The sequence below is a fragment of the Vibrio sp. LaRot3 genome (assembly GCF_027587025.1).
Taxonomy (GTDB): Bacteria; Pseudomonadota; Gammaproteobacteria; order Enterobacterales; family Vibrionaceae; genus Vibrio.
In genome coordinates this window covers 1-57,671 of sequence record NZ_JAPPTI010000003.1, presented here as the reverse complement: position 1 = coordinate 57,671, position 57,671 = coordinate 1, and the positions used below count along the sequence as shown (strand labels likewise).

Here is a 57,671-nt window from a genome sequence, read left to right as displayed (position 1 = left end):
CTTGGCATTCACTTGATTTGGAAAACGTTGTTGTAGCCACTGTTTACCGCTTTCATCAGGCTCATGTTCAACTTTACAATCAGGGCAGACTTTTCTGACCAAGCGCTGCGCGACCACAGCACGCACTGCACTTGCCACCAGATAACCTGGTGCGCCCATGTCCATCATCCGCAATGCACTATCGACTGCATCATTGGTGTGCAAAGTACTTAGCACCAAGTGACCAGTTAGTGCAGCTCGAAGGCCAATTTCAACCGTTTCTTGGTCACGCATCTCACCGACAAGGATAATATCCGGGTCTTGACGCAAGAAAGTTCTCAGCACCGTAGAGAAATCTAAGTCGATTTTCGGGTTAACTTGAACTTGGTTTACGCGTGGTAAGCGATATTCCACAGGATCTTCTGCCGTGATGATTTTTTTACCCGGCTCGTTTAATTCAGAAAGTGCGCCATAAAGCGTTGTCGTTTTACCTGAACCAGTCGGGCCGGTAACCAAGATCATGCCATGAGGTCGGCGCAATTGATGGCGAAGCCTTTCTAGTAAGTCGGTTGGTAAGCCTGACTCTTCTAGCTTACGAACCCCTGCAGACTGGTTAAGCAAACGCATTACTACTGACTCACCGTGTTGCACGGGCATAGTCGACATACGAATATCGACCGCTTGGCCTTTAGCTTTGATCTGGAATCGACCATCTTGCGGCAAACGCTTTTCAGAGATATCTAAATTCGCCATCAGCTTTAAGCGCAATACCAACGCCGGCGCGATATTCACTTCATTCAGCAAGGTTTCATGCAAAATGCCATCAATACGTTGACGTAAACGCAACACGTTAGAATCTGGTTCGATATGGATATCCGATGCGCCCACTTGAATCGCATCTTCAAACAATGAGTTAATCAGCTTAACAACGGTTACTTCATCGCTGTCAGCATCTTCAATGCTAAAATCAAACGCTTCGGTGACCTGATGTTCTGCTTGGAGCTGCTCCGCAAAGTTAGCGATATCTTTAGTACGGCGATAGTAACGGTCAAAGCCTTCAACTAATTGCTTCTCAGGTGCAATAACAAATTCGATACCATATTGAGGTAGCTGAGAAAGTAGTGACTCTTGAGCAAACAAATCCGCAGGATCGCTCATTGCTACACGCAACGTATCGAGATTGCGACCGATAACCAATGCACGCAAACGACGAGCGTGAACTTCTGGCAGTAGCTGAACCGCTTCAACATCAACATTGGCACGGCTTAAGTCAATCAAAGGTAAATCAAGCTGCTGAGATAAGAAGGTCAGCATCTGAGTTTCAGACAAGAAACCTAAATCAATCAGAGTGGCACCAAGTTTACGGCCTGTGGACTTTTGTGCTGCTAGAGCTTGTTCAACTTGCTGCTCGGTAATAATGCCTTCTTCGACTAACAAGTCACCAAGACGTTTACGTAATTTAATTTGCACTTGGCTGTTCCTCTAAACGCTGAATTAACGCAAGGCGATCGCGAATAAACTGTTGGGATTGATTGGATAGACCAACCTTGGTAAGGGCCTGCTGATAGGCTTGAATAGCCTTAGGGATATCAAGATTGCGCTCAAGCTGAATCGCTAATCCCATCCACCACCGGCCACTATCAGGTTCTAACTGAACGAGCTGCTGGTAACTGTCGAACGCGAGTTGATCTTGATTATTCTTTTGAGCTAACGCGGCGCGTAGCGATAGATAATCAACATTTGGATTAGCCGGTAAATAAACTAATGGACTCAATGCCGCAGCTTGCTGCTTTTCTTTGAGCAATAGTTTCGCTAAAGCAATACGCAAACCCTGATCTTCTTTTGCCAGAGAGATGCCCTTTTGCAGTAACTCCGCTGCTTTTCTTGCTTCGCCTTTACCGTAATAAAGCGCTGCTAGCTTTTGACGTACAGCGCTATCTCGAGGAGTGTATCGCAACGCATCACTGTACTGAGCAGTTGCTTCAGCAAGATTGTTACTGTCTAACGCTTTCTTAGCACGCTCCTGCGCTTTGTCCGCTAACTGAGCCGGCGTAAGCTCAACTTGTTCAATGACAACTTGAGGAACATTTTTATCTGCTAGTTCAGGTACCGCTTCAGCCATTTCTACTGTCTGTGGTGCTACCGTAGGTTTCTTCGCTGGAATCGGAGCTTGTTGGATGGTTGTTTCCTTCACGTCCTGCAAAGGCTGTTCAACCACCTTGGTTTGCGTTTTAGCAACATCGACTTGCGCAATTGCAATTGGTTTTGCTTCGTTCACTTCCAATGCAATTTCACTTTTGGGCGCTTGGTAGATAGCATCAACCGCATTGGTCTTTTTCGCGGTTGGCGAAACAAAGGCTTCATCGCTTTGCTGTACGCGAGGGCTTGAATCAACTACGACTTGTTGCGTTGGTTGCTGCAAAGAAATAGCCCAACCACCAACAGCTAGGCTGAGCGTAAAGCCGCCAATTACCCACGGTAAAACCGATCGCTGTTTAACGGTCTTAACATCCGCCTTCTCAATACTATTTTTGGCACTGTTAGATTTCGATAATTCCGATAGCGCGTTATTAATCGCACTCATGTTCTAACTCCAACCCCACATAACAGGGAATCTAAATTTGGGTTTATTGGCATCAAACGTATCTTGAATTGCCGAAAATATTTGTTGGCTTGTCACCAAGTTACAGCCTTGGCTGCAGCTCAATACTAAACTTTTATGGCATATCTGATTGATTAAACGGGGTATACCACCACTTGCTCGCCACACCGCTTTTTTCAAAGCGAAAGGAATCACTTCACTATAACCGCCCGCCTTCTCTAATCGCGTCGTAATATAGGCGACCGTTTCATCAATAGAGAGAGGTCGAAGCTTAGCGCTAAAGGTGATTCGCTGCCTGAACTGACGTAAATGATACAGCTCTAATCGTTCATCCAATTCCGGTTGACCAAACAACACGATTTGCAGCAATTTTCGTTGTTCTGTTTCTAAGTTGCCGAATAAACGCAACACTTCTAGTGCATCGTCGGTTAACGCCTGAGCCTCATCAACCAATACCACCACTTGCTTATTTTTCTTCGCCAGCGCAATCAGCTTGGCTTGAATATCATCAACAATCGAGCGCGAGTTTTTTATCTTAACGCCCAACTCGCTAGCGACCGCTTGTCGCAGCTCTTCACCACTTAAGGCGGAATTGGGAAGATAGACCAGCTGAACATGAGGTTCGAAATGGTTCACCAACATACGACACACCATGGTTTTTCCGGTACCCACTTCACCCGTCACCTTAATCACTCCCTCGCCCATATCCAACGCAGCATTCACCGTTTGAATGGCCTCATAATGAGGTTCTAACCCCAAAAACAACTCTGTGTTTGGGGTTAGATGAAAGGGAAGTTGACTAAAACCAAAGTGCTCTAAGTACATGGCTTATTGCTGCTGTTCTGGGAACCACTCTTGCAGTATGTCTCGCGAGCGCTCTAGCTCTTTCTGCCAAGTATTAACACCTACAACTGTTGGTTTCAGCAAGATAACTAGTTCGGTTTTTTCAGTCAGCTTAGTGGTATTGCGGAATAAGTGGCCCAGAGCTGGAACGTCACCCAAAAATGGCACTTTTGACACTTGGTCAATGGTGTTTGACTTCATCAAACCACCAATCACAACCACATCACCATCTTGTGCACGAATCACAGAGTCTGATTCACGAATAGAACTGCGGGCTAAAGGTAGAGTGATACTTGAACCACCAAAACCAATCTCTTTAACTTGCTCATCAACATCAATCACAGCAGGGTGGACATGCAGCAACACATTACCTTGGTCATCAATTTGAGGCGTTACGTCTAAAGAAATACCAGAGAAGAATGGCGTCAGCTCCACTTCTGGTGAAGGCTCTGAGTTATCGCTCGTACCAACCACGCTAGATAAATCGGTCACGTAGTACTCATCCGTACCAACTTTGATCACGGCTTTTTGGTTATTTGATGCAGTGACGCGAGGACTTGAAAGTACATTCAAATCACCTTGCGTGGCCATAAAGCTCAATACCGCATCAAAACTGCCACTTGAGATGACGATATTACTCTGACCACCAAGTAGGCTACCGATAGTATCTAAGCCCGGAAGAACGCTTGGAAGAATATTGCCGTTAGTATCTTTAACGATGGAACCTGAACCAAATGAGTAATCAGTGCCGTTAGAAGTGAAACCTTTCGACCAATTAATACCTTGTTGGTAACCATCACTCAACGTCACTTCCAGGATTTTAGCTTCCAAAATAACTTGGCGATGCATACGTTGCTGAGAAACTCCTAAGAACTCGCGCACTTGACGAATTTCATCAGGGTAAGCACGTACGGTTAACACACTCGCTTGAGGAGTGACGACAACACTTTGCCCTTTGCCTGAACCAATCAACTGGCTTACCGCCACTTCAAGTTGTGGCCAGAAATCACTTTCACTTGTAGTTTCAATTTCAGTGCCGCCTTTGGCAGTGCTAGTCGAACTACTAGAAGATGAAGAGTCTGAATCTGACGTAGAAGATGAGCCACTATCGGTATTGGTGATAGTACCGGTCGTGATTGACGTTAATGAACGACCTGAACGTTTGAACTGCAAGTAATCCACTGGAATCGTTACGGTTCGTAAACCCGCAGGGTACACCTGAATCACTTTGCCAGACTTTTGCACGTCATAGCCATACATATCGCTGACAACAGAAAGCACTTCATCCAATGTCACGTCGGATAGGTTAACCGTGATTTGGCCACTCACGTCAGGATGGATCGCCGCACTAAATTCAGTGCCTTTCACCAAGCTAGCAAAGAACGCTCGAGCATCCACATTGTTTGCTTGAACACGGAAACGCTTCATGGTTTCAACCGCGACAGGATTTGTACCATCAAGGTCGGGCATAAGATCCGCTTCAACAGAAGCAGGTAGCTCTTGCAATGCACGGCTATTCGATTCATTGATCGCTTCATTCAATGTGCTTTTCGCTTCAACCGGGTCTCTATGCCCCATGGTACTTGAACAGCCTATTAACGAAGCGATTGTGATTGCTACAACGAGTTTACGCATACGATTCCAATAACCTTATTGTTTTACTTCTAAAGGAAACATTTCCAGTTTCCATTGCTTACCGCCACGAGCCACTGTGACGTAGCCTGATTGAATACTATTTAGCTGATAGCCATTAATCTTTTCGCCAGCCGAGAGGGCTTTGCCATTCAAAATGGCGTAACACTCAGACTGCTCACCACATACGATGCTTTGCAAAGTAGGGACTTTATGGCGTACCACTCTTTTCACTGGTTTACTTTCCGGCGCTTTTTGCCAGCCTAGTGGCGCAGTCGGATCTTGCTGGGCAAACGCTGCGCAAGAAAAACCTAATAATGAGATCAATAACTTATTAGCCACCGATGAACTCCTGTCTGGTTCCAAGGGTATACACTTCAAGGATCAAGGTTGCCGTTGGGTATTTGTCTACTTGATAGCTGAAGCTACGCCAGTAGTAGTTCATCGGCAGTGACTCTAACGTTTCTAAGTATTTTAGAATCGCAAAATACTTACCTTCCAACTCAATACGCACAGGATGGACGTAATAACCCGCATATTGCTGATCCGCATTTTGATTGCCAACAATCGGCTCTGCCTTCAAAGACTCTAGTGAGACTAACTGCAACCCAGAAGTCCCCGCCAGGACTTGCTCTAACAACTCAGCCATTTGACTTGGAGAAATCAAGTTTTCAATAATTTTGGCTAACTGTTCTGACAATACTTGGCTATCTTTCAATAACCTTTTGTACTCTATATTGATGGCTTGATCTGGGTCTTTTTTCAGTTTTGCGGTAATGGCTAAAATTTCGCCTTCCAAACGTTGGTTCGCAAGCTTCGTTGCCACCACTTGTTTCTTTAGCGCTTGATTCGATTTAAATGCCGGCTCGACCACCAGCAAATAGAGACCAAGCGAGATAATCACCACGCAACACAAGCTAATCAGCACTTTCTCGCGCTGACTCAACTTGGCAAACTTCTCGTTCAAATTACTCCAAAATGTACCCATTACTTCTTATCCTCTTTGGTGTGCAACTCAAAGGTGAGTACATCTTGTTCATTTCGCCCTATCTTTAACTTTTCAAATGAGCGCCCAACAAGGTTGAGCTCATTCTTAAATTGATTCACCCAATTAGGGATTGACTGAGGTTCACGGGCTAAACCTTTTAAATCCAACACATCAGAACTCATCTTGATGTAGTTTAAAGAGATATCATTGCGCCCTAACTTAGCTAGACCTTTCATTACACCGGAATAACCGACGTTTTGCTCATCATCAAAGCGAGATACCGCCAGCAATGAATCCTGTTTAGCGCGAATCTCTTCTTTCAATCGTTCAACTGCTGCCACTTTTTGTGCTGACGGCTTATGTTTAGCCAGCTTTTGGTTGAGCTGCTGTACCTGTTGTTTTAACTGATTTTCTTGGTTTATTTGGCTAGATAGTTCCGCATTAAGGCCAATTTGTTGCCAAGTAAAATAGCCATAGCTGCCAAGTAAAACCACTGTGATTAAGGCACAAATTGCAGCAACTGCATTGAGCGTAAATCGCTCTACTTTCGGCTTTAAGTGAGCAGGATATAAATTGATGCCCGAATCACAAATATCGGCCACATATTGGGTAAGAAGCTCACCAGACTCCAACGGTAGATCCGTTAGACGAGAAACTTTTACACTTAGGCGATCATCTAGCTCTCGCGCCAAATCATCGTTACTTTCTTCATCACAGCACACCTTCATATGATGCAAAGTTGCGCCACGAAGTTGTGAGGAGAGGTAATCGACCGAGCGTTGCAGTTCGAGCGCGATACCGTCTAGCTGCAAACCGCTACTAGCGACACCGACAAGCGGAGCCGTTACGCCACGAATGGTACGTTGGAACACACAACGATTATCAATGAAAGCACTGACTTTATACTGGCTATTTTTACTGCGCTGCAGTAACACAAAACGCTCGGCGTCTGTAGCCGCTAACCCCCAAACGTCATCTTCAACCAGTACATGGCCTAAACTTAACTTGGCTTTTTCTAATCGTTGAACCAAGCCTAATACCAAGGATTTTGGTACTACGTAGACTTGCAATTTATTGCTATTTGGAAGTGCCGTTGCATCAGCAATGATGTCGGTGATTTTCTCAGAGATAAGGTCTTTGAGAAGAAAAGGCAGCGTCTGGCCGAGTTCTTCTTCCGGCACATTCGGCTTATCAATTTGATACGTTTGATAAAGGTTAGAGTTAAGAACCACATCAACCGTAAGATCATTCGCGTTGGCTTTGGTGAGTGTCTCCACCAGAATATTCTGCCAATCACCGCTCTCAATCGACACACGCTTTGGTAACTCTACGCCATCCAATGGCGAAAAATATAAGGCGTACGGCTGAACAACCACTCTTAGGCAGTTAGTTGAACGCGTACCAGAACCAAACTTTCCTATTAAAGATTTAATATTCATCTACTACTTAACTTTTTCGCCAACGATTACGTCGCCCAACCTTAACTTTTGATTGAGTCTGTACATCCTGAGTCGCCTGTTGAACAGGGAGCAACTGCTGCTCTTGCTGGAAATACCTGCCTTGAACGCCATTTACGCCAAGATCCAGCATGGTTTTGTACTCTTGCTTTTGGTCCACACCAACCGCGATAACTTTGGTTTTCAACCCTTTACACGCACCAAGAAGACTGCGCACAAACAATTGATTTTCATGTCTTTTATCGATTTGCTTAACCAAACTTCGGTGCAGCTTGAGATAATCAATCGGCAAATCTTTCAAGTAATGAGTACTGACAATCGAACGGCCAGCTTGACCCACCACTACTTTACACCCTAAACCGGTAATCATCTTGATCACTGGTCGCATATAATCGAGGTGCTTCACTAATCTAGCTTCAGCAAATTCAAACATTAACTGCTGACGTTGATCCATTGGCAGCTGTAATAACTCGTCTCTAAACCACCGAAAGTACTTTCTATCTGCAAATGGAGTCACATGAAGGTTTACAGAATAACATAAACTATTTTTTGACGCTTTCAAAAATTTGGCGACAGCACAAAAAACTGAGCGATCTAAAAGACTTTCATAACCCACTGACTCAATTGCAGGGTTAAAACGTGATGCCTTAATTAAACCTTTCTCGGGATCATTTATTCGTACAAACAACTCATGATGGTGAAGCCTTTCCTCTTGATGCGAGCCAAGTAAAAAGCACGGCTGCTCAAATATATACAGCTTTTCTGGCTTGAGAACTTTGTCAAACAGGGTACGCCAACGCACGCTGCCCCTTTCTTGCTCTTGTGTTGCCAGTTTTTGAAAGCGATTCCAAGTATTGACCTGTTGAAGCTGCGCGCTTTTCAATGCCGTTTCAGCCTCATCCATAATTTTGCCTTGCCGTTCACCTTCATGGAACATACTAATGCCAATATGGCACCAATTATCTCTATCTAACGGCTGAGGGGGCGATACTTTTGCCAACTGTTTAAGGCAATTAATCGCAATACTTGATGTTTCTTTACTGCTTAAGTGAGGGGCAAATATCGCGAAGTCAGAATTGTAGTAACGCGACAAAATAACGTCGGGGTAACGCTGAATTACATTACTAATACTTTCACCCACTTCGACCACAAAATCATTCGCAACTTGCTTACCTGATTCTTCTTTGATGTGTTGCCAATCGTCAATTCTCAGTAACAGCACACCACCATGTGAACCACTCTCGGACAATGCGGCTTCCAACTTGCTATCAAACAGCACGCGATTTGCCGCTCCAGTCAATTGGTCAAGGAAAGTTTGCGTGCGAATAAAGGTGTCAAAACGGCTGCGCTCTTGACGGGCATCTTGCAACTCTTCTATCAAGCGATCCAAGGCTTCACTTGCGGTATAGGGCCACTCTCGCTCATCACCTTTGGCAAACTCTTCGACACGACCAGCCAGTATCATCCGGCCTCGCTCTTCTAACAGTTCCGAACCATGCAATTGCCCTTTAAGCCATTTAACGCCACGCACCAAACAAAACACAATGAGTAGTACCGCTAACGTGATAGACCACAATGCCTGCATTGAGTAGCCGTAACCAAGGTAAGGAGGAATGGCTTTAAAGCGAATGGAGTAACCGCTATTTCGTTCAAGTGAATATTCAGCTTGGTGTAAAAAAGCAGGATCGACTCGAGAAGAGGTATCCTTAAAGCGATAAATCACCCCAACCTCTGAAGAGAGCTGCATCTCAACGATATTAGATGCTTGCAACATTTTCGGCATCCAGCGCTGAAGAGAATAAGCTGCATCAGGATCTTCCATCTCTTTATCGACGACTTCAACAATGCCTTTTAAGGAATGTTGCAAGTACTCTTGGCCTAAACTTTTAAACGATAAGGTACCACCAAGAAATAGAATAAACATGGCGCTGGTAACAATGACCGTAACAAAAGCAACAAGGCGAGTACTAAGCTTTAAGGTAGGCGTATACCTCATAGATGGTGAATTCCCTTCTCAGTGAGATGTTGTAAGTTTACTGGATGAAACAACTTTAACCGTTGGGAGTTAAGCCACTGAGAACTGTCGTCTCCCTGACAGATTCTAACAGTGAACTATCCCTCATTTCATCACTCAACGTCACTTGTAACGAATTATAAGAATCCACTATATAAAAAAGCCGCGATATTCGCGGCTTTTTTTCAATTTGGAGAGATTAAAACGGGATGTCGTCGTCAAAATCCATTGGTGGCTCATTGTATTGAGGCTGCTGTTGCTGCGGCTGTTGTACAGGTTGAGCTGGTTTTTGCTGCATTGCAGGCTGTTGAGGCTGACCCCAACCTTGCTGTTGCGGCTGACCGCCCATACCTTGTGCAGGAGCCCCGCCTTGGGCACGACCACCTAGCATTTGCATCGTGCCGTTGAAACCTTGTACCACAACTTCTGTTGTGTAACGGTCTTGGCCACTTTGGTCTTGCCATTTACGCGTTTGAAGTTGACCTTCAATGTATACTTGAGAGCCTTTACGTAGGTACTCGCCTGCAACTTCAGCAAGTTTGCCGAACAGAGCAACACGGTGCCATTCCGTTTTTTCACGCTGCTCGCCAGTTGCTTTATCGCGCCATGATTCAGATGTCGCTACGGTGATATTGGCAACTGCGCCGCCACTAGGCATGTAACGTACCTCTGGGTCGCCCCCAAGGTTGCCTACTAAGATTACTTTGTTTACTCCACGGCTAGCCATGTTTCGCTCCGTCTCGGTTAATTTGGTGTTCAATTTTAATCGCGCATAAGGATAACATTAAATGCAAATGGCACAACTATCGATAGTCGCTTAACAGCAAAGAATTGCCGAACCCAGTTCCAGAATTCAATACCGCTCTAATAATTGTCGTCTAGCCTTCTCAACAATGCCATCTTCTCATTCTGTTTCATCCTTTTTGAAGCAATGTCATCTCTTTTGACATGAGGTTCTGTAACTTTCTCCGCATTCTATGTGAGAGAAAATAAACGCATTATTAAATATGAAACAAGATGCAAAATTGACAATATCACAATCGTAATATGACAAAAGATCATCGAGGATAATGCAAAAAATAAACACTCAATAATGAGTTGACTAACAACGAGATGACTATGGCTAAAAATATTTACGCACGTACCCTTTACTTCCTATGTGAAGACAAAAATGCAACATATCCCAGTGTTGAAAGAATAGAGAAAGCCCTCGGCTTACCCATTCCGAAAATGGAGCCGCAAGAGTTCATGCTAGCGATGCAGCAACATAAGCATAAGATCTTGCTCATTGATCACAATAACTATCAAAAGCTAAACAGTGCCATTCGTAACTTACCACTATCCAATAAGATCTTCGAAACCGTGATTTTTAACGTAGAGAAACGTCTTACCACTGATGAGCTTCTTAGCTTTGGTAATTTGAAAGCCCTGTTCTACCGCAACGATGGTATTGAAGATATCGCTTATGGCTGTGGCGAAGTAATCAATAGCCAAAACTGGCTGCCACGAAAAGTAGCTGCGCAGCTACTGCATCACTATCGTCACGTCATCGATAGCCAAACCGCTCCAGCCACCGTTGATCTCACCACTCGCGAGATTCAAATACTTCGCAGCCTCAAAACTGGCGCATCTAATATCCAAATCGCAGAAGACCTTTTCATTAGCGAATTTACAGTAAAATCTCATCTTTATCAGATTTTCAAGAAGCTATCGGTGAAAAATCGAGTGCAGGCCATATCTTGGGCAAACCAACACCTAATGTCTTAAATTTAAAGCAACGGCCAAAAAATCAACTTTTGCACTAAGTCATTAATTATCTATTCATAAAAACCGTGATATGGTGTCGCCAACTTAAATTTCGTCAGAACAGATAAGGTTTTATCATGATAAAGAAATGCCTATTCCCTGCAGCTGGATACGGAACCCGCTTTCTACCTGCAACTAAATCAATGCCAAAAGAAATGATGCCTGTGGTTAATAAACCATTGATTGAATACGGTGTTGAAGAAGCGATCCAAGCTGGTATGAATGGCATGTGTATCGTTACGGGGCGTGGCAAGCACTCCATCATGGATCACTTTGATAAGAACTACGAACTTGAACATCAAATCAACGGTACTAACAAAGAAGAACTGTTGGTTGATATTCGCGATATTATTGAATCAGCGCATTTTACTTACATTCGTCAACGTGAAATGAAAGGGCTAGGTCATGCTATTCTCACTGGCCGCGAACTTGTTGGTGACGAACCGTTTGCTGTGGTCCTCGCCGACGACTTATGTGTAAATGAGCAAGAAGGCGTTCTGGCACAAATGGTGGCGTTGTTTAAGCAATTCCGTTGCTCCATCGTTGCGGTTCAAGAAGTACCCTCAGACGAAACCCATAAATATGGCGTTATTTCTGGTGAGATGATCAAAGATGATATTTACCGTGTTGATGACATGGTCGAGAAGCCTGAACCTGGCACTGCGCCAAGTAATCTAGCTATCATCGGTCGTTACATCCTAACTCCGGATATTTTTGAGTTAATCGAAAATACCGAACCAGGTAAAGGCGGTGAAATTCAGATCACTGATGCGCTATTGAAACAAGCTAAAGCAGGCTGTGTACTGGCATACAAATTTAAAGGCCAGCGCTTTGACTGTGGTAGTGTTGAAGGTTACATCGAAGCAACTAACTACTGTTTCGAAAATCTTTACCAAAAAGATAGCCAGAAGTCTGAACTAGGTAAAACCCCAACGACTAAGAAGGCTTAATTCAAGCCATTTTCTCTTTTCAAGGCAGCGACATTTCGCTGCCTTTCTTTTACTGTCTTTTTATCCAGTATTTTCTTTGAACATTTCTCGCACTATGTAATACTTAGTTGATTGCTAATTTAAGCTAAACCGAGTTAGAGCGATAACAATGGATAAGATAGAAGTTCGTGGTGCCCGCACGCATAATCTAAAAAATATCAACCTCACGATTCCTCGTGACAAATTAATTGTCATCACTGGTTTATCTGGTTCAGGTAAGTCGTCACTTGCCTTTGATACTTTATATGCCGAAGGCCAACGCCGATACGTTGAATCACTTTCAGCTTATGCGCGTCAGTTTCTCTCTTTGATGGAAAAACCAGACGTTGACCATATTGAAGGTCTTTCTCCGGCGATTTCTATCGAGCAAAAGTCCACATCTCATAACCCTCGCTCAACCGTTGGTACAATTACAGAAGTCTATGACTATCTACGTTTGCTTTATGCTCGAGTAGGTGAACCTCGCTGTCCAACGCATAAGGTTCCTCTCGCGGCACAAACCGTTTCACAGATGGTCGATAAAGTACTTGAGATGCCTGAAGGTTCTAAAATGATGCTGCTTGCGCCTATTGTTAAAGAGCGTAAAGGTGAGCATGTAAAGACGTTAGAGAACCTTGCTGCACAAGGCTTCATTCGAGCCCGTATCGATGGTGAAACCTGTGATTTATCTGATCCTCCAACTTTAGAGTTACACAAAAAACATACCATTGAAGTAGTGGTTGATCGCTTTAAAGTTCGTAGTGATCTTCAGCAACGCTTAGCAGAATCGTTTGAAACAACGTTAGAGTTATCTGGCGGTATCGCAGTCGTAGCGCCGATGGATGACGATGGCGATGAAACGGTATTTTCCGCTAACTTTGCCTGCCCGCATTGTGGCTATAGCATGCAAGAGCTAGAACCTAGACTGTTCTCATTCAACAACCCCGCTGGTGCTTGTGGAACTTGTGATGGCCTAGGGGTGCAGCAATACTTCGACCCAGCTCGCGTCATTCAAGATGCCTCTCTGAGCCTAGCGCAAGGGGCGATTAGAGGCTGGGACCAAAAAAATTATTACTACTTCCAAATGCTAACTTCGTTAGCGGATCACTATGGCTTTGATCTTCACCAGCCTTTTGATCAACTACCGAAAAAAACGCAAGAGATCATTTTAAAAGGCTCTGGACGCACTGAGGTTGAGTTTAAGTACATTAACGACCGTGGTGATATGCGAGTTAAACGCCACCCGTTTGAAGGGATTTTAAACACCCTAGAACGTCGTTACCGAGACACAGAATCTAATACGGTTCGTGAAGACCTTGCTAAATATATCTCAACAAAGTGCTGTTCAAGTTGCGATGGTAGTCGCCTGCGATTAGAGGCACGCAACGTATTCATTGGTGACACGACGCTACCTGAGATAGTTGAACTCAGCATTGCTGATGCATTAGCTTTTTTTGCTTCACTTAAATTAGATGGCCAACGAGCCCAAATCGCTGAAAAAGTGATGAAAGAGATTAATGACCGCTTAGAGTTCTTAGTCAATGTCGGCCTTAACTACCTCAACCTATCTCGCAGCGCCGAAACCTTATCCGGTGGTGAAGCTCAACGTATTCGCCTTGCCAGCCAGATTGGTGCTGGTCTCGTCGGCGTGATGTATGTGCTCGATGAGCCTTCTATTGGCCTTCACCAACGAGATAATGAACGCTTACTTAAAACCCTGACTCATCTGCGTGATCTTGGTAATACCGTACTCGTCGTTGAACACGACGAAGATGCGATTCGCTGCGCCGATCATGTGATTGATATTGGCACTGGCGCGGGGGTTCATGGTGGCTCCGTCGTCGCCCAAGGAACAATGGATGAAATTATTGCCACGCCAGACTCTTTAACTGGCCAGTACTTAAGTGGCGCCAAAGAAATTGCGATTCCTAATACTCGTACACCTTTTGATAAGAAGAAAATTGTCGAACTACAAGGTGCGAGTGGCAATAACCTAAAAGACGTCAATCTACAAATTCCTGTAGGCTTATTCAGTTGTATTACCGGTGTATCCGGCTCGGGGAAATCAACCCTAATCAACGATACCTTCTTTAAGATTGCGCACACTCAGCTTAATGGTGCGACCACAGCAATGCCTGCACCATATAAAAAGATCAAAGGGCTTGAACACTTCGACAAAGTAATCGATATCGATCAAAGCCCAATTGGGCGCACACCACGTTCGAATCCGGCAACTTATACGGGAATATTCACGCCAATCCGTGAACTCTTTTCTGGTACTCAAGAAGCCCGATCTCGCGGTTATAAACCGGGTAGATTCAGCTTTAACGTGCGCGGTGGACGGTGTGAAGCTTGCCAAGGTGATGGAGTGATTAAAGTTGAGATGCACTTCTTACCAGACGTCTATGTCCCGTGTGATGTATGTAAAGGGAAACGCTACAACCGAGAAACATTAGAGGTACGCTACAAAGGCAAAACCATTGATGAAGTATTGGAAATGACCGTTGAAGATGCTCGATCATTCTTTGACCCCGTCCCCGTCATCGCCCGTAAATTACAAACACTCATGGATGTGGGTTTATCTTACATTCGACTTGGCCAAGCGGCAACCACACTGTCAGGCGGTGAAGCTCAGCGGGTCAAACTGGCTCGCGAGCTCTCAAAACGAGATACAGGTAAAACCCTGTACATATTGGATGAACCGACCACTGGCTTGCACTTCCACGATATTCAGCAGCTACTGACGGTATTGCATCGATTACGTGATCACGGCAATACGGTCGTGGTCATTGAACATAATCTCGATGTGATTAAAACCGCGGACTGGATTGTTGATTTAGGCCCTGAAGGTGGTCAAGGCGGTGGTGAAATCATTGCACAAGGCACGCCAGAGGATGTGGCTTTAGTCGAAGGTTCACATACCGCGAGATTCCTTAAACCTATGTTAAAGTAGTAGAATCTTTATAGCTGTGACCCAATAAGGTCTATGAACTTACAAACCAGCGTATGATACGCTGGTTTCTTTTTAGCAAAGAGCGTGTATGGCAACTCTTCATCTATCTGGCACTCAACTTGAACCTCAAGCACCCAGAGTCCCCTTGATTCGCCCATTTTTAGTTTCTATGGCAGTAATGTTTATCCTTGCCATGCACTTCTTTATGCCTAATCCCGGCGGTTCAGGGCTGGCCCTCTCGTTTAACGCAACAACTTGGCTCGCGTTAGGCATATCAATTGCCATCGGTTTATATCAAATCGGAACGGAAGGAAGCATTCGCTACAATAAGCTGACTGTCGTGCTATTTTCGGTATGTTTAATGTTAACCGCTCCCGTGCTCTATCCCAATGCTTCACTGGAGTTGAGCCTTGGTCGGCTAGCGGGGCTTTGGATAGGTTTTCTGTTGTTTGTCATCTTGCAGCAGTTCCGGTTTAGCAACCGCCAAAAACAACGTTTACTTTGGTTTATCATCATTGCGGTATTGATCGAGGCTCTACTTGGTTGGGGTCAATACCTAATCCTCGAACCCGGAAACTTTATGGGTTATGACACTTCCTCCAACCGACCATACGGAATCTTCCAACAACCGAACGTAATGGCGAGTTTTCTCGCAACAGGTTTAGTGTTATCAGGCTACCTACTTGCCCGCCATCCCGCTAAATATCAAAACCGTTTGAGTGCGGTCACCATTCTTTACATCATGCCAGCAGTCACGATTCCCCTGCTGGTCTTTCTCGCTTCCCGAACAGGATGGCTGGGAGCAGCTTTAGCCTCTGTACTTGTTATACCTTACTTATACCGCTTCGCTACTAAAAAACGTCTGCTCGGTTGGTGCGCATCAATATGTGTCGGCATTGCGATTGCGTTTACTTTACCTGCGCTAAATAAAGCGACAGGTGCTATCGAAGCAAAGGCGAACTTAGAAAGCGCCCGCAGCTACATCTATCCTCAAGCCGCAGACATGCTGGTAGAGAAACCGTTCACCGGTTACGGCTATGGTCGATTTGAAGCCGAATATATTTTGTATACTGCGAGACAACATCAACTTAACCCAGATTATCACGTCGGCTTAGCGGCCTTGGACCATCCGCATAATGAGCTGTTGTATTGGGGAGTTGAAGGCGGATTACTGCCTCTGCTTGGGATTTTATTGGCGGCCATATTTGTATTGCTGCGAATGTATCAAGCTAAAAAAGGGACTCGTTTGGCGATGTTCGCGCTATTTGTGCCTATTTTGCTTCACAGTCAATTGGAATACCCATTTTATCACTCCATTATTCACTGGGTGATCTTTATCGTTTTACTCTATTGGGTAGATCAACGAGCAAACTCTTATCGTAACTTTTCATTTAGCATCATCTCAAAGACATTACTGAGAGTATTCAGCTTGGTTGTTCCGATTGTCATCACGCTTTACATGGGCAGTTCGCTACATACCAATTACGTCCTAACTCAGTTTGAGAAATCGCAACCGAAAGATCCGAATATCTTGGCAAAAGTATCCAACCCAATAGTGTGGAAAAACCGATACGACTGGGACGTCTACAGTGTGTATCTCAACATCGGCTTGGTGACTCAAAACCCCGAATACATTCAACCTTATGTTGATTGGTCGCTGAAAATTATCAAAGATACACCAAGGCCAGCCTTTTATAACAACCTAATCATGGCCTACCAAGGCTTAGGGGAAGAGCAAAAAGCCGAGCAAATACGCAGTGAAGCCCAGTTCTTATTCCCAGAGCGAGACTTCGATAAAGTGCAATATATCGCACCGGATATCGATGCCTTAAAAGCATCGGCAGCAGAATAAACTAAGCATTTTAATAAAGCGGCTTCACAATGAAGCCGCTTTTTCTTTTATCGCTATCTTTATTTCAAGGCTATTGAGTCAGAGATTCTTCTAAGGCTCGAAGACATAAGGCGACGTTTTCTGCCCGAGCCCCATATCCCATCAAACCAATACGCCACGCTTTACCTGCCAAAGCACCAAGGCCAGCACCGATTTCTAAGTTATAAGTCTCTAGCAGATGATTGCGGACTTTCGCCTCATCGATGCCTTCAGGAACATAAATCGCATTAAGTTGCGGAAGACGATACTCCTCTTCAACAACGAAACGGAAGCCCAATTTTTCCAGACCAAGTTTTAACTTTTCGTGCATGGTTTTGTGGCGTGCCCATGCCTTCTCAAGGCCTTCATTTTTTAGAATGAGTAACGATTCATGCAGCGCATATAAACTATTAACTGGTGCTGTATGATGGTAACTGCGTTTGCCTTCACCGCTCCAATAACCAAGCACCAAGCTTTGATCTAGAAACCAACTTTGCACAGGTGTCTGACGGGACTGTATTTTCTCAATCGCTAATGGTGAAAGCGTTACAGGAGATAAGCCTGGCACACAAGAAAGGCACTTTTGGCTGCCTGAATACACTGCATCTAACTGCCATTCATCAACACGTAGCTCAACACCACCGAGCGATGTCACGGTATCAACAATAGTCAGCGCACCATATTGCTTGGCTAGTTGTCCTAATGATTTCGCGTCAGAAACCGCCCCAGTCGACGTTTCTGCGTGTACGAAAGCAACAATCTTAATGTCAGAATGCTGCGCCAAAGCCTCTTCTACTTTATCGATGGAGACTGGTGTGCCCCACTCATCATCAACAAGAATGGCCTCACCACCAGCACGAATTACATTTTCACGCATTCGCTCGCCGAAGACACCATTACGACAGACCAAAACTTTATCGCCCGGCTCAATGAGATTAACGAAACAAGTCTCCATACCTGCACTCCCCGGCGCTGAAACTGCAATCGTAAAATCATTCTCCGTTTGAAACGCGTATTTAAGTAACTGTTTAAGCTCATCCATCATACCGATAAATAACGGGTCTAAGTGACCGACAGTAGGTCGACTTAACGCTTGCAATACTTGAGGTGAAATGTCCGAAGGCCCAGGGCCCATTAAAATACGGTGAGGGGGAATAAAACTTTGGATTGTCATGATCACTCCTTGCAGCAGACTTGTTCAAATTTAATTATTATTCCTAGCCACCATAGAGTATTAAACCAAACTCGGCAATTGGCCCTAAGTCTATAGAAGATCTCTATCAAAGCTTAGGTTTTCGAAACTGCATTTTATTCATCTGTCATCTTCTCGTACTTGTTACAAATTTATGATTTTTTGACCAAATTAACCGTTGACTTTGATCACATAAAAACGTTCAATAATTATTCACAGAAGAGGAGCATTACCTAGGTAGATGCATCGTGGAGCCGCAAATCCTAAACGATGTATTGAGGGAGAGTAATGCCGAGATTGACCGAGATTGCAGGTTTCGGTACGTCGGTTGACTTGAGTTGAATCTCATCAACTGTCATCAGCACAGCCTGATGAAGCGCTTCTGAGGTGAATAATGTTGCAAACATCTACCTCTTTTATCGCTCAAAAACTCTCTTCTTGTTTGAGATTTCAAACAAAACATCGGACGTTGGACAACCAACAACAATTTAGGAAGTCGTGGGAGAATCAGTGTGAGCTCTTTTAATGTCGCCAAGTTCGGCGGAACCAGTGTCGCAAACTTTGAAGCAATGAGCCGTTGTGCGGCTATCATTGAACAAAATCCAAATACCAAACTAATAGTCAGCAGTGCGTGTTCGGGCGTAACCAACCTATTGGTTGAGCTTGCCAATGGCGTGCAAGACTCTGCTCAACGCGCAGAAATTCTCACTAAACTAGCAGCCATTCACCAAGCCGTATTGGATCAGCTAGAAGTCGCAGAAGCGACAGCGGCGGAGGTTTACCAAATTCTAGATACGGTCACCAACTTAGCCGAAGCGGCTTCAATTCAAGCTAGCGCTAAGCTGACCGATCATTTAGTCGCGTGTGGTGAGCTGATGTCGACTCACCTGCTAACACAGTTAATGAAAGAACGTGGCCTCAATGCAGTACGATTTGATATTCGTGATGTACTTAAAACCGACGACAACTTTGGTAAAGCAGAACCTCAGTTAGAGACCATTCGCCAATTAGCCGAGCAAAGCCTCGTACCTTTATGCCAAAGCAACGTCGTAGTGACACAAGGTTTTATTGGTTCTGACCCAGAGGGAAATACAACCACGTTAGGTCGTGGTGGCAGTGACTACAGTGCTGCCTTAATTGCAGAAGCCGTGCAAGCAAGTGGACTAGAAATTTGGACTGACGTTCCGGGTATCTACACCACCGATCCTCGCATCGCAGCCAAAGCCTCTCCGATCCCTGAGATTAGCTTTAGCGAAGCGTCTGAAATGGCGAACTTTGGCGCAAAAATTTTGCATCCATCAACCCTAATTCCCGCACTACGCCACGATATTCCTGTTTTTGTCGGCTCTTCAAAAGAGCCTGAGAAAGGCGGGACATGGATTCGCCATCAAGTTGCAAGCTCTCCGCTTTTCCGTGCTTTAGCACTGCGTTGTAATCAAACTATGGTGACACTGCGTAGCGCTAACATGTTCCACGCCTACGGTTTCTTAGCTAAGGTGTTTGAGATCTTAGCGAAACATAAAGTCTCGGTTGATCTTATTACAACGTCCGAAATCAGTGTCTCTTTGACCCTTGATCAAACGGACACATCGGGCGGTGCACCTGAATTACCGCAGGCAGCAAGAGAAGAGCTAGAGCAACTGTGTACTGTAGATGTAGAACAAAACCTCTGCTTGGTGGCTCTGATTGGTAACAATATGAGTGAAAGTAAAGGCTACGCAAAACAAGTTTTCAGCACCTTAGAAGATTTTAACTTGCGTATGATTTGCTATGGCGCAAGCCCACACAACTTGTGTTTCCTACTGCACGAATCAGTTTCTCGCCAAGCGATTCAAAAGCTGCACACCGAGTTATTTGAACAATAAATTCAACACAAACAAAACGAGCGCCTTGGCGCTCGTTTTTAGTTCAGTTGGATTTTAACCTTAGCCCATATCAATCTTAACGTTAGAAAGGCTACCACCAGCAAAACTGTCACCACGCTGCGTTTTCAGCATAATACGCAAATCATTGGCCGAGTCCGCACTGTGCAAGGCATCTTCTTCACTGATTTTGTCATCGATAACCAGTTGGAAAAGCGCTTGGTCAAACGTCTGCATCCCCACTTGCTGTGATTTTGCCATGGTTGATTTAAGCTCATGCAAATCACCACGACGAATCAAATCAGACACACGCGGACTATTGAGCAGTATTTCGAATACACCATGACGTCCTTTGCCATTTTTATCGCGTAATAACTGCTGACCAACTACCCCTTTAAGGTTCATCGACAAATCAAACAAAAATTGTTCTTTTTGCTCTTTAGGCACCAAATGAAGAATACGTTCTAACGCTTGGTTCGCATTGTTAGCGTGTAATGTCGCCATACACAAATGTCCCGTTTCCGCAAACGTCATGGCATATTCCATCGTCTCTCGGCTACGTATTTCACCAATCAAAATCATATCAGGCGCTTGACGCAATGAGTTCTTAAGCGCGACTTCATAGCTTTCAGTATCTAGACCAACTTCACGTTGAGTGACGATACAGCGATTGTGCTCATGAACAAATTCGATGGGATCTTCCACCGTTAAAATATGCCCTGTACGATGCCTATTACGATAGCCCGTCATCGCTGCCATGGTGGTCGATTTACCCGACCCCGTAGCCCCCACCACTAACACCAAACCACGTTTAGCAATGGCGAGATCTTGCAACACATCAGGTAACTGAAGTTGTTCAAATGTAGGGATATTCGTTTCGATCCTACGAATCACCGCTCCCGGTAACTCTCGTTGGAAAAACGCCGACACACGAAAACGACCAAACTCTCGCACCACGGCAAAGTTAGCCTCGCGGCTGCGGCGGTATTCTTGCTGGCGCTCGCTATCCATGATGGTGTCGAGTAACTGCATGACTTGCGATTGAGTGAGCTTTTCACCTTGCGCGCGCAGCTCGCCATCAACACGATAAAGTACGGGTGCGCCGACAGTCACATAGAGATCAGAAGCTTTCTGATCAGTCATTCCATGTAAAAAAGCATCAATGTCCATATCCCTTCTCCCTAAAAGGTTGTCGTATCAATGATAGATGCTACTTCTTGAGGGTCGACTAACCCTTTTGCAATCAGCTGTTTGGCATTTTGCTCCATGGTCTGCATACCTTGGGAAGCTCCAGTCTGAATCACCGAATACATTTGCGCCACTTTATCTTCTCGGATCAGGTTACGAATCGCCGGTGTCGCCATCATGATTTCATGGCAAGCAACACGGCCTCCACCGATACGCTTAACCAGTTTTTGTGCAATGACGGAACGTAAAGACTCAGAAAGCATCGATCGCACCATATCTTTATCACTCCCTGGGAACACATCAATAATACGGTCGATGGTTTTCGCAGCAGAACTGGTATGCAACGTACCAAACACCAAGTGGCCAGTTTCCGCTGCAGTCAGCGCTAAACTAATGGTCTCTTGATCACGCAACTCACCCACCAAAATAACATCTGGATCTTCACGTAATGCACTACGCAGCGCCGCTTTAAAGCTATGAGTATCGCGATGAACTTCGCGTTGGTTAATTAGGCATTGCTTGTTGTCATGAACAAATTCAATCGGGTCTTCAATGGTAAGAATGTGCTTCTTATGGTTACGGTTAATGTAATCCACCATCGCCGCTAACGTCGTAGATTTACCTGATCCAGTTGGGCCAGTGACAAGAACCAAGCCTTTATCAATGTTGGCAATATTGTTGAATATATCTGGCGCGCCAAGTTCTTCTAGCGTCGGTACTTTCGTCGGAATGGTACGAAACACGGCTGCGCAACCGCGCGTTTGATTGAACGCGTTAACACGAAAGCGACCAACGTTTGGCAATTCAAATGAGAAGTCGACTTCAAGGTGTTCTTCAAACTCGCTACGTTGAGCATCATTCATGATTTCAAACACTAAACGGTGCACGTCCGCATGAGCTAATTCAGGCATACTGAGCTTTCTCACTTCGCCATCAATACGCACCATTGGAGAAACTCCAGCAGAAAGATGTAGATCTGACGCATTATGTTTTACACTAAAATCCAATAACTCAGCGATATCCATTTAAATTCCTTAGTAAAGTTAGCCATGAGTAGTATTCAACAAAATATTGAACAGATCACCTCACAGATCTTAGCCGCGCAGCAAAAGTGTGGGCGTACTCAAGAGTCCGTGCAACTTCTGGCGGTGAGTAAGACCAAACCGAATCAAGCTGTCTTAGAAGCCGCTCAAGCGGGTCAAACCGCATTCGGTGAAAACTATGTGCAAGAGGGCGTGGATAAAATAGCATATTTTTCAGAACACCATCCAGATCTCAAGTTGGAGTGGCACTTCATTGGCCCACTGCAATCCAACAAAACGCGACCAGTCGCAGAGAATTTTGCATGGGTTCATACGATTGATAGAGCCAAAATCGCTCAGCGCTTGAATGACCAACGCCCTTCGACCATGAATAAGCTGCAAGTTCTTATTCAAGTCAACACTAGCGCAGAAAGCAGCAAGTCAGGGGTTGATGATCAGCAAGTATTTGAGCTTGCCGAGTTGATTTATTCTCTGCCCAACCTCACGTTAAGAGGGTTGATGTCTATTCCAGCCAACGTAGCGGACTATCAATCGCAGCTACAGGCGTTTAATCAGTTAGCCGAGTTAAAAGACGCGTTATCCGCGCGCTACCCTGATTTGAATCTCGATACTCTTTCAATGGGTATGAGTGGTGATATGGAAGCCGCCATCGAAGCTGGTAGCACCATGGTTCGTATCGGTACGGCCATCTTCGGTGCTCGTGATTACAAATAAAAATATAGGAAGCCATTATGCAACATAAGAAAATTACGTTTATCGGCGCAGGAAATATGGCGCGCTCTATCATTGCAGGTCTTGTTGCAAGCGGTTACCCCGCACAGCTTATTACTGCAACAGACCCAAACCAAGATCAGCGTGATTTTCTTGCCAACCAATATGGCATTAACACAGGAGCAGATAACTTAATTGCTGCGACCAGCGCTGACGTCATCGTACTGGCGGTGAAACCACAGTTAATGTCAGTTGTCGCTGAAGGGCTACAAAGCATCGATTATAGTGACAAGCTAGTGATCTCGATTGCAGCAGGCATTAGCGCAGCTCGTTTAAATGAAATGTTTGCTGCCGAGTTACAGTTAGTACGTGTGATGCCAAATACGCCAGCACTCGTGAGCCAAGGTATGAGTGGTCTATACGCTCCAGAGACCGTCGATGTGCAAGACAAACAGTTCGCTGCTGATCTAATGAGCTCTGTTGGTAAGGTATGTTGGGTAGAGGCCGAATCTGGCATCAACAACATTATCGCTGCTGCAGGTAGTGCACCTGCTTACTTCTTCCTATTTATGGAAGCCATGCAAGCAGAAGCTATCGCACAAGGTTTTGACCAACAAACGGCTCGTTTACTCGTTCAACAATCCGCCTTAGGCGCAGCAGAAATGGTGGTGGCGAACCCTGAAACTGAACTCTCTACATTGCGCGAGCAAGTGACCTCTAAAGGTGGTACAACCGCAGAAGCTCTGCGCACATTCAATCAACATCAATTGTCTGATATTGTAGCCAAAGCAATGCAAGCAGCCGTCACTCGTGCCGAAGAGATGGAACAACAATTTTAATAACACTCACCACAGGTAAGTCTGTCGTCTTATCTTGATTGGTACATTAACCTGAGCTAGTCAGTTAGCTCTCATGAATTAAGGGAAACCTATGAGTTCAATGAGTTTTCTTATTTCCACCTTATTTGATTTGTACATCATGGTGGTCATTCTACGCATGTGGCTACAAGCCGCGCGCGCCGATTTCTACAACCCATTTTCTCAATTTGTCGTCAATGCGACTCAGCCAGTTGTAGGTCCTCTACGTCGCTTTATTCCATCTATTGGTAGTATCGATTTAGCCACGCTACTGTTTGCTTATGCTCTGATGGTCGGCAAATTTGCATTAATTGATCTTGTTGCGCCAGGTGAACTGGTTTATATCACTCAGCACGGTTATTTTTTAGCTGCAGTGTTCGCCTTGTTCAAGACTATGGGTAAAATTTTATTCTATGTGTTGATCGCGCGTGCCATTTTGAGTTGGGTCAGCCAAGGCAGAAGCCCTGTGGAATATGTTTTCCACCAGCTGACGGAACCTATGCTTGCGCCAATTCGCCGCGTATTGCCAGCGATGGGTGGTTTCGATTTTAGTATCTTGGTGCTCTTTATTGCCTTGCAGTTTGCCAACCGACTGGTCGGTGAGCTGCTCTCTCCGCTGATTGGCATTCTTTGGTTCCAACTGTAATGTCGAATGCCGTATGGCTAGAAGGCGAAGATGTCATTCTTCGCCTTTATATTCAGCCTAAAGCCAGTAGAGATAAAATTGTCGGCCTACATGGTGAAGAACTCAAAATTGCCATCACTGCTCCGCCAGTTGACGGCAAAGCGAATGCGCATTTGAGCAAATTTTTAGCCAAACAATTTAAAGTTGCGAAAGGACTCATCGCAATAGAAAAAGGCGAGCTCGGACGACATAAACAAGTCCGGATAATCACGCCGACCCAAATACCAAACGACATAAAAGCCATCATTTGATGGCTTTATTTGTATCAAACAGAAGGAAAATCATAATGAAGCAATGGATACTGATCGCGCTTACTGGTCTATGCTCTTTTCCAGCCATGGCGGAACAATTTCAAACCATTCAAGATGTCGAAGTGCATTACTCTGCGTTTAACTCAACCTTTATTACCCCAAAAGTCGCCAAAAGCTATCAGCTAAAACGCAGCGGTTATTCCGCTATTCTTAACATTAGTTTGCTCGATAACTCACAAGTAGGAAACCCCGCGATCTCAGGCTCGCTTTCTGGCCAAGTAAAAAATCTTATCGGACAAACGAAACAGCTCGAGTTCAAGCAAGTAAAAGAAGGCCAAGCTATATACTACTTAGCTCAGTTCCCAATAACGAATGAAGAAACTTTTACCTTTAATATCGATGTAGATGCTGGCAATAAAGGCAAAGGACAATTAAAGTTCACCCAGAAATTTTACGTTGAAGAATAGATGAGACCCAACATGAGCAAAATCGTTCTTGCTACAGGCAACCAAGGCAAAGTAAAAGAAATGGCAGACTTACTGTCAGACTTCGGTTTTGAAGTATTAGCCCAAAGTGAATTCAATGTGTCAGAAGTGACCGAAACAGGCACGACTTTCATTGAAAATGCCATTATCAAAGCTCGTCATGCTGCCAAAGAAACTGGCCTAGCCGCGATCGCCGATGACTCAGGCTTAGAAGTGGATTACCTTCAAGGTGCTCCGGGTATCTATTCAGCGCGCTACGCAGGTGAAGACGCAAGCGATCAACAGAACCTTGAAAAGCTACTTGATGCGATGAAAGGTGTACCTGAAGAGCAACGTACCGCGCGTTTCCACTGTGTATTAGTCCTAATGCGTCATGAAAATGACCCAACGCCTATTGTCTGCCATGGCAAATGGGAAGGTCGAATCCTTACCGAAGCTCAAGGTGAGAATGGTTTTGGCTATGATCCAGTATTCTTTGTGCCTGAAGATAACTGCGCATCGGCAGAGCTAGAACCAGCACGCAAAAAGCAACTCTCTCACCGCGGCAAAGCGCTCAAGCAACTGTTCGCAACGCTATCTGAGCAACAGTAATTTCTATGCGCTTATCTCCACCAGCACTGAGCTTGTATGTACACATCCCATGGTGTGTACAAAAGTGCCCATACTGTGATTTTAACTCTCACGCATTAAAAGCAGAGATCCCTGAAGAACAATACATTGATGCGCTGTTAGAAGACCTCGATACCGACATTGAAAAATATCGATTAAATGACGCGCCTAGACCTCTACACTCCATCTTCATCGGTGGCGGAACGCCAAGCTTGATTTCAGCGGAAGGAATAGGTCGGTTATTAAATGGCATCGAGCAGCGTATTCCATTTAAAAATGATATAGAAATCACCATGGAAGCCAACCCAGGCACGGTGGAAGCGGAGCGATTTTCTGGCTACCAAGCGGTAGGGGTAAATCGTATCTCTTTGGGCGTACAAAGCTTTGAACAATCAAAGCTTGAAAAGCTGGGGCGCATTCATGGCCCACAAGAAGCAATCAATGCCGCTCATCTAGCGCACCAGATTGGCTTAAATAGCTTTAACCTCGATCTTATGCATGGCCTGCCAGATCAAAGTATAGAGCAAGCATTAGTCGACTTAGACAAAGCGATTGAGCTTAATCCGCCGCATCTCTCTTGGTATCAATTAACCATTGAGCCAAATACCATGTTCTACTACAAACCGCCGACTCTGCCAGACGACGACGATTTGTGGGATATCTTCGAGCAAGGCCATCAAAAGCTTAATGCAGCTGGTTACGTGCAATATGAGATATCTGGTTATAGCAAGCCGGGCTATCAATGCCAACATAACCTTAACTACTGGCGTTTTGGTGACTATCTTGGCATAGGTTGTGGCTCCCATGGCAAACTCAGCTTTGATGATGGGCGTATTGTTCGAACCACCAAAGTAAAACACCCTAGAGGCTACTTGGCTGCTTACCAAAATATGGTCAAGCCTTACCTAAGTGATGAGTTTGAAGTCGCTGATGAAGATAGGCCATTTGAGTTCTTTATGAACCGCTTCCGATTGCTTGAGGCCTGCCCAAAGCAAGACTTTATCGACACGACAGGGCTGCCTTTAGAGGCGATTCAGCACACCATTGATTGGGCGCTAGAAAAGCAATACTTGAGTGAAAGCGACACGCACTGGCAAATCACTGAAAAAGGAAAGCTGTTCCTAAATGATCTACTCGAAGCCTTCATGGCTGAAGAGGAATAACTGACTTTTAGAAATTGTAGTAAGCGTGAAGTCGCAGTAAATAGCGCTGCGACTTCTAACAAAGTGAGACACTAAAATATCGACCGGCCAATACGTTCTGAAAGCAGCTCTAACGCTTTCGTGCCCGCTAGCGAGTTACCTGATGGGTCTAACTCCGGAGACCAAACTGCAATCGTCATTTCCCCCGGTACAACGGCGATAATACCGCCACCGACACCAGATTTACCCGGCATGCCCACTCGATATGCAAACTCACCCGCACCATCATACAAACCGCAGGTAGCCAATAGAGCATTTAACTGCTTAGTTTGAGTCGCAGTAATGATCTGTTTACCGGTTTGAACCGATACCCCTTTATTTGCCAAATAGCTAAATGTTTTAGCTAAATCAACGCAGCTCATCTTGAGTGCACACGCGTGGAAGTAGTTATTCAACACCGGAATCACTTCATTCGAAAAATTACCGAATGAACGCATCAGATATGCTATCGCGGCATTGCGATCGCTATGCAGCATTTCAGATGCCGCAACGACTTTGTCATAGGTAATATGGGTATCACCCGACAACTGACGTACAAACTCTAATAAACGCTGTCTAGGCGCAGAGAGGCGGCTATGCAGCAAATCAGCCACAACAATAGCACCAGCATTGATAAACGGATTACGCGGGATACCCTGCTCCATCTCAAGCTGAATCATCGAGTTAAACGCTTGTCCTGATGGCTCTTTACCCACACGCGACCAAATTTCTTCCGGTTTATACAAAGACATCGCTAATGTCAGACTTAGCGCCTTCGAGATAGATTGAATCGAGAAACCTTCTTCCGCATCACCCGCTTTAATCACTTCACCTTGATTGGTATACACTGCGATAGCCAGTTTTTGATTCGACACTTTTGCCAGCGCAGGAATATAGTCAGCGACTTTACCCTGACCAATCAAAGGGCGAACTTCTTGTAAGATATCAGCCAAGATTGCTTGTGTTGGTTTCATGTGTGACCTATCGATTATTATTGTCTTTGCCTAAAACGGCGTGCTTTAGGGGGCAAAAAGCCAACATTTTCATGTTGGCTTTTAATCAATTATAAAAGGGGTTTTCCCTTAAAACCGTGAGATTAAGCGATGCGCTTGAACTTAATATCCCACACGCCATGGCCTAGTCGGTGGCCACGCGCTTCAAACTTAGTTAATGGACGCTCTTCAGGGCGAGGCACGTAGTCACCCTCTTCTGCAATGTTGGCAAAGCCTGGTGCTGCAGTCATGACTTCAATCATATGCTCGGCATAGTTTTCCCAGTCAGTCGCCATGTGGAAGATACCATCTTCCACTTGAAGCTTTTGACGAACCATTTCAGCGAAATCAAGCTGAACAATACGGCGCTTGTGGTGGCGCTTCTTGTGCCATGGGTCTGGGAAGAACAGTTGTAGCGTTGCAAGGCTGCTATCAGGAATCATGTTAGCAAACACTTCTACCGCATCGTGGCACATAACACGTAGGTTAGTCACACCTGCATCACGAGCATCTGACAAACAAGCACCAACACCTGGGCTATGAACTTCAATACCGATGAAGTTTTTCTCAGGTGCGTTCTTTGCCATTTCAACCAAAGATGCGCCCATACCGAAACCAATCTCTAAAACAACTGGGTTATCGTTACCAAATACTTCTTTCCAATCCAGAAGCTTTTCTTGGTAATCAATACCCATTGTCGGCCAACACTCTTTCATCGCGTTTTCTTGACCTTTGGTTAGACGACCTTCACGACGCACAAAGCTGCGTACTTTGCGAATCAGTTTGCCGTCTTCATTGTATTCGTTTGTGGTCACTTCACTCATGATTTTGCCTGTTTAAAAATTGGTCTCGACTCAAAGGGATTGTGATTATCCAAAGAATTGCCAAGGGTGCAAGTTTTTATCGCTAAAACCGTACACTTTATAGGTTGTACTGAACCGCAATTCTATGGTGCAATTTTAGCCCATTAATACAATTAAACTATATCGAGCTCGTCGTGACCCCTTTTGCCCAAGCCATTTTAACTTGGTATGACGCTTACGGTAGAAAGAACCTACCTTGGCAACAAGACAAAACCGCCTACAGTGTATGGCTGTCAGAGATCATGCTACAACAAACCCAAGTTGCTACCGTGATCCCGTATTATCAGCGCTTTCTGGAGCGATTCCCAAGCGTAATTGATCTTGCTAATGCAGAGCAGGATGAAGTGTTACACCTATGGACCGGGCTTGGCTACTACGCAAGAGCACGTAACCTACACAAAGCCGCTAAAATTGTCGCTCAAGAATACAATGGCGAGTTTCCCACGAATATCGAACAGCTCAATGCCCTACCCGGTATAGGCCGTTCTACCGCTGCCGCTGTGCTTTCATCGGTTTACAAACAACCTCATGCCATTCTTGATGGCAACGTAAAACGTACATTAGCGCGTAGCTTTGCAGTAGACGGTTGGCCGGGACAAAAAAAGGTCGAAAACCAACTTTGGCACTACGCGGAAGAAAACACACCAAGCCGCGATACCGATAAATACAACCAAGCCATGATGGATATGGGCGCCATGGTGTGTACTCGCAGTAAACCGAAGTGCACGCTATGCCCGGTAGAGTCGTTTTGTGTCGCGCAAAAGCAGGGTAACCCACTCGATTACCCCGGCAAGAAGCCTAAGAAAGAGAAACCAGTAAAAAAAACATGGTTTGTCATGCTGCACTGTGACGGCCAAGTATGGTTAGAGCAGCGCCCACAATCGGGAATATGGGGCGGATTATTCTGCTTCCCTGAGAGTAGCAGTGATGCCATACATCAAGAACTAGAGCGCCGCTCTATTCCAGATAAAGACATTATCGACCAAAGACAATTGATCGCTTTTCGCCATACTTTTAGCCATTATCACCTCGATATCACGCCAATTTTGGTGAACATGTCAAAGCAGCCGGATGTGGTCATGGAAGCTGACAAAGGTCTTTGGTATAACTTATCTCAACCTGAAGAAGTCGGCTTAGCCGCACCAGTAAAACAGTTACTGGAAAGCTTGCCGTATGAACTTCATTAGTCATACCCTAGATGTATCAACGTAACCATCTAGCTTGGTATCAATAAAAGGAAACCATTATGAGCCGCACTGTATTTTGTGCTCGACTACAGAAAGACGCTGAAGGTTTAGACTTTCAACTTTACCCTGGCGATCTAGGCAAACGTATTTTCGACAACATTTCAAAGGAAGCATGGGCGCAGTGGCAACACAAGCAAACCATGCTGATCAACGAGAAACAGTTAAACATGATGGATCCAGAACACCGTAAGCTACTGGAAACGGAAATGGTTAACTTCTTATTTGAAGGTAAAGACGTACACATCGAAGGCTACACACCACCAAGTGAATAAGTCGAATTAGAATGGCACTGCATTGAATACAGTGCCATTTTTGCAGTTAGGACGCCCATGAAAAAACTCGCGTTTTGTTTAACAGCCTTGCTGTTAGTCGGTTGCAGCCGTGAATTCATCGAAAGTATTTATGAAGTCGACTACGAGCCTACCAATCGTTTCGCCAAAAACCTTGCCCAGCTTCCAGGACAATTTCAAAAAGACACCGCCGCACTCGATGCCCTAATCAGCAGTTTTAACGGCAACATTCAAAAACGTTGGGGGCGAAATGAGATTAAAGTAGCGGGCAAGAGTAACTATGTGAAATACATAGACAATTACTTGAGTCGCTCTGAAGTAAACTTCTCCAAAGGCACGATTATTGTCGAGACGGTATCGCCTACCGAACCGAAAGCCCATTTAAAAAACGCGATTGTGACCACGCTGCTCACTCCGGATGATCCGGCGAACGTCGACCTTTTTTCATCCAAAAGCATCAAACTTGAAGGCCGCCCATTTCTTTACCAGCAGGTCGTCGACCAAGATCATAAAGCGATTCAGTGGTCTTGGCGCGCGAACCGTTTTGCCGACTACCTCATCGCTAACCACTTAAAAGTGAAAGATGTCGATTTCAAAAAAGCGTATTACGTAGAAATCCCAATGGTAGAAAACCAAGTGGAAATCCGCAGTTACAAATATTCAGACATCGTTCGCCGAGCCTCACGCAAATACGACATCCCTGAAGATTTGATTTATGCCATCATCAAAACCGAAAGCAGTTTTAACCCTTACGCGGTGAGCTGGGCTAACGCCTATGGTTTAATGCAAGTTGTACCCAAAACCGCAGGCAAAGATGTTTTCAAGCTAGTTAAAAAGCGCTCAGGTCAACCTAGCCCTGAATATTTGTTTAACCCGGAAAACAATATCGATACTGGTACCGCGTATTTCTACATACTGAAAAACCGTTATCTCAAAGATGTGAATCATCCACTGTCATTAGAATACAGCATGATCTCAGCGTATAACGGCGGAACAGGCGGCGTATTGAACACCTTCGATCGCAAAGACCGTAAACGGGCGATGAAAGATCTAAATTCTCTGCAACCCAATCAAGTTTATTGGGCGTTAACCAAAAAACACCCCAATGCAGAAGCACGCAGATATCTAGAAAAAGTTACAAAATTCAAAAAGGATTTTAACGCTGGTAAAACTTAACCCTAAGTTTTGGATAAAAACCAAGCAAACACACACTTTTTTGAAATTATTTAAAAAAAGCAGTTGACGGGGGGGCGGAAAATCCGTTTAATAGCGCTCCGTCGCCCGGATAGCTCAGTCGGTAGAGCAGAGGATTGAAAATCCTCGTGTCGGTGGTTCGATTCCGCCTCCGGGCACCACAATTTGATAATTGTTGGTGCTTAACATCAGCAATTTGCACAAAGAATATAGTGTGCCGACTTAGCTCAGTAGGTAGAGCAACTGACTTGTAATCAGTAGGTCACCAGTTCGATTCCGGTAGTCGGCACCATTCTTTTGCCTCGATAGCTCAGTCGGTAGAGCAGAGGATTGAAAATCCTCGTGTCGGTGGTTCGATTCCGCCTCGAGGCACCATTATTTGGTGCTTATCTCAATGAGATGACACAAATAATTCCCCCTTAGTTCAGTTGGTAGAACGGCGGACTGTTAATCCGTATGTCGCAGGTTCGAGTCCCGCAGGGGGAGCCATATTAGAGAAAGGCCAAATCGAAAGATTTGGCCTTTTTCGTATCTGCAGTCATAACTATCAACTTCCAAATATACACTTCCAACCAAGCATCCCCGCTACATTGCTTATTGCTGTAAAGATTTGAGCCCTCTAATCTCCTTGCCCGCTAATTACCTCAAACAAAGCAAATTGCGCTTATTTCTCTCCAAAAACCAACATGAACAAAGTTTAGTCACGCAAACCTTAGTTATGTGATACCCATCCAATAACCACCCCACCAACTCACTTACATTGTTACTTATCTACTAATAAAAACAACGATTCAGTTTCATAGAAGATAATTCGCAATTAGCACAAAAACCCAAGCAATAGCGGCGCTTTATTCTATACGCAGTTCTCATATTTGAAATTAACCCTAGAGCAGCAAATGATAAGAAATCGTTTTCGCCAATTATTTCGCAGCAAAAATTTAATCCAGGTCATACTTTGACTGAATGCGACTATGCCGAATTCAGTCCTAACGTAATAATTGTGTAATAAATAACTCAGAGAAAGTGACTCAAGCAGATGAAGTGGATGCTTCTGCCAATATGAGTCCTTACCTAGTAAGCAAAATCGTGAGGGTATATGAAATTAAAAACTCAAGCCTATATTCTGTCAGCCATCATTTTGGTAGCCCTTTTAGCTCTGACAGCAACAGGCCTATGGACACTTCGCGTAGCCAGCGACCTTGATAACAAAGCTCGTGTAACTGAACTCTTCAAAAGTGCATACAGCATTCTGACTGAAGTTGAAAAGATGGCAGTAGAAGGCACGCTCGAAGAAGACGAAGCAAAAGCGTTGGCAACTCGCTTGATGCGCAGCAACATTTACAAGCAAGGCGAGTATGTTTATGTTGCCGATGAAAATATGATTTTCGTTGCGGCTCCACTTGATCCTCAACTGCATGGCACCAGCTTCCATGACTTTAAAGACGGTAATGGCAATAGCGTTGGCGAAATCTTACTTAACGCAATTTCAAAAACACCAAGTGGCATTGCAGAATACCGTTGGAGCTCAGCATACCCTGATGGCTCTATCGACCAAAAACTATCTATCGCGCAAAAAACACCGCATTGGGGTTGGGTCGTAGGCACGGGTATCGGCTTCGATGAAGTAAATGCTCGCTTTTGGTCAACCGCTCAGTGGCAGCTTGCTCTATGTCTAGTTATTGCAGCAGCCATTCTTGCATCTCTAATTATCTCTATTCGCAAGATGCTAGCCCTACTTGGCGGTGAGCCTCAAGCTGTTCGCAAAGCAGTGCAAGCAGTGGCTAATGGCGATATTCAAGCATCATTCGAACACAAAGCTCCTAAAGGTAGCATTTACGAAGCCGTACAGAACATGAGTCTGTCGCTTGCACAGCTAGTGAAAAACTTAGATGGTTCAATGGTCGCTTTGCGTAGTGAACTTTCTCATGTGGAAGAGCGCGCTGCGAGCATCTCGCACCTAACAGGCACGCAGCAACAATCCACTGAAATGATTGCAACTGCGATGACTGAAATGGCCTCTTCTGCGAACAACGTAGCGGATTCAGCTAGCGATACTGCGCGTAATACCGAAGAAGCTGACAAGCAAAGCCAACATACTCAGCAGCTGATTCATAACACAGTAGACAACATCCAAGGTTTAGCGGGTCAATTAGGTACAGCAAGCCAAGCGGTGGCAGATCTCGATAACGACGTAAACAACATCGTTAAAGTGCTTGATGTTATCGGTGATATTGCTGAGCAAACTAACCTTCTGGCACTGAACGCGGCAATTGAAGCAGCACGTGCAGGTGAACAAGGTCGTGGTTTCGCAGTGGTAGCAGATGAGGTTCGTAACCTAGCGGGTCGAACTCAATCAAGCACCAAAGAAATTCAACAGATGATCACCAACCTGCAAGAAGGCTCACGTAACGCCATTCAAACCATGGAAATCTGTGCGGAAACGAGTCAAAGCACGGTGGAAGAATCGCAAAATGCCTCTGAAGCGCTTCAACAAATCGTAGTGGCTTTAGAATCTATTACAGAAATGAGTCATCAAATTGCGACTGCAGCAGCAGAGCAAACCCAAGTGGGTGATGATATTTCTAAGCGTATCAACATGATTGAAGAGAGCGGCACGCAGCTAAGCAGTGTTGTTACAGAAAGTCATAACAGTACTCAAAGTCTTGCTCAGCTAGCGAATGAACTCGAAAACTGGGTAAGCAAGTTTACGGTTAGACAATAATTTAATCCTTAAACAACAAAAGCACGCTTTAAAGCGTGCTTTTTTTATTTTCTTTACTGATAAACCCTATCATTTACCTACCTCTCCTTGCCTATTATTCACGCTCCAATACGCCTTAATGAGCAAAAACAGCCCATTAAGTATAGAAAAGCAACAAACGATATTTTTTTTGCAATTTAATGTTGACCTCAAAAGCGAAAAACCGTTTAATACACCTCGTCGCCCGGATAGCTCAGTCGGTAGAGCAGAGGATTGAAAATCCTCGTGTCGGTGGTTCGATTCCGCCTCCGGGCACCACAATTTATTAATTGCTGGTGCTGTTAAGACATCACGAGTAATAGTATAAAGAACGCCGACTTAGCTCAGTAGGTAGAGCAACTGACTTGTAATCAGTAGGTCACCAGTTCGATTCCGGTAGTCGGCACCATTCTTTCTTTAAGAACGGTCTTTATACAAGAAAAGATAATTCCCCCTTAGTTCAGTTGGTAGAACGGCGGACTGTTAATCCGTATGTCGCAGGTTCGAGTCCCGCAGGGGGAGCCACTTTCAATTAGCTAGTCTAAACTGGTTAATTAAAACGGCGCCGACTTAGCTCAGTAGGTAGAGCAACTGACTTGTAATCAGTAGGTCACCAGTTCGATTCCGGTAGTCGGCACCATCTTTTCCCCCTTAGTTCAGTTGGTAGAACGGCGGACTGTTAATCCGTATGTCGCAGGTTCGAGTCCCGCAGGGGGAGCCATATTAAGAAAAAGCCAAATCGAAAGATTTGGCTTTTTTCGTTTCTAACATTCAATCAAATTACAATAACTTGGTTAACTCAACTATCGTGGTATAGGTTGGGCTCTGAGGCATGTCGTAATTGCCCCCTGTAGCCACTATGACCGCTTTTTTAGATGGCAGCATCATGATGTATTGCTCACCTATCCCAACGGCTGATACAGCGCCATCGACTAACGGTACTTGCCAAAAATGCAAACCATAGCCAAAGGTATAACTGTAGAACTTACTCTGTTGTAATTGCCTAAACCATTGCTCACTAAGCAACCTCCTTCCTCGGAATTCCCCTTTATTCAGCCACAGCTCGCCAAACTTACCCATATCCTCTGGTGTTAACCTTAAGCCCCAATCTGCTCCAGCTTCCCCACTACCCTGATTCGTTTCCCATTGATAATTCTCGATACCTAACGGCTCAAAGATCTTACGCTGCATGACTTTAGTAAACGGCTGTTGATAAAGCTGCTCAATCACTTTAGAGAGCCCAACCGTCGATAAACCACTGTAGGCAAATCGAGTTCCAGGTTTAAAGGCGAGCTTGGCTTCAAGGAACTGAGCGGTTAAATCTTTTGCGTAGTAGTGATACATAAATGGGTTACCAGAGCCTGACGCATAAGAGGTCGCAAGCTCATCTAATGCATACCCTGTCGACATGTTCATGACGTCACGAATGGTTATTTGCAGTTTCTGATCTCTATCATCGGCTTGATACTCCGGGAACAAACTAAAAATAGGCACATCGAGGCTCTCTAACTTGCCTTCGTCAATAGCGATAAAGATCAGCGTGGCAACAAATGATTTGGTGATGGAATGTTGATTATGCCGTTCATTCGCCCCGACAGGGATGCTCGGCGCTGTTCGAGTCCCGATCATGCCTCCGCCTTGTCTATGCAGCTCAAATACCTTTTCGCCCTGCTGCCAAACAATCAGCGAGTGAATGTTATTGGCTTTACCGCTCTCCACTCTCTCAACAATCGGCGCAAAACTCTCTCCACCAACAACGACATCTATGTCTGGCTGCCCACAGCCGACTAACAATAGTGCCAGAATACCGATAAGCCTCATGCAGCTTGCTCCCTCCAAAATTTTATAAAACCAATAAATCAAATTTCGTAAGGGGATACAGCGTGTTTCTACAGGCATAAAAAAAGCGTGCGACCGAGCGCACGCTTTATTCACTATTTGTTTCAGAAGCGATTAACTCGCTTGGTTCAACTGCTTCACTTCTTCATTCAGTTCATTCAGTTTCGCTTCCATTTGCTCGCGGCACTGTTGCGCTAACTGACGAACGTTCTCTTTCTTAAAGCCCTCAGTGCTCACTGGCGGTAGCATTTCGACAATCACATGACCGTTGTTCCAACGATTTAGCTTAATGCCATCGGTTGAACTACATACAATTGGAACCACATTCACTTCTGCACCAATTGCCGCATGAAAAGCACCAGTCTTGAATGGCAGTAAGCCTCGACCACGAGAACGCGTTCCTTCAGGGAACATCCACACCGATACATCACTGTTTTTCATATTATTAACGACTTGATCGATAGTGCCTACTGCTTTGCTGCGGTTAGCACGATCAATCAGGATGTTACCTGTTAGCCAATAAAGCTGACCAAACAACGGCATCCAAGCAAGACTCTTCTTGCCGACTGTCACGACTTTAGGCGTAACTGCTGAAGAAACCGTAAACATGTCCCAGTTGTTTTGGTGGTTGGCGATATAAACATGCTGACCACGCTGGTAAGCATCTTCTGGTAAACGCAGCTCAAGCTTGATGCCGAATACACGAGACATCTTGCCGAACAAGCGACCAAAGGTGAATACGTGCTTTGGATTACGCGGGCTTAATAAACAGTAGCCGCATCCAAAAACAAACATAACAATCGCGAAAATAGCGACTGCAAAAACACGTAGCAGTGCAATCATTCATGTTCTCCAAGAACAATAGGTGGAGTAATGGCTCATAATCTAACTTATCTTTAAGCCATAAAAAAGCCGAAACCTCAGTTTCGGCTTACATATGTTAGCTTAAATTAGCTATCGTCGCGAAAACGTTCAATTTTCGCTCCAAGTGCCGTTAGCTTATCTTCAATTTTGTCGTAACCACGGTCGATATGGTAGATACGGTCAACAATGGTTTCACCTTCGGCAATACAACCAGCAATAACCAAACTTGCTGAAGCTCGTAGGTCTGTTGCCATCACTTGCGCGCCACTCAGAGAGTCAACATCACCACAGATCACTGTGTTACCTTCGATCTCTGCTTTCGCACCCATACGCATAAGCTCAGGCACATGCATGAAGCGGTTTTCAAAGATAGTCTCTGTAATAACACCACCACCTTTTGCCATTAAGTTAAGCAGCGTGAATTGTGCTTGCATGTCTGTAGGGAAACCCGGGTGTGGCGCTGTGCGTACTGTTACCGCTTTTAGCTCACGGTCAGTCATGTCAACTGAAATCCAATCTTCACCTGATTCTACTTTTGCGCCCGCTTCTTCTAGCTTCGCAAGTACCGCTTCAAGCAAATGCGCACTAGTGTTGCGACATACTACTTTACCGCCAGAAACCGCAGCAGCGACTAGGAATGTACCCGTTTCGATACGGTCAGCGACAACCGAGTGCTTACCACCACCAAGACGTTCAACACCTTCAATAGTGATGGTATCTGTACCTGCACCAGATACTTTCGCACCCAATGCATTTAAGAAGTCTGCAGTATCAACAATTTCAGGCTCACGAGCCGCATTGTCTAGAACCGTTTTACCTTCAGCTAATGTTGCGGCACACATAACGGTAATGGTTGCGCCAACACTGACTTTATCCATGACGATGTGAGCGCCTTTCAGACGACCATCAACTTTCGCTTTTACATAGCCATCTTCAAGGGTAATCGTTGCACCAAGCTGCTCAAGACCGTGAATGTGCAAATCTACTGGTCGGGCTCCGATAGCACAGCCACCAGGTAGAGAAACCTGACCTTCACCGAAACGAGCCACTAGCGGGCCAAGAGCCCAGATAGATGCACGCATTGTCTTTACAAGATCATAAGGTGCACAAAACTCGTTAATGCTGCTTGGGTCAACATGTACCGAGCCATTACGCTCTACTTTCGCGCCCAAACGCTTAAGCAGTTCGATGGTTGTATCGATATCACGCAGATGTGGCACATTGGCTACTTCTACTGCGTCTTCCGCCAAAATAGAGGCGAATAAAATAGGCAGTGCGGCATTCTTCGCACCAGAAATGGTAACCTCACCAACCAACGGCTGCTTGGAACCTGTTACTCGAAATTTTTCCATTTTAAAACCTTACAGTGACATCAACTTTTTATCGCGAGCCCAATCTTCTGGCGTAAACGCCTTGATTGAAACAGCGTGGATGTCATTTCTTTGGATATACTCCATTAATGGTGCATAGATAAGTTGTTGTTTCTTAACGCGGCTCATTCCATCGAAACAAGCATCAACAGCGATCACTTCGTAGTGGCTACCCTCACCTTTTACGTGTATCTCTTCTAGGTTTAGTGCGTCGTTTAAAATCTGTTGTACTTTTGCGCTATCCACAATTTACCTCTAACTAATTCTTTATATGCTCGGCAACATACGCATTCACGTTACTTAACTGGAGTAAGGTCTCTAGCTGCTGCGGCACGAAGCTGAGCATTATATGACAGTTTTGTTTTTTTGCATGCTCTAATAGGTGAATCAGCATCACCATTCCAGCAGAATCTACACGAGAAACATGCTCAAGACTGATTTCTAATTGGCTTTGCGATGGCTGCCACTGTTTTAACGCCGCCCATAAGCTAGGCACTGACTCTCGATCCAGCTCGCCACTTAATTGCATTTGGTTGCTACTGTGAGCTTGCCACTGCTGATGAGTAATCATTATTTACTCTCAAATCGAATCGGTTGCGCCGCTAAGCCCTCAAGCTCTTTTGCTACAGAGACGATGCCTTCTTGGCGCAGCTTGGTGCTCCACTCTGACTGTTTACTTGAAAGTAAGCTAATACCCTCAGCAATCATATCAAACGCTTTCCACTCGCCAGTGTTCTTGTCTTTACGCAGCTTGAACTCGATTAAGATATTTGGACGCGGAGAGTCAATGATTTCGACTTTAATACCAGTAATCGTCTTCTTCGGGTCAAGCTTTGGTTCAGGGCCAAATTGAATCTGTTGATCGGTGTATTGAGTCAATACTTGCGCGTATGACGTCACTAAATACGCACGGAAAGCCGTAATAAACTCGGCCACATCCGCTTTCTTTGCCCCTTTAAGGTTAGGACCAAGCAACTTAAGCGCTGCGTATTTATAATTGACATACGGCATCAGCTCTTGCTCAACAATCACTTTTAGATGATTTGGGTCTTGCTTCACTAAGCCTTGTTCGGCCTTAAGGCGCTCAAAAGCGACTTCGGCCACTTGAGTCATCATTTGATAAGGCTGTGACTTATCAATTTCAGCTGCATTGCTCACTAAAGGTAAAAGCAGTGCAGCAAAAGTAAGTACTAACTTTTTAAGCATTGTTATTCTCCGCTCTCTGAACCAGAGCCACCTACGCTATATAAAACTTGCCCGATTAAATCTTCCAACACCAATGCAGATTTAGTGTCTTCGACATAATCTCCATCCACCAGCATTTGCTCATCTTCAAATACAAACCCTGGCGTTAAACCTATGTATTGTTCACCAATAAGACCTGAAGTAAGTATTTGCACACTTGAGGTCTCCGAGAACTGAGTGTACTGACCACTGATCGCCATTTTAACTACTGGTAATAGTGACTCAGGGTTGAGGCTAATGCTGGTAACACGGCCCACCACAACGCCACCCACTTTAACTGGCGAGCGCACTTTCAAACTACCAATGTTGTCAAACTCAGCGCTCAACGTATAAGTATCGTTTGATCCAATGCCTTTTACGTCAGCGACTTGAAAAATCATAATCAAGACGGCGCAAATACCAGCGAGTACAAAGCTGCCCACCCAAAGTTCTGTCTTACGTGTTTGTTGCATGATTAGTTCCCGAACATCAATGCGGTCAGTACGAAGTCTAGTCCAAGTACTGCCAATGAAGAGTGTACAACCGTGCGAGTTGTCGCACGGCTAATGCCTTCCGAAGTCGGAATAGCATCGTATCCATTAAAGAGTGCAATCCATGTCACTGAAATTGCGAACACCAAACTTTTAATAAAGCTATTGCCAATATCTTGACCAAGCTCTACCGATGCCTGCATTGCAGACCAAAAACTACCATGATCAATGCCTTTCCAATCGACACCCACTAGCTGCCCACCCCAAATACCGACAGCCATAAAAATCATCGCCAGTAATGGCATTGAGATAACACCAGCCCAAAAGCGTGGCGCAATCACGCGCTTAAGTGGGTCTACTGCCATCATTTCCATGCTAGAAAGTTGTTCAGTGGCTTTCATTAAGCCAATTTCAGCAGTCAGAGCTGAACCAGCTCGACCAGCAAACAGCAAAGCAGTAACAACAGGGCCAAGCTCACGTAATAATGACAGCGCGACCATCTGACCTAATGCGCCTTCTGCGCCAAAATCAATCAGTATGACGTAACCCTGTAGGCTAAGTACCATGCCGATAAATAGACCAGACAAAACAATAATCAGCAATGACTGCACGCCAACACTGTAGAGCTGCTTAATCAATAAAGGGGCATTTTTGATTGGTCGCGGCCTCGCGGCTAACGCGCCAAACAACATTAAACTCGCGCGGCCAAATGATTCACAGATCGCCATCGCGCGGCGGCCAGTGCTAGCCACAAAATCCAATATCATCAGAACAGATCCTCACTGATTGGACAGGCAGGGTAACGAAATGGGACTGGGCCATCCGCATCACCCAATAAAAACTGTTGAACTTGTGGGTCTGGATTGGCTCGTAGCTCATCCGGAGTGCCACTGGCAATTACTTTGCCATTGGCCAAGATGTAGACCCAATCAGCAATACTCATCACCTCTGGGACATCGTGAGAAACCACTACAGAGGTTACGCTAAGCGCCTGATTAAGATTACGAATCAACTCAACCAGAACCCCCATAGTAATAGGGTCTTGGCCAACAAAAGGTTCATCAAACATGATAAGTTCTGGGTCAAGCGCGATAGCACGAGCGAGTGCAGCTCGTCTTGCCATGCCGCCAGACAATTCACTAGGCATTAACTGAGCTGCCCCACGTAAACCAACCGCTTCGAGTTTTAGCAGAACTAAAGTGCGGATCAGTGATTCATCTAATTGAGTATGTTCACGAAGGGGAAAGGCGACATTATCGAAAACCGAGAGATCAGTAAAAAGCGCGCCAGATTGAAACAGCATGCTCATTTTTTTGCGTACTTGGTAGAGCTTGCTACGGCTAAGAGAAGGAATGTTATCACCGTCAAAGATCACTTCCCCTTGCTCAGGCAAGATTTGACCACCAATCAGGCGCAGTAAGGTTGTTTTACCAATACCTGAAGGCCCCATGATGGCCGTTACTTTGCCCTTGGGTACGTGCAAACTTACATTATCAAAAATCTTACGCTCACCACGTGAGAAAGTCAGATTGTTGACCGTGACCAAATCATTCAATGACATGCATTTCTCTTAATAAGAATCCTTTTACAGTGGGCAATCATAAGCACATTAGCGTAGAATTAAAAGCACTGTTCGATTATCCATGCCGCATTTATGGAACGTCATATTTAATAATTAACACTTTTAAATACAAAATGACCGACAAATAATTGAATGTTCAGCTTCCCTTTTAAACCTCAACGCGTCAAAATTGGCGGTTAATTTGTTCTCTTTATACATCAATTAGGAAATATCATGTTTGAGGCGGTTGCGTTTCTAGTTATAGGTCTTGTTTTTCTTGTTTGGAGCGCCGACAAGCTGGTGTTTGGTGCTGCGGCCTTAGCTCGCAATGTTGGTATTTCCCCATTAGTTATCGGTATGACTATCCTCGCGATGGGCTCTTCTGCTCCAGAAATGATGGTATCCGCAACTGCAGCACTAGACGGTAAAACCGACACCGCTGTCGGTAACGTACTGGGCTCAAACATCGCTAACATCGCCCTTATTTTGGGTATTACCGCGCTTATCAAACCGCTGTCGATTAGCTCAGATGTACTGCGCCGTGAACTGCCACTAATGATTGGTGTGACTTTGATTGCAGGTGCTATCTTATGGGATGGTCACCTTGGTTTCTATGAAGGTATTTTGCTGTTTGTACTTTTTGCAGTCTTCATTCTTACCATGTTGTACATCTCGCGCAAAGAAAAAGCCAAAGACAAAAACGATGCGCTATTAGAAGAGCAAGAGTCAGAAGTGCCAGAAGGCGTAAGCAACCTCAAAGCTGCAATGTGGGTCGTTATCGGTTTAATTGTTTTGCCTATCGCCGCTGATGCATTGGTTGATAGCGCAGTAGAAATCGCCAAGTACTTCGGCATGAGTGATCTTGTTATTGGCCTAACCATTATTGCGGTTGGCACAAGCCTACCTGAACTCGCCGCATCACTTGCCGGTGTAATGAAAGGCGAAGATGACATGGCCGTAGGTAATATCATCGGCTCTAACGTATTTAATATTCTTGCTGTCATGGGCATCCCTGGCATTCTGAACCCATCTTTCCTAAGTGAGTACGCAATGGGACGTGATTTCTGGGTAATGCTGGCGATTTCATTACTATTAGTCGTAATGGCTCTCGGCAAGTCTAGAAGCATTAATCGCATTGAGGGTGGCATCTTATTCACCCTATTTATTGCCTACCAAGGCTACCTAATCGTCAATATGACCGCTTAATCTGTTTTTGCAGGAGTTATCCATGTTTGATTACCGCGCTGCCGCATTAGAAGTTTTAAATACTGAAGTTCAAGCCATTCAACAGCTAGAACAATACTTCAATGATGATTTTATTCGTGCTTGCGAACTTATTCTGGCCAACGAGAATGGCAAAGTCGTTGTAATGGGTATGGGTAAATCTGGGCACATCGGCAATAAAATTGCCGCGACTCTAGCCAGCACTGGTACCTCTGCATTCTTTGTTCACCCAGGAGAAGCTGCGCACGGCGACCTTGGTATGATTGAGCCCGGCGACATCGTGCTCGCGATTTCAAACTCCGGTGAGTCTGATGAGATTCTAGCGCTATTCCCTGTCCTTAAACGCCTGAAAATCACTATCATTAGTATGACAGGTAAACCGTCATCGAATATGGCGAAGTTAGCGGATTTGCACCTGCAAATCACCGTACCAAAGGAAGCTTGCCCAATTCAGCTTGCGCCAACTTCTAGCACAACCGCCACATTAGTGATGGGTGATGCTCTAGCAATGGCATTGATGCAAGCGCGCGGCTTTACCGCAGAAGATTTCGCGTTGTCTCATCCAGGCGGCGCTTTGGGAAGAAAACTGCTGCTTAAGCTGTCTGATATCATGCACACTGGTGATGCGTTACCTTTAGTGTCTTCAGATACCCTTATTCGTGAAGCTTTGCTTGAAATCAGCCAAAAAGGCTTAGGCATGACAGCCGTAGTAGATGAAAACCACCAGCTACAAGGTATTTTCACCGATGGTGATTTACGCCGTATTCTTGATAAGCGTATTGATATTCATACCGCGCTTATTGGTGATGTCATGACGAAAAACCCAACTGTTGCTGACCCTAATATGTTGGCAGCGGAAGGGGTAAACCTAATGCAAGAGAAAAGCATTAATGGATTACTGCTTTGCCAAGATAATAAAGTAGTGGGTGCACTTAACATGCATGACCTACTGAAAGCAGGAGTAATGTAATGTCAGCGAAAATCGAAACGCTTTATGGTGAAGTTGAGCCTGAAATCCTCGCCATCGCGAAGCAGATCAAATTACTAATATGCGATGTTGATGGGGTGTTTTCCGACGGTCTTGTTTACATGGGCAACGATGGTGAAGAACTAAAAACCTTCCATACTCGTGATGGCTATGGCGTTAAATCATTGATGAATGCGGGTATTGAAATTGCCATCATCACTGGCCGCCAATCAAAAATCGTCGAAAACCGCATGAAAGCGCTTGGTATTTCACTGATCTATCAAGGCCAAGATGACAAGGTAAAAGCATACCAAGATATCTGTGACAAGCTAGACATTGCCGCCGAGCATACTGGCTATATCGGCGATGATCTGATTGACTGGCCTGTAATGGAAAAAGTAGCACTTAAAGTGTGTGTTGCTGATGGCCACCCGCTATTAGTTAAACGTGCAAATTACGTAACCAATATTCGTGGCGGACACGGCGCAGTGCGTGAAGTATGTGATTTGATTCTTCAAGCTCGAAACGAACTAGATGTGCACAAAGGTTTAAGCATATGAGTTTAGCGCGTATTGGTCAGCTAATATTGTTGCTTATCATCGCTGCGTCAGCCTATTACCTGACCAACGGCGGTGATACGTACGATATTCAAGTTGAGCCAGATACTGAACTACCCATGTTTACGGGTCGCGACTTAAAAAACACCTCATACAGTGAAGCCGGTGTGCGTAGCTATGTGATCACTTCAACTCATCTCGAAAACTACGCTAAAAGTGGTGATACCCATTTTGATAAACCCGTACTGAAAGTGTACAAACAAGGTTCAATTCAAGAATGGGAAATTACCGCAGAGAAAGGGGTACTAAATAGTGACCATGTTCTTACACTGCATCACAATGTCTTAGGTAAAAACTTATTACCTGACTCAGGTTTTGATACCTTATCTACAGATACATTGAGCATCCAACTCGATAATCGAGATTTTTGGGCAGACAACCAAGTAACTTTAGTCGGCCCTCAGTTTGAGACGGTAGGCCAAGCAATGAAAGGCAATTTTGCTGACAATACCGCTATTCTCTACAAACATGTACAAGGCAGATATGAAACTCTCACACCTTAGTTTAATTGCTTGTTTGTTCGCATCAACACAGGCGATGGCACTGTCTACCGACAGAGACCAACCAGTACATATCTATTCTGATACTCAGCAATTAGATATGCAAAGCAACCAAGTAACCTTTGCTGGTGATGTAAAGTTAAAGCAAGGCAGTATTGCCATTAATGCTGACAAAGTGATTGTTACTCGTAGCAAAGCAGATGGCGCAATCCAAAAGATTGAAGGCTACGGTGACTTAGCCACCTTCTCTCAGTTGACTGATGACGGTAAAACACTCTATGGCGAAGCAAAAGAGCTCTACTACGAAGTGAGTGCTGATCAACTGACCATGATCGATCAAGCAATGCTATCTCAAGATGACAGTGAGATCCGTGGCCCTAAGATTCGCTACAAAATTTCATCTCAAAAGCTAATTGCTGATGGTCAACAAAAAGGCGATCGCGTCTCGACGGTGCTACAACCTCAAGCGGTACAAGAATAATTATGGCAACCCTAAAAGCAGAACATTTAGCGAAAAGCTATAAGAATCGCAAAGTCGTTTCTGACGTGAGCTTACAAGTCGAATCTGGTCAAATTGTAGGCTTACTTGGCCCAAATGGTGCGGGTAAGACCACATCTTTCTACATGATTGTTGGTTTAGTCGCCCGTGATGAAGGTACCATCAGCATTGATGGTCAAGATATCAGTATCTTACCGATGCACAGTCGTTCACGTATGGGTATCGGCTATTTGCCACAAGAAGCGTCTATCTTCCGCAAACTGTCGGTGCAAGACAACATCATGGCAGTACTCGAAACTCGCGAAGAACTGACTCGTGAACAGCGCCAAGACAAGCTAGAAGATTTGTTGGAAGAATTCCACATTCAGCACATTCGTGAAAGTGCCGGTATGGCACTATCAGGTGGTGAACGTCGTCGTGTAGAGATTGCACGCGCATTGGCAGCAAACCCGCAGTTCATTTTATTGGATGAACCATTTGCCGGTGTTGACCCTATCTCAGTTATCGATATTAAGAAAATTATTGAACACTTGAGAGACCGCGGCCTCGGTGTTTTGATCACCGACCACAACGTTCGTGAAACACTGGATGTGTGTGAGAAAGCATACATTGTTAGCCAAGGACACCTAATCGCAGAAGGAACGCCGGAAGACGTGCTCAACAACGAGCAAGTAAAACAAGTTTATCTCGGTGAGCAATTCCGTCTATGATTAAAAGAAAGTCTGTAGCACTTAAAAAGGCACGTATTACTGAATGAAACCCTCATTACAACTCAAGCTAGGACAGCAGTTGGCGATGACGCCTCAGTTACAACAAGCGATTCGTTTGTTGCAGCTGTCTACGTTAGATCTTCAACAAGAAATCCAAGATGCCTTGGATTCGAACCCTCTTCTCGAAGTAGAAGAAGGCCATGAAGATGCCGCCGTGAGTGAAGAGAAACCAGTAAACGAAGAAAAAGAGCCGAGTGTTGAAGTCAGCGAACCTGAGGTTTCTGACAGTTCAGAGCTGATTGAAAAATCTGAAATTAGCTCTGAGTTAGAAATTGATACCACATGGGATGATGTCTACAGCGCTAACAGTGGCAGCACAGGTCTCGCGCTTGACGATGATGCGCCTATTTATCAAGGTGAAACCACTCAATCGCTGCAAGATTATTTAATTTGGCAGTTAGACCTAACTCCATTTAGTGAAACCGACCGTACCATCGCGATGGCTCTGATTGATGCTATCGACGACTACGGCTATCTGACGGTTTCCACTCAAGACATTTTAGAAAGTTTTGATAACGAAGAAATTGAACTCGATGAAATCGAAGCGGTTCGCAAACGAGTTCAACAGTTTGATCCGCTCGGTGTCGCATCAAACAACTTGCAAGATTGTCTATTGCTACAACTTGCAACCTTCCCTGAAGATACCCCATGGCTTAACGAAGCAAAGTTGATCTTGACGGATCATATCGATCAGCTTGGTAACCGCGATTACAAGCTCATCATTAAAGAAACCAAGCTAAAAGAAGCCGACCTGCGAGAAGTGTTGAAACTAATTCAACAACTTGATCCTCGCCCTGGTAGCCGTATCTCGGAAGAGCACGCAGAGTACGTGATTCCTGACGTTTCTGTGTTTAAAGATCATGGAAAGTGGGTGGTAACCATCAACCCAGATTCCATCCCTAGACTTAAAGTCAATCAACAATATGCCGCACTTGGTAAAGGCAATAGCGCCGACAGCCAGTACATTCGCTCCAATTTGCAAGAGGCAAAATGGCTAATTAAGAGCCTAGAGAGTAGAAACGAGACGCTGCTCAAAGTTGCCAAGTGTATTGTTGAACATCAACGAGATTTCTTTGAGTATGGCGAAGAGGCAATGAAGCCTATGGTACTCAATGATGTCGCGTTGGCTGTGGATATGCATGAATCAACCATTTCTCGTGTTACTACGCAGAAGTACATGCACACTCCACGCGGTATATTTGAATTGAAGTATTTCTTCTCCAGCCATGTCAGTACCGATAATGGCGGAGAATGTTCATCGACTGCAATCCGCGCTTTAATTAAAAAGCTTGTTGCTGCTGAAAACAGTGCGAAGCCACTCAGTGACAGCAAGATTGCAGCTCTACTCGCTGACCAAGGGATTCAGGTAGCTAGACGAACAATAGCCAAATACCGAGAGTCGCTAGGCATTGCCCCTTCAAGTCAGCGCAAACGCCTGCTTTAAGGCAACAACCGAGAAGGAAAGTCTATGCAAATCAATATTCAAGGCCATCACGTTGATCTAACCGATTCAATGCAAGACTACGTAAACGAAAAGTTTCAAAAACTTGAGCGGTTCTTTGACCATATCAACAATGTCCAAGTGGTATTAAAAGTTGAAAAACTCCGTCAAATCGCTGAAGCTACCCTTCACATCAATCAAGGCGAAATTCATGCATCTGCAGATGAAGAAAGCATGTATGCCGCTATCGACTCTCTAACCGACAAACTTGTTAGACAGCTGAACAAGCACAAAGAAAAACTACACAGTCATTAACCATGCAACTTAGCGAAATCCTATCTTTGGACTGCACCAAAAGTGCAGTCCAATGTACAAGTAAAAAACGCGCCCTAGAAATGATCAGCGAGATCGTCGCAGAACAAACCGGGCAAAACTCCACTGAACTGTTTGAATGTATGCTTAGCCGTGAAAAGATGGGCAGTACTGGCATTGGAAATGGAATAGCCATTCCCCATGCTCGTATGCACTCAAGCGATCAAGCCGTGGCGGTATTACTTCAATGCGAAAGCCCGATTGAATTCGATGCGATTGATAATCGACCGGTCGATCTTCTATTCGCGTTACTTGTGCCAGATGCACAATGCAAAGAACACCTCAAAACTCTTTCAAGTATGGCTGAACGTCTTAACGACAAACAGATCCTCAAACAACTTCGTAAAGCTGAGTCAGACCAAGAGCTTTACGACATCATGATCAACAGGTAATCACCTCATGCGATTAATAGTGGTAAGTGGCCAATCTGGCGCTGGTAAAAGTGTCGCACTGCGTGTGCTTGAAGATCTTGGCTACTACTGCGTTGATAACTTGCCAGTCAACCTGCTCAACGTGTTTGTTCAGTCGGTTCAAGGCAGTAAACAGAACGTAGCGGTAAGTATCGATATTCGTAATCTTCCGGAAGAACCAACGCTGGTTGAAGATGTTTTGCAGAAACTCAAGCAAGATACTGACGTAAGCGTGCTATTCCTTGATGCGAATAAAGAGACGTTACTTAAACGCTACAGCGAAACTCGACGCATTCACCCACTTTCTCGCACCGAAGAAAGCACCTCATTAGAGCAAGCGATTGAGAAAGAAAAGACCATTCTTTCTCCACTAAAAGAACACGCTGACTTAATCATCGACAGTAGTAACCAATCTCTACACGAGCTTAGTGAAACCGTGCGCCGTCGTGTTGAAGGCCGCGAGCGTAAAGATTTAGTGATGGTATTCCAATCTTTTGGCTTTAAATACGGACTGCCAAGTGATGCTGATTATGTGTTTGATGTGCGTTTCTTACCTAATCCGCACTGGGAGCCAGATTTGCGCCCATTGACGGGCTTAGATGCACCAATCAAGTCTTTCTTGGAAAGCCACCCAGAAGTCATGGAACTTAAGCAACAAGTGCTTAAATTCATTGAATGTTGGTTGCCATCATTAGAGAAGAATAATCGTAGTTATCTGACCGTTGCGATTGGCTGCACTGGCGGTAAACACCGCTCTGTGTACTTAACCCAGCAATTAGGCGAATATTTCGCTGAACTTGGTCATCAAGTTCAAATCAGACACACCTCACTTGAGAAAAATCTAAAGGATTAATCGATGCAGCAACAGAGCAAAACCGTCCTGATTCAAAACCGTTTAGGGCTACATGCTCGTGCTGCCGTTAAACTGGTTGAACTTGCCCAATCCTTCGATGCCATCCTGACAATTGAAAATCATGAAGGGAAAACCGCAACCGCAGATAGCGTCATGGGTCTATTGATGCTGGAGTCGGCTCAAGGAGAGTATGTCACCATCCAAGCCGAAGGCAGCAATGCATCTCAAGCACTAGAAGCCGTTTGCCAACTGATCGAACACAAATTTGATGAAGATGAATAGCAGTTCGCGAAAATATATCGAACGTTCAATTCTCTAGCTGCGAAATAAAACCGTATCTTCACCCACTATTCCAGCACATATCACCACCAGCATGGGTACGATCCCTCACTCTCACGATTTATTTTTCCTCCCTTCACATTAACTTATTAAACTCGATCTAAAATTAAGTTACTATTCAACGCATTGTAAGCAGATAGAGTTAGGGGGAATAAATGGCAGAGCAAATAGAATTCGACCAAGCTCACCAAGCCCTCCAAGAAATCACAGAAGCTCTAGAAAATGGTCGTTTCGTCCATGTCCGTCGTCAGCTACAAGACATGGAACCGGAAGATATCGCCCACCTGCTAGAAGCCTCTCCGCGTAAAAGCCGTGAAGTCCTGTGGCAACTTACCGACCCGGAAGATTATGGTGAAATCCTCGATGAGCTAAACGAGGATGTAAAAGACGATCTCGTTGCCAAAATGGCGCCCGAGAAACTCGCAGAAGCAACCGAAGGTATGGATACCGATGACGTTGCTTACGTACTACGTAGCTTACCTGACGACGTCTCCCGTGAAGTCCTTTCACAAATGGACAGCGCCGACCGTCTGCGCGTAGAAACCGCCCTATCTTACCCAGAAGATACCGCTGGTAGTATCATGAACACCGACGTTATCACTATTCGTGGTGACGTAGATGTGGACGTGGTATTGCGTTACTTACGTATGAAGGGTGAACTGCCAGAAAACACCGATGCACTTTATGTCATCGACGATGAAGACCGACTGATTGGTGAGATCTCTTTAACCACCATTTTAACCACTCAGCCAGATGTCAAAGTTGCCGATGTAATGGAAGATGCCGACGAAGCGATTGAAGTTGCAATGAGTGACTCTGACGTCGCAAGTCTATTCGAACGTCGTAATTGGGTCTCTGCGCCGGTCATTGATGAGAATCAGCACCTTGTTGGCCGTATCACCATCGATGACGTGGTAGACGTTATCCGTGAAGATGCCGAACACTCAATGATGAGTATGGCGGGTATGGATGATGACGAAGATACCTTCGCACCGGTCGTAAAATCAGCTCGTAAACGTAGTGTTTGGCTCGGTGCTAATGTGCTGGCAGCTCTGGCTGCTGCATCAGTGTCCAATATGTTTGAGGCGACATTAGATCAAATGGCCGCGATTGCAGTACTTATGACAATCGTACCTTCAATGGGTGGTGTTGCCGGTAACCAAACCGTTGCACTGGTTATTCGTGGCTTAGCTCTCGGTCACATCGGTGATTCAAACAAACGTGAACTGTTAATGAAAGAAGCCGCAATCGGCTTTCTCAATGGCATTATGTGGGCATTGATTATTGGCGGTATCGTTGTGGCTTGGAAAGGCAATTGGATGCTAGGCGGCATTATCTCAGCAGCCATGCTCACCAACCTGTTAGTCGCCGGTGTTGCTGGGGTAACGATTCCAATTCTACTCAAGAAGATGAACATTGACCCTGCCTTAGCTGGCGGAATGGCCCTAACGACAGTGACCGATGTTATTGGTCTGTCAGTCTTCTTAGGTTTGGCTACCATTCTAATTTAGTCTTTTTCAGACCTACCAACAAACAAAAAGCGCTGTCATGACAGCGCTTTTTAGTATTGATAAACCGACCGATTAATTCATATTCGGTCCAAGCCATTTCTCTGCTTCAAGCATGTCCCAGCCTTTTCTGTCAGCATAGCTCTCAGCCTGATCTTGCTGGATCTGTGCGATAGCAAAGTAACGAGAGTCAGGATGCGAGAAATACCAGCCAGAAACCGATGCCCCCGGCCACATGGCGTAACTCGTCGTCAAAGACATCTCAATGGTTTCTTCTACTTGAAGAAGCTCCCATAGCGGGCCTTTCTCGGTATGTTCAGGACATGCAGGATAGCCCGGAGCAGGACGAATGCCTTGGTACTTCTCACGAATTAAATCATCGTTAGATAAATTCTCATCCGCAGAATAACCCCAAATTTCTTTACGTACTTTCTCATGTAAATATTCAGCGAACGCTTCTGCAAGACGATCGGCCACCGCCTGAATCATAATTGCATTATAGTCATCGCCGTTAGCCTTATACTCGTCAGCCAGTTCGCGTTCACCAATACCACCGGTTACAGCAAATGCGCCAATCCAATCCTTCTTACCGGATTCTTTTGGAGCAATGTAATCAGACAAGCAGTAGTTAAAGCCTTTTGGTTTCTCAGTTTGCTGACGCAAGTTGTGCAGCACCTTAGCGACTGTCGTGCGAGATTCATCGGTATAAACTTCAATATCATCCCCCACAGAAGCGGCAGGGAACAACGCACACATACCGCGCGCTTTCAGCAAGCCTTCGTTCTCAACTCGATCTAACAAATCATTCGCATCTTTGAATAAACGCTGAGCTTCTTCACCCACTTCTTCATGCTGCAAAATAGCTGGGTATTTCCCTACCAGCGACCAAGTCATGAAGAACGGCGTCCAATCGATATAATTACGTAGCGTTGCTACATCAAAATCATCAAATACATGGACACCCGGCTTTGCTGGCACTGGTGGCGTGTAGTTTTGCCAATCAATCGCCACCTTGTTTGCACGCGCTTGTTCCAGAGTCACTGGCTTAGTGCGCGGCTTCTTACGGTTATGCTGATCGCGCACGCGTACATAATCCGCATCAAGCTTTTCAACAAAAGCAGGACGCAGTTCATCAGACAGTAATGAAGTACATACACCAACTGCGCGAGAAGCATTGTTCACATACACCACTGGGTGTTTGTAGTTTTGTTCAATCTTAACCGCAGTATGAGCTTTGGAAGTGGTAGCACCACCAATCAATAATGGCAGTTCAAAGTCCAGACGCTCCATCTCTTTCGCGACATGAACCATTTCATCCAAAGAAGGGGTAATCAAACCTGACAGGCCGATAATATCGACGTTCTCTTCTTTAGCGACTTTCAGTATCTGTTCACAAGGCACCATGACACCTAAATCGATGATCTCGTAGTTATTACATTGCAATACAACACCCACAATGTTCTTACCGATGTCATGCACGTCACCTTTAACGGTTGCGAGTAAAATTTTGCCGTTTGAACTGCCCGCTTGTTTTGAGGCATTGATATACGGTTCAAGGTGGGCAACCGCCTGCTTCATAACACGAGCCGACTTCACCACCTGAGGTAAGAACATCTTACCTTCACCAAATAAATCACCTACGACGTTCATGCCGTCCATAAGAGGGCCTTCAATCACCTCTAATGGCTTAGAAGCATTAACTCGAGCCTCTTCTGTATCTTCAACGATAAATTCAGTAATGCCTTTAACTAGAGCATGCTCTAAGCGTTTCTCTACTGACCAAGTGCGCCATTCTTGTGCAGAAGCATCTTCTTCTTTACCAACGCCTTTACCGGCGTATTCAGCGGCAATATCCAGCAATCGCTCGGTACCATCATCACGTCGGTTAAGTACTACATCCTCAACCGCCTCACGCAGCTTTTCCGGTACGTTATCGTATACCTCTAGCTGACCAGCATTAACGATACCCATATCCATACCGTTCTTGAAACAGTGGTAAAGGAATACCGCGTGAATCGCTTCACGAACATAGTTATTACCACGGAAAGAGAAAGAAACGTTCGATACACCACCCGAGATCATCGCATGAGGTAAGTCACGCTTGATATCAGCTACCGCTTCAATGAAGTCCACCGCGTAGTTATTGTGCTCTTCAATACCTGTCGCTACGGCAAAGATGTTCGGGTCAAAAATAATGTCTTCTGGTGGGAAGCCAATCTCATCCACTAGGATGTTGTAGGCATTAGTACAGATTTCTAGCTTACGCTCTCGCGTTTCCGCTTGGCCCACTTCATCAAAGGCCATCACGATAACTGCGGCGCCATAGCGACGAATCAGCTTCGCTTGCTCAACAAACTTCTCTTTGCCTTCTTTCAAAGAGATTGAGTTCACGATGCCTTTGCCCTGAATACACTTCAGACCAGCTTCAATGACTTCCCACTTAGAAGAGTCGACCATGATCGGCACTTTAGATATCTCAGGCTCTGAGGCACAAAGATTCAGAAAACGCACCATACACGCTTCCGCATCAATCATGCCTTCATCCATGTTGATATCGATGATCTGCGCGCCATTCTCAACTTGCTGGCGAGCAACATCTAGCGCTTCTTCGTAAAGTTCTTCTTTGATAAGACGCTTAAAACGAGCCGAGCCCGTTACGTTAGTTCGTTCACCAACGTTTAGGAATAAAGTCTCTTTTTCGATGGTCAATGGCTCAAGGCCAGACAGGCGACATGCTACGGTTAGCTCAGGCAACACGCGAGGCGTAATACCTTCAACGGCCATTGCCATGTGGCGGATATGCTCTGGCGTAGTACCACAACAGCCACCAATCAGGTTTAAGAATCCACTTTGCGCCCACTCTTTAACATGTTCCGCCATGTCTTCAGGCGAGAGGTCATACTCACCAAAGGCATTCGGCAAGCCTGCGTTTGGGTGAGTAGAAACATAGCTTTCTGAAATACGGGAAAGCTCTTCCACATAAGGGCGTAATTCATCTGGGCCCAACGCACAGTTCAAACCAAATGAAATAGGATTTACGTGACGTAGTGAGTTATAGAAAGCTTCGGTTGTTTGACCAGAAAGCGTTCGTCCTGACGCATCGGTGATGGTACCGGAGATCATCACCGGTAAGTAATTATCAAGCTCTTCAAATACGGTCTCTACAGCAAACGCACACGCTTTTGCATTCAAAGTATCAAAGATGGTTTCGATAAGAATAAGATCAGAGCCCCCCTTAATTAGGGCACGGGTCGATTCAGAATAAGCTTCAACAAGTTCATCGAAGCTGACATTTCGATAGCCAGGATCGTTTACATCTGGCGAGATAGAACATGTGCGGTTAGTTGGGCCTAATACACCTGCGACATAACGTGGTCGGTCTGGTGTTTTTGCTGTCCATTCATCGGCAGCTTGACGCGCTAACTTTGCCGCTTCAAAGTTAATTTCTTCACTCAGGCTTTCCATGTCATAGTCAGCCATTGCGATAGTAGTCGCGTTAAAGGTGTTGGTTTCTAGGATATCCGCACCTGCTTCTAAATAAGCTAAATGGATATCTTTAATCATCTTTGGCTGAGTTAGCACCAACAGATCGTTATTACCTTTTAAATCGCAATGCCAGTCAGCGAAACGCTCACCACGGTAGTCATTCTCTTCTAGCTTGTAGTCCTGAATCATGGTGCCCATACCACCATCGATCAGCATAATACGTTGTGCTAGCTGAGATTCTATCTGTTGTCTTAACTTGCTTCCCACAATACAGCCTCATTATTCCTTTAATTATCTCTCCATCCTATCACAGAATAAAAAGGTGTCTAGACGTCTAAAACAACTAAATCTCTGACATGATACCAACAAAATAATGTTTGCTATTTATCCACTCTAGGCACAAAATTCTTATTCACAATTTGTTACATAAGAGTTTTCTCATGTCGGTCTATTACACGCTTTGCTTCCTTTCTGCAGCAGCCATGCTAATTGCCTTTGTAAACAGCAAAATAGGTAAAATGCAGACCACAATTGCCATCACTGGTGGCTCAATGATGTTATCACTCCTGATCTTAATTGCAGGCCAAAACGACTGGTTTCAATTAACGGAGATTGCGACAGAAACTGTCGCCAGCATCAACTTCGAAGATTTCTTACTCAAAGGTATCCTTGGCTTCCTACTCTTTGCTGGCGGGCTTGGGATCAAACTACCAAACCTAAAAGACCAGAAATGGGAAATTACAGTTCTGGCGCTAGGGGCGACACTTTTTTCAACCTTCTTCATTGGCTTCGTCCTCTACGGATTCTGCCAGGTGATTGGTATCCAATTTGATTTGGTTTACTGCCTGCTGTTTGGTGCGCTTATTTCACCAACCGACCCAATTGCGGTTCTCGCGATTGTGAAAAAGCTCGATGCTCCACGTCGAATCTCAACCCAAATCGAAGGGGAGTCACTCTTTAACGATGGCTTTGGCCTAGTTATCTTCGTCACTCTATATACTATCGCCTTTGGCACTGAAGCGCCGACAGTAGGTAGCGTCTCCATGCTGTTCGTTCAAGAAGCGATTGGTGGCATCGCTTACGGCTTTGCGCTTGGCCTGCTCTTCCACTATTTGATTAGTGCGACCGATGACCACTCAATGGAGCTATTACTGACCATTGGCATTCCAACCGCCGGTTATGCATTTGCAGAAATCATCCATGTATCTGGCCCATTAGCCATGGTCGTGTCGGGTATTATGATTGGTAACTGGACACGCTTTATTGGCTTTTCAAAAGAGAGTGAAGATCACCTCGACCATTTCTGGGAACTGATCGATGAGTTTCTCAATGGTGTGCTGTTCTTGTTAATTGGTATGTCGATGCTATTGTTCGAATTCCACCAAGAAGACTTTATCTTAATGGCGTTTGCGGTGCCTATCGTTCTGGCGGCACGTTACCTTAGCGTCGCGCTTTCCTACGTCGGCTTTAAGCGTTATCGCAGTTACAACCCTTGGTCAGTTCGAATCCTCACTTGGGGCGGACTACGCGGCGGATTAGCGTTAGCGATGGCACTATCTATTCCTGCCGGAATTTGGGTTATTCCGGATAAGCTTATCGACGTGAAAGAGATCATCTTGGTCATGACCTATTCCGTCGTGGTTTTCTCGATTCTAATCCAAGGTTCGACCATTACGCCTATGATCGAAAAAGCCAAGCAAGCAGAAAAACCGCTACAGCTTTAAACCCATATAATTCACATAAAACGAAGGCAGCCAATTGGCTGCCTTTTTAGTCTCTATCATCTCAGCTTTCGGCCTACGATAGTCTTTAAACTCGTTAGCTTTTAGTTCTCTCTGGAATCGCTTTAAGTTTATTTTGCTGCTTGTACGCTTTGCGCAGCTTAACCGATGCGATACCAATAATAGCAGTAGCTAGAGTAATGACCGGGGCAGCCATTAATCCCATCGTCACGATACGACTTAAGTGCTCAGGAAGCTGAGGTAATAGCATCCCCAACGAGCATAGTAATAAGGTCCATAGAATGGCGCTAAACCATGAGAAATAATGAAACTTCGCTACCTTGTTCGCTCTCATACCCATCATGAGGGGTAATAGCGAACGAACCACAGGAACAAAGCGTGCGCAGAACAGAGCAACCAGACCATGTTTGCCAAGTAACACGTCAACCTGCTGCATTCGATTACTTGGGACTGCGCTAACCCAACGCTGAACAACTGGTAATCGATTCAACCAATGACCTTGCCCATAAGCAGCCCAGCTACCTAATGCTGCACAGCTAATGATGATCGCCAATAAAAGAAACGGATCAAGTACACCAACCGCTGCAAGCGTACCCGATAAAACAACCACACTATCGCACGGGAAAGGGGCAGCAGGAATAAAGCCACTCTCTAAGAAAATCAAACCACCGACTACGCAATAAACAAGAACAGCGCTACCGGGTGACATCAAAGCGGTGAAGTCTTGTTGCCAAAGCGCGATAAGAACAGAGTAGATAGACTCTAACATTGCTAACCCCAAACCAATCCCTAAAGGACTCGGAATATTTTTATACTGATAGGGTTTTATCCCTAGTATGGGTTTGGTTCAACTAGCAAGATCTATCGTTAGGATTAAAGAATAAGAGGCAGAAAATAAGATGAATAATTAGGATCTTACAGATACGAAAAAGCCCTAGCATTTCTGCCGGGACGCGTAGTCTAGGGCTTTGTCTTGAGATAAATGACTGACGGTGGGGATACCTAGTCCGAGGCTGCGGGCAACCGGCTCGTTCCTGAAAGAGATATTTGATACGTGTAAACGACAAAACCCAGTCCGAAGACTGGGTTTTA

General features: G+C 45.0%; 54 protein-coding genes, 9 tRNA genes and 1 riboswitch (1 of these 64 running past the window's edge). Of the genes, 38 read left to right on the top strand and 25 right to left on the bottom strand.

Annotation, left to right across the window (positions count from 1 at the left end):
• The 9 genes from OH461_RS09225 to OH461_RS09185 form a co-directional block, all read right to left on the bottom strand.
• Positions 1–1,449 carry the 5' portion of a GspE/PulE family protein gene (locus tag OH461_RS09225; protein WP_270020346.1) on the bottom strand. Its footprint begins 276 nt before the window's first position, so the window shows 1,449 of its 1,725 coding nt (coding positions 1–1,449); it begins with the start codon at positions 1,447–1,449; its stop codon lies off the left edge, out of view.
• Positions 1,439–2,563, bottom strand: coding sequence for a tetratricopeptide repeat protein (locus OH461_RS09220; protein ID WP_270020345.1), 1,125 nt, complete (start codon positions 2,561–2,563; stop codon positions 1,439–1,441). The genes OH461_RS09225 and OH461_RS09220 overlap by 11 nt, the downstream gene beginning before the upstream one ends.
• 3 nt (positions 2,564–2,566) lie before the next feature.
• Positions 2,567–3,406, bottom strand: coding sequence for an ExeA family protein (locus tag OH461_RS09215; protein ID WP_270020344.1), 840 nt, complete (start codon positions 3,404–3,406; stop codon positions 2,567–2,569).
• A gap of 3 nt (positions 3,407–3,409) precedes the next feature.
• Positions 3,410–5,059, bottom strand: coding sequence for a pilus (MSHA type) biogenesis protein MshL (mshL, locus tag OH461_RS09210; protein ID WP_270020343.1), 1,650 nt, complete (start codon positions 5,057–5,059; stop codon positions 3,410–3,412).
• Between the two features lie 15 nt (positions 5,060–5,074).
• Positions 5,075–5,398, bottom strand: coding sequence for an MSHA biogenesis protein MshK (locus tag OH461_RS09205; protein WP_270020342.1), 324 nt, complete (start codon positions 5,396–5,398; stop codon positions 5,075–5,077).
• Positions 5,391–6,044, bottom strand: a complete 654-nt coding sequence (locus OH461_RS09200; RefSeq protein ID WP_270020341.1) for an MSHA biogenesis protein MshJ — start codon at positions 6,042–6,044, stop codon at positions 5,391–5,393. The genes OH461_RS09205 and OH461_RS09200 overlap by 8 nt, the downstream gene beginning before the upstream one ends.
• Complete coding sequence (locus OH461_RS09195; RefSeq protein ID WP_270020340.1) at positions 6,044–7,483, bottom strand: MSHA biogenesis protein MshI; 1,440 nt, start codon at positions 7,481–7,483, stop codon at positions 6,044–6,046. The genes OH461_RS09200 and OH461_RS09195 overlap by 1 nt, the downstream gene beginning before the upstream one ends.
• Before the next feature lie 7 nt (positions 7,484–7,490).
• Entirely contained in the window at positions 7,491–9,497 is a 2,007-nt protein-coding gene (csrD, locus tag OH461_RS09190) for an RNase E specificity factor CsrD (RefSeq protein ID WP_270020339.1), read from the bottom strand.
• A 217-nt stretch (positions 9,498–9,714) separates the two neighbouring features.
• On the bottom strand, positions 9,715–10,242 hold the full coding sequence (locus tag OH461_RS09185) for a single-stranded DNA-binding protein (protein WP_260261531.1): 528 nt from the start codon (positions 10,240–10,242) through the stop codon (positions 9,715–9,717).
• A 392-nt stretch (positions 10,243–10,634) separates the two neighbouring features.
• Here OH461_RS09185 and OH461_RS09180 point away from each other — a divergent pair, with 392 nt between their 5' ends.
• From OH461_RS09180 to OH461_RS09165, 4 genes are all read left to right on the top strand, one after another.
• A complete protein-coding gene (locus OH461_RS09180) occupies positions 10,635–11,282 on the top strand; it encodes a LuxR C-terminal-related transcriptional regulator (protein WP_270020338.1) in 648 nt (215 codons plus the stop codon).
• 116 nt (positions 11,283–11,398) lie between these two features.
• Entirely contained in the window at positions 11,399–12,271 is an 873-nt protein-coding gene (galU, locus tag OH461_RS09175) for a UTP--glucose-1-phosphate uridylyltransferase GalU (RefSeq protein ID WP_270020337.1), read from the top strand.
• A 148-nt stretch (positions 12,272–12,419) separates the two neighbouring features.
• Positions 12,420–15,242, top strand: coding sequence for an excinuclease ABC subunit UvrA (gene uvrA / locus OH461_RS09170; protein ID WP_270020336.1), 2,823 nt, complete (start codon positions 12,420–12,422; stop codon positions 15,240–15,242).
• Between the two features lie 88 nt (positions 15,243–15,330).
• Entirely contained in the window at positions 15,331–17,094 is a 1,764-nt protein-coding gene (locus OH461_RS09165; RefSeq protein WP_270020335.1) for a PglL family O-oligosaccharyltransferase, read from the top strand.
• Between the two features lie 70 nt (positions 17,095–17,164).
• On the opposite strand, the gene OH461_RS09160 is transcribed toward OH461_RS09165, so the two are convergent.
• Entirely contained in the window at positions 17,165–18,286 is a 1,122-nt protein-coding gene (locus tag OH461_RS09160) for a pyridoxal-phosphate-dependent aminotransferase family protein (RefSeq protein WP_270020334.1), read from the bottom strand.
• A gap of 229 nt (positions 18,287–18,515) precedes the next feature.
• Positions 18,516–18,694: riboswitch (Lysine riboswitch) on the top strand.
• Positions 18,695–18,816: 122 nt separating this feature from the next.
• Here OH461_RS09160 and lysC point away from each other — a divergent pair.
• Positions 18,817–20,169 carry a lysine-sensitive aspartokinase 3 gene (gene lysC, locus OH461_RS09155; RefSeq protein WP_270020333.1) on the top strand — a complete coding sequence of 451 codons (1,353 nt, stop codon included), beginning with the start codon at positions 18,817–18,819 and terminating at the stop codon, positions 20,167–20,169.
• A gap of 60 nt (positions 20,170–20,229) precedes the next feature.
• Here lysC and OH461_RS09150 read toward each other — a convergent pair whose 3' ends face one another.
• Both OH461_RS09150 and OH461_RS09145 read right to left on the bottom strand, forming a co-directional pair.
• On the bottom strand, positions 20,230–21,336 hold the full coding sequence (locus OH461_RS09150; protein ID WP_270020332.1) for a PilT/PilU family type 4a pilus ATPase: 1,107 nt from the start codon (positions 21,334–21,336) through the stop codon (positions 20,230–20,232).
• Positions 21,337–21,347: 11 nt separating this feature from the next.
• On the bottom strand, positions 21,348–22,379 hold the full coding sequence (locus OH461_RS09145; RefSeq protein ID WP_270020331.1) for a type IV pilus twitching motility protein PilT: 1,032 nt from the start codon (positions 22,377–22,379) through the stop codon (positions 21,348–21,350).
• Between the two features lie 24 nt (positions 22,380–22,403).
• On the opposite strand from OH461_RS09145, the gene OH461_RS09140 reads away from it, so the two are divergent.
• The 7 genes from OH461_RS09140 (at position 22,404) to hemW (ending at position 27,158) form a co-directional block, all read left to right on the top strand.
• Entirely contained in the window at positions 22,404–23,111 is a 708-nt protein-coding gene (locus tag OH461_RS09140; RefSeq protein WP_270020330.1) for a YggS family pyridoxal phosphate-dependent enzyme, read from the top strand.
• Between the two features lie 17 nt (positions 23,112–23,128).
• Complete coding sequence (gene proC / locus OH461_RS09135; RefSeq protein ID WP_270020329.1) at positions 23,129–23,947, top strand: pyrroline-5-carboxylate reductase; 819 nt, start codon at positions 23,129–23,131, stop codon at positions 23,945–23,947.
• 91 nt (positions 23,948–24,038) lie between these two features.
• Complete coding sequence (locus OH461_RS09130; protein WP_270020328.1) at positions 24,039–24,611, top strand: YggT family protein; 573 nt, start codon at positions 24,039–24,041, stop codon at positions 24,609–24,611.
• Positions 24,611–24,901 (top strand): DUF167 family protein YggU, encoded by a 291-nt coding sequence (gene yggU / locus OH461_RS09125; protein WP_270020327.1) that lies wholly within the window; start codon positions 24,611–24,613, stop codon positions 24,899–24,901. The genes OH461_RS09130 and yggU overlap by 1 nt, the downstream gene beginning before the upstream one ends.
• Before the next feature lie 35 nt (positions 24,902–24,936).
• The gene (locus OH461_RS09120; protein WP_270020326.1) at positions 24,937–25,368 is read left to right on the top strand and encodes a DUF4426 domain-containing protein; all 432 of its coding nucleotides are present in this window, start codon (positions 24,937–24,939) and stop codon (positions 25,366–25,368) included.
• Between the two features lie 12 nt (positions 25,369–25,380).
• Positions 25,381–25,977, top strand: a complete 597-nt coding sequence (locus OH461_RS09115) for an XTP/dITP diphosphatase (protein ID WP_270020325.1) — start codon at positions 25,381–25,383, stop codon at positions 25,975–25,977.
• Between the two features lie 5 nt (positions 25,978–25,982).
• Positions 25,983–27,158: a radical SAM family heme chaperone HemW gene (gene hemW, locus OH461_RS09110; RefSeq protein ID WP_270020324.1), complete on the top strand. Its 1,176-nt coding sequence runs from the start codon at positions 25,983–25,985 to the stop codon at positions 27,156–27,158.
• 71 nt (positions 27,159–27,229) lie between these two features.
• Here the strand turns inward: hemW and glsB are convergent, their stop codons facing one another.
• Both glsB and trmB read right to left on the bottom strand, forming a co-directional pair.
• On the bottom strand, positions 27,230–28,150 hold the full coding sequence (glsB, locus tag OH461_RS09105) for a glutaminase B (protein WP_270020323.1): 921 nt from the start codon (positions 28,148–28,150) through the stop codon (positions 27,230–27,232).
• A gap of 122 nt (positions 28,151–28,272) precedes the next feature.
• Positions 28,273–28,992 (bottom strand): tRNA (guanosine(46)-N7)-methyltransferase TrmB, encoded by a 720-nt coding sequence (gene trmB, locus OH461_RS09100; RefSeq protein ID WP_270020322.1) that lies wholly within the window; start codon positions 28,990–28,992, stop codon positions 28,273–28,275.
• Positions 28,993–29,165: 173 nt separating this feature from the next.
• Here trmB and mutY point away from each other — a divergent pair, with 173 nt between their 5' ends.
• The 13 genes from mutY (at position 29,166) to OH461_RS09035 (ending at position 35,223) form a co-directional block, all read left to right on the top strand.
• Positions 29,166–30,218: an A/G-specific adenine glycosylase gene (mutY, locus tag OH461_RS09095; protein ID WP_270020321.1), complete on the top strand. Its 1,053-nt coding sequence runs from the start codon at positions 29,166–29,168 to the stop codon at positions 30,216–30,218.
• A 59-nt stretch (positions 30,219–30,277) separates the two neighbouring features.
• Positions 30,278–30,550 (top strand): oxidative damage protection protein, encoded by a 273-nt coding sequence (locus tag OH461_RS09090; protein ID WP_260261549.1) that lies wholly within the window; start codon positions 30,278–30,280, stop codon positions 30,548–30,550.
• A 57-nt stretch (positions 30,551–30,607) separates the two neighbouring features.
• Positions 30,608–31,744, top strand: coding sequence for a membrane-bound lytic murein transglycosylase MltC (gene mltC / locus OH461_RS09085; RefSeq protein ID WP_270020320.1), 1,137 nt, complete (start codon positions 30,608–30,610; stop codon positions 31,742–31,744).
• Between the two features lie 103 nt (positions 31,745–31,847).
• Positions 31,848–31,923 (top strand) — tRNA-Phe (locus OH461_RS09080).
• A 55-nt stretch (positions 31,924–31,978) separates the two neighbouring features.
• Positions 31,979–32,054, top strand: a tRNA-Thr gene (locus OH461_RS09075).
• A gap of 7 nt (positions 32,055–32,061) precedes the next feature.
• Positions 32,062–32,137, top strand: a tRNA-Phe gene (locus OH461_RS09070).
• 38 nt (positions 32,138–32,175) lie between these two features.
• Positions 32,176–32,251, top strand: a tRNA-Asn gene (locus OH461_RS09065).
• A 607-nt stretch (positions 32,252–32,858) separates the two neighbouring features.
• A complete protein-coding gene (locus tag OH461_RS09060; RefSeq protein ID WP_270020319.1) occupies positions 32,859–34,484 on the top strand; it encodes a methyl-accepting chemotaxis protein in 1,626 nt (541 codons plus the stop codon).
• A 221-nt stretch (positions 34,485–34,705) separates the two neighbouring features.
• Positions 34,706–34,781, top strand: a tRNA-Phe gene (locus OH461_RS09055).
• Between the two features lie 54 nt (positions 34,782–34,835).
• Positions 34,836–34,911, top strand: a tRNA-Thr gene (locus OH461_RS09050).
• A 40-nt stretch (positions 34,912–34,951) separates the two neighbouring features.
• Positions 34,952–35,027, top strand: a tRNA-Asn gene (locus tag OH461_RS09045).
• Positions 35,028–35,066: 39 nt separating this feature from the next.
• A tRNA-Thr gene (locus OH461_RS09040) sits at positions 35,067–35,142 on the top strand.
• A gap of 5 nt (positions 35,143–35,147) precedes the next feature.
• A tRNA-Asn gene (locus tag OH461_RS09035) sits at positions 35,148–35,223 on the top strand.
• 59 nt (positions 35,224–35,282) lie between these two features.
• On the opposite strand, the gene OH461_RS09030 is transcribed toward OH461_RS09035, so the two are convergent.
• The 9 genes from OH461_RS09030 to mlaF all read right to left on the bottom strand — a co-directional run bounded on the left by OH461_RS09030 (position 35,283) and on the right by mlaF (position 41,851).
• Positions 35,283–36,323, bottom strand: a complete 1,041-nt coding sequence (locus OH461_RS09030; protein WP_270020318.1) for a serine hydrolase domain-containing protein — start codon at positions 36,321–36,323, stop codon at positions 35,283–35,285.
• Between the two features lie 132 nt (positions 36,324–36,455).
• Positions 36,456–37,184 (bottom strand): 1-acylglycerol-3-phosphate O-acyltransferase, encoded by a 729-nt coding sequence (locus OH461_RS09025; protein WP_270020317.1) that lies wholly within the window; start codon positions 37,182–37,184, stop codon positions 36,456–36,458.
• Positions 37,185–37,291: 107 nt separating this feature from the next.
• Positions 37,292–38,557, bottom strand: coding sequence for a UDP-N-acetylglucosamine 1-carboxyvinyltransferase (gene murA, locus OH461_RS09020; RefSeq protein ID WP_270020316.1), 1,266 nt, complete (start codon positions 38,555–38,557; stop codon positions 37,292–37,294).
• A gap of 9 nt (positions 38,558–38,566) precedes the next feature.
• Positions 38,567–38,821: a BolA family iron metabolism protein IbaG gene (gene ibaG, locus OH461_RS09015; protein WP_270020315.1), complete on the bottom strand. Its 255-nt coding sequence runs from the start codon at positions 38,819–38,821 to the stop codon at positions 38,567–38,569.
• A gap of 13 nt (positions 38,822–38,834) precedes the next feature.
• Positions 38,835–39,143 (bottom strand): STAS domain-containing protein, encoded by a 309-nt coding sequence (locus OH461_RS09010; RefSeq protein WP_443088455.1) that lies wholly within the window; start codon positions 39,141–39,143, stop codon positions 38,835–38,837.
• A 2-nt stretch (positions 39,144–39,145) separates the two neighbouring features.
• Positions 39,146–39,781, bottom strand: a complete 636-nt coding sequence (gene mlaC, locus OH461_RS09005) for a phospholipid-binding protein MlaC (protein ID WP_270020313.1) — start codon at positions 39,779–39,781, stop codon at positions 39,146–39,148.
• A 2-nt stretch (positions 39,782–39,783) separates the two neighbouring features.
• Positions 39,784–40,272 (bottom strand): outer membrane lipid asymmetry maintenance protein MlaD, encoded by a 489-nt coding sequence (gene mlaD, locus OH461_RS09000; RefSeq protein WP_270020312.1) that lies wholly within the window; start codon positions 40,270–40,272, stop codon positions 39,784–39,786.
• 2 nt (positions 40,273–40,274) lie between these two features.
• Entirely contained in the window at positions 40,275–41,057 is a 783-nt protein-coding gene (mlaE, locus tag OH461_RS08995) for a lipid asymmetry maintenance ABC transporter permease subunit MlaE (RefSeq protein WP_270020311.1), read from the bottom strand.
• Positions 41,057–41,851: a phospholipid ABC transporter ATP-binding protein MlaF gene (gene mlaF, locus OH461_RS08990; protein ID WP_270020310.1), complete on the bottom strand. Its 795-nt coding sequence runs from the start codon at positions 41,849–41,851 to the stop codon at positions 41,057–41,059. The genes mlaE and mlaF overlap by 1 nt, the downstream gene beginning before the upstream one ends.
• Positions 41,852–42,085: 234 nt before the next feature.
• On the opposite strand from mlaF, the gene OH461_RS08985 reads away from it, so the two are divergent.
• The 12 genes from OH461_RS08985 to mgtE all read left to right on the top strand — a co-directional run bounded on the left by OH461_RS08985 (position 42,086) and on the right by mgtE (position 51,354).
• The gene (locus tag OH461_RS08985; protein WP_270020309.1) at positions 42,086–43,057 is read left to right on the top strand and encodes a calcium/sodium antiporter; all 972 of its coding nucleotides are present in this window, start codon (positions 42,086–42,088) and stop codon (positions 43,055–43,057) included.
• A 22-nt stretch (positions 43,058–43,079) separates the two neighbouring features.
• On the top strand, positions 43,080–44,045 hold the full coding sequence (locus OH461_RS08980) for a KpsF/GutQ family sugar-phosphate isomerase (RefSeq protein ID WP_270020308.1): 966 nt from the start codon (positions 43,080–43,082) through the stop codon (positions 44,043–44,045).
• Positions 44,045–44,602 (top strand): 3-deoxy-manno-octulosonate-8-phosphatase KdsC, encoded by a 558-nt coding sequence (kdsC, locus tag OH461_RS08975; RefSeq protein WP_270020307.1) that lies wholly within the window; start codon positions 44,045–44,047, stop codon positions 44,600–44,602. Before OH461_RS08980 ends, kdsC begins: the two co-directional genes overlap by 1 nt.
• Entirely contained in the window at positions 44,599–45,162 is a 564-nt protein-coding gene (gene lptC / locus OH461_RS08970; RefSeq protein WP_270020306.1) for an LPS export ABC transporter periplasmic protein LptC, read from the top strand. The genes kdsC and lptC overlap by 4 nt, the downstream gene beginning before the upstream one ends.
• Positions 45,143–45,640, top strand: coding sequence for a lipopolysaccharide transport periplasmic protein LptA (lptA, locus tag OH461_RS08965; RefSeq protein WP_270020305.1), 498 nt, complete (start codon positions 45,143–45,145; stop codon positions 45,638–45,640). Before lptC ends, lptA begins: the two co-directional genes overlap by 20 nt.
• 2 nt (positions 45,641–45,642) lie before the next feature.
• A complete protein-coding gene (gene lptB, locus OH461_RS08960; RefSeq protein ID WP_270020304.1) occupies positions 45,643–46,368 on the top strand; it encodes an LPS export ABC transporter ATP-binding protein in 726 nt (241 codons plus the stop codon).
• Between the two features lie 43 nt (positions 46,369–46,411).
• Complete coding sequence (locus OH461_RS08955) at positions 46,412–47,872, top strand: RNA polymerase factor sigma-54 (RefSeq protein WP_270020303.1); 1,461 nt, start codon at positions 46,412–46,414, stop codon at positions 47,870–47,872.
• 24 nt (positions 47,873–47,896) lie between these two features.
• Complete coding sequence (gene hpf, locus OH461_RS08950) at positions 47,897–48,184, top strand: ribosome hibernation promoting factor (protein WP_270020302.1); 288 nt, start codon at positions 47,897–47,899, stop codon at positions 48,182–48,184.
• Positions 48,185–48,186: 2 nt separating this feature from the next.
• A complete protein-coding gene (gene ptsN / locus OH461_RS08945) occupies positions 48,187–48,633 on the top strand; it encodes a PTS IIA-like nitrogen regulatory protein PtsN (RefSeq protein WP_260261569.1) in 447 nt (148 codons plus the stop codon).
• A gap of 7 nt (positions 48,634–48,640) precedes the next feature.
• Positions 48,641–49,504: an RNase adapter RapZ gene (gene rapZ, locus OH461_RS08940; RefSeq protein ID WP_270020301.1), complete on the top strand. Its 864-nt coding sequence runs from the start codon at positions 48,641–48,643 to the stop codon at positions 49,502–49,504.
• 3 nt (positions 49,505–49,507) lie between these two features.
• Positions 49,508–49,786 (top strand): HPr family phosphocarrier protein, encoded by a 279-nt coding sequence (locus tag OH461_RS08935; protein ID WP_270020300.1) that lies wholly within the window; start codon positions 49,508–49,510, stop codon positions 49,784–49,786.
• Positions 49,787–49,998: 212 nt separating this feature from the next.
• Positions 49,999–51,354 (top strand): magnesium transporter, encoded by a 1,356-nt coding sequence (gene mgtE / locus OH461_RS08930; protein ID WP_270020299.1) that lies wholly within the window; start codon positions 49,999–50,001, stop codon positions 51,352–51,354.
• 72 nt (positions 51,355–51,426) lie between these two features.
• On the opposite strand, the gene metH is transcribed toward mgtE, so the two are convergent.
• A complete protein-coding gene (gene metH, locus OH461_RS08925; protein ID WP_270020298.1) occupies positions 51,427–55,104 on the bottom strand; it encodes a methionine synthase in 3,678 nt (1,225 codons plus the stop codon).
• 173 nt (positions 55,105–55,277) lie between these two features.
• On the opposite strand from metH, the gene OH461_RS08920 reads away from it, so the two are divergent.
• Positions 55,278–56,561: a cation:proton antiporter gene (locus OH461_RS08920; protein WP_270020297.1), complete on the top strand. Its 1,284-nt coding sequence runs from the start codon at positions 55,278–55,280 to the stop codon at positions 56,559–56,561.
• A 94-nt stretch (positions 56,562–56,655) separates the two neighbouring features.
• On the opposite strand, the gene OH461_RS08915 is transcribed toward OH461_RS08920, so the two are convergent.
• A complete protein-coding gene (locus tag OH461_RS08915) occupies positions 56,656–57,348 on the bottom strand; it encodes a DedA family protein (RefSeq protein WP_270020296.1) in 693 nt (230 codons plus the stop codon).
• Positions 57,349–57,671: the final 323 nt, after the last annotated feature.

Coding starts and splice junctions, on each gene's coding strand:
- OH461_RS09220 (WP_270020345.1), bottom strand. CDS start 2,563: ATGAGTGCGATTAATAACGCGCTATCGGAATTATCGAAATCTAACAGT.
- OH461_RS09215 (WP_270020344.1), bottom strand. CDS start 3,406: ATGTACTTAGAGCACTTTGGTTTTAGTCAACTTCCCTTTCATCTAACC.
- mshL (WP_270020343.1), bottom strand. CDS start 5,059: ATGCGTAAACTCGTTGTAGCAATCACAATCGCTTCGTTAATAGGCTGT.
- OH461_RS09200 (WP_270020341.1), bottom strand. CDS start 6,044: ATGGGTACATTTTGGAGTAATTTGAACGAGAAGTTTGCCAAGTTGAGT.
- OH461_RS09195 (WP_270020340.1), bottom strand. CDS start 7,483: ATGAATATTAAATCTTTAATAGGAAAGTTTGGTTCTGGTACGCGTTCA.
- csrD (WP_270020339.1), bottom strand. CDS start 9,497: ATGAGGTATACGCCTACCTTAAAGCTTAGTACTCGCCTTGTTGCTTTT.
- OH461_RS09185 (WP_260261531.1), bottom strand. CDS start 10,242: ATGGCTAGCCGTGGAGTAAACAAAGTAATCTTAGTAGGCAACCTTGGG.
- OH461_RS09180 (WP_270020338.1), top strand. CDS start 10,635: ATGGCTAAAAATATTTACGCACGTACCCTTTACTTCCTATGTGAAGAC.
- galU (WP_270020337.1), top strand. CDS start 11,399: ATGATAAAGAAATGCCTATTCCCTGCAGCTGGATACGGAACCCGCTTT.
- uvrA (WP_270020336.1), top strand. CDS start 12,420: ATGGATAAGATAGAAGTTCGTGGTGCCCGCACGCATAATCTAAAAAAT.
- OH461_RS09165 (WP_270020335.1), top strand. CDS start 15,331: ATGGCAACTCTTCATCTATCTGGCACTCAACTTGAACCTCAAGCACCC.
- OH461_RS09160 (WP_270020334.1), bottom strand. CDS start 18,286: ATGACAATCCAAAGTTTTATTCCCCCTCACCGTATTTTAATGGGCCCT.
- OH461_RS09150 (WP_270020332.1), bottom strand. CDS start 21,336: ATGGACATTGATGCTTTTTTACATGGAATGACTGATCAGAAAGCTTCT.
- OH461_RS09145 (WP_270020331.1), bottom strand. CDS start 22,379: ATGGATATCGCTGAGTTATTGGATTTTAGTGTAAAACATAATGCGTCA.
- OH461_RS09140 (WP_270020330.1), top strand. CDS start 22,404: ATGAGTAGTATTCAACAAAATATTGAACAGATCACCTCACAGATCTTA.
- proC (WP_270020329.1), top strand. CDS start 23,129: ATGCAACATAAGAAAATTACGTTTATCGGCGCAGGAAATATGGCGCGC.
- OH461_RS09130 (WP_270020328.1), top strand. CDS start 24,039: ATGAGTTCAATGAGTTTTCTTATTTCCACCTTATTTGATTTGTACATC.
- yggU (WP_270020327.1), top strand. CDS start 24,611: ATGTCGAATGCCGTATGGCTAGAAGGCGAAGATGTCATTCTTCGCCTT.
- OH461_RS09120 (WP_270020326.1), top strand. CDS start 24,937: ATGAAGCAATGGATACTGATCGCGCTTACTGGTCTATGCTCTTTTCCA.
- OH461_RS09115 (WP_270020325.1), top strand. CDS start 25,381: ATGAGCAAAATCGTTCTTGCTACAGGCAACCAAGGCAAAGTAAAAGAA.
- hemW (WP_270020324.1), top strand. CDS start 25,983: ATGCGCTTATCTCCACCAGCACTGAGCTTGTATGTACACATCCCATGG.
- glsB (WP_270020323.1), bottom strand. CDS start 28,150: ATGAAACCAACACAAGCAATCTTGGCTGATATCTTACAAGAAGTTCGC.
- trmB (WP_270020322.1), bottom strand. CDS start 28,992: ATGAGTGAAGTGACCACAAACGAATACAATGAAGACGGCAAACTGATT.
- OH461_RS09090 (WP_260261549.1), top strand. CDS start 30,278: ATGAGCCGCACTGTATTTTGTGCTCGACTACAGAAAGACGCTGAAGGT.
- mltC (WP_270020320.1), top strand. CDS start 30,608: ATGAAAAAACTCGCGTTTTGTTTAACAGCCTTGCTGTTAGTCGGTTGC.
- OH461_RS09060 (WP_270020319.1), top strand. CDS start 32,859: ATGAAATTAAAAACTCAAGCCTATATTCTGTCAGCCATCATTTTGGTA.
- OH461_RS09030 (WP_270020318.1), bottom strand. CDS start 36,323: ATGAGGCTTATCGGTATTCTGGCACTATTGTTAGTCGGCTGTGGGCAG.
- OH461_RS09025 (WP_270020317.1), bottom strand. CDS start 37,184: ATGATTGCACTGCTACGTGTTTTTGCAGTCGCTATTTTCGCGATTGTT.
- murA (WP_270020316.1), bottom strand. CDS start 38,557: ATGGAAAAATTTCGAGTAACAGGTTCCAAGCAGCCGTTGGTTGGTGAG.
- mlaC (WP_270020313.1), bottom strand. CDS start 39,781: ATGCTTAAAAAGTTAGTACTTACTTTTGCTGCACTGCTTTTACCTTTA.
- mlaD (WP_270020312.1), bottom strand. CDS start 40,272: ATGCAACAAACACGTAAGACAGAACTTTGGGTGGGCAGCTTTGTACTC.
- mlaE (WP_270020311.1), bottom strand. CDS start 41,057: ATGATATTGGATTTTGTGGCTAGCACTGGCCGCCGCGCGATGGCGATC.
- mlaF (WP_270020310.1), bottom strand. CDS start 41,851: ATGTCATTGAATGATTTGGTCACGGTCAACAATCTGACTTTCTCACGT.
- OH461_RS08985 (WP_270020309.1), top strand. CDS start 42,086: ATGTTTGAGGCGGTTGCGTTTCTAGTTATAGGTCTTGTTTTTCTTGTT.
- OH461_RS08980 (WP_270020308.1), top strand. CDS start 43,080: ATGTTTGATTACCGCGCTGCCGCATTAGAAGTTTTAAATACTGAAGTT.
- kdsC (WP_270020307.1), top strand. CDS start 44,045: ATGTCAGCGAAAATCGAAACGCTTTATGGTGAAGTTGAGCCTGAAATC.
- lptC (WP_270020306.1), top strand. CDS start 44,599: ATGAGTTTAGCGCGTATTGGTCAGCTAATATTGTTGCTTATCATCGCT.
- lptA (WP_270020305.1), top strand. CDS start 45,143: ATGAAACTCTCACACCTTAGTTTAATTGCTTGTTTGTTCGCATCAACA.
- lptB (WP_270020304.1), top strand. CDS start 45,643: ATGGCAACCCTAAAAGCAGAACATTTAGCGAAAAGCTATAAGAATCGC.
- OH461_RS08955 (WP_270020303.1), top strand. CDS start 46,412: ATGAAACCCTCATTACAACTCAAGCTAGGACAGCAGTTGGCGATGACG.
- hpf (WP_270020302.1), top strand. CDS start 47,897: ATGCAAATCAATATTCAAGGCCATCACGTTGATCTAACCGATTCAATG.
- ptsN (WP_260261569.1), top strand. CDS start 48,187: ATGCAACTTAGCGAAATCCTATCTTTGGACTGCACCAAAAGTGCAGTC.
- rapZ (WP_270020301.1), top strand. CDS start 48,641: ATGCGATTAATAGTGGTAAGTGGCCAATCTGGCGCTGGTAAAAGTGTC.
- OH461_RS08935 (WP_270020300.1), top strand. CDS start 49,508: ATGCAGCAACAGAGCAAAACCGTCCTGATTCAAAACCGTTTAGGGCTA.
- mgtE (WP_270020299.1), top strand. CDS start 49,999: ATGGCAGAGCAAATAGAATTCGACCAAGCTCACCAAGCCCTCCAAGAA.
- OH461_RS08920 (WP_270020297.1), top strand. CDS start 55,278: ATGTCGGTCTATTACACGCTTTGCTTCCTTTCTGCAGCAGCCATGCTA.
- OH461_RS08915 (WP_270020296.1), bottom strand. CDS start 57,348: ATGTTAGAGTCTATCTACTCTGTTCTTATCGCGCTTTGGCAACAAGAC.